We start from the raw sequence: 55,918 nt of genomic DNA on the forward strand, positions 1-55,918 counted from the left end.
CGCGACCGACTACAACGCCGGCTTCACCAGCGCGCTGGCCCGGCTCTACAAGGAGTACGGGGGAGCGCCCGCGGCGAACTTCCCGCCCGCCGAGACCCCGGACGGCCCGGAGATCTTCGTCGAGGCCGGCGTGAACGCCTCCGGCACGAACTTCACCGAGATCAAGGCCATCGTGCGCAACCAGTCGGCCTGGCCCGCCCAGGTCCTGTCGGACGGCTCGTTCCGCTACTACTTCACCCTCGACGGCTCGACGACCGCCTCGCAGATCAGCGTGTCGTCGGCCTACACGCACTGCAAGGCCCCCACGCTCGGCTCGGCCGGCGGGAGCGTGCTCTACGTGGACATCGACTGCTCGGGGCAGGCCATCGCCCCGGCCGGGCAGTCGCAGCACCGCAGGGAGGTGCAGTTCAGGATCACCAGCGCGGGCGCCTGGAACCCGGCCGACGACTGGTCGTACCAGGGCATCCCGGCCACGCCGGGCGCGACGCCGGTGCAGACGAAGAACATCACCCTCTACAGCGGCGCCACCAAGATCTGGGGTGAGCCCCCGGGGCCGGAGGAGCAGGACACGACAGCGCCCAGCAAGCCGGGCAAACCCGCGGTCTCCGGGATCACGGGCACGGCGGCGAAGCTGAGCTGGACGGCCTCCACGGACAACGTGGGAGTGACCGGTTACGACGTCTACCTGGGAGCCGCCAAGGCGGGCACGGCCACCGGCACCTCGTACGACCTGGGCGGGCTCAGCCCGGCGACGGCGTACACGGTCTCGGTGGTGGCCAGGGACGCGGCGGGCAACAGCTCGACGCCGTCCGACGGCACGTCGTTCACGACCGCCGACCCGCCCCAGGGCGGCTGCGCGGCCACGTTCAAGGTCACCAACTCCTGGGGCGGCGCGTACCAGGCCGAGGTGACCGTCAGGAACGCCGGCCCGGCGGCCATCACGGGCTGGACGGCCGCCTGGACGTCGGCCAACCAGATCACCCAGCTCTGGGGCGGCAAGCTCACCCAGACCGGCTCGTCCGTGTCCGTCAGGAACGAGACGTGGAACGGCGGGCTCGCCGCCGGCGCCACGACCACGTTCGGCTTCATCGCCAACGGCACGCCGTCCACCCCCGCCATCACCTGCACCCCCGCCTGAGCCCCCGACCCCGCCCTCGCCCCGGCCACCGAGCAGGGGCGGGGGCGGATCCACCGGCTCAGGGAAAGGCAGCACATGCGATCACCCTTCACCGCGCCGGCGCTCGCCGCCGCGCTCGTGGCCGCCTCCCTGATCCTGCCGGGCACCGCGGCGCGGGCCGCCACCGGCATCCACGTGAGCGGCACGAAGATCCTGGAAGGCAACGGCCAGGAGTTCGTGATGCGCGGCACCAGCCACGCCCACACCTGGTACCCGGCCCAGACCAAGGCGTTCGCCGACATCAGGTCGCTGAAGGCCAACACCGTGCGCGTCGTGCTCAGCGGCGGCCGGTGGAGCGCCAACTCCACCTCCGACGTGGCCGGCGTGGTCTCCCTGTGCAAGCAGAACAAGCTCATCTGCGTGCTGGAGGACCACGACACCACCGGGTACGGCGAGCAGAGCGGCGCGTACACGCTCGACCAGGCCGCCGACTACTGGATCAGCGTCAAGAGCGCCCTGGCCGGACAGGAGGACTACGTCGTCGTCAACATCGGCAACGAGCCGATCGGCAACAACGCCACCACGCCCGGCTGGGCCGAGGCCACCAAGGCCGCGATCACCAAGCTGCGCGCCAACGGCATCCACCACGCGCTGATGGTGGACGCCCCCGCCTGGGGCCAGGACTGGCAGAACGTCATGCGGGACAACGCCGCGTCCGTCCTCGCCGCCGACCCCGACAAGAACACGATCTTCTCCGTGCACATGTACGGCGTCTACGACACCGCCGCCGAGATCACGTCGTACCTGGACGCGTTCCGGGCGGCCGGGCTGCCGCTGGTCATCGGCGAGTTCGGGGTCAACCACTCCGACGGCGACCCCGACGAGGACACGATCATGGCCCAGGCCGTGAGCCGCGGCCTGGGCTACCTCGGCTGGTCGTGGAGCGGCAACGGCGGCGGCGTCGAGTACCTCGACCAGGTCACCGGCTTCGACGTCACCCGGCTCACCCCGTGGGGGCAGCGGCTGTTCAACGGCGCCAACGGCATCGCCGCCACGGCCCGGCCGGCGTCCGTCTACGGCGGAACCACCGACCCGACCCCGCCGAGCGCCCCCGGCGCCCCGGCGGCCTCGAACGTCACCTCGTCCGGCGCCACCCTGACCTGGCCGGCCGCCACCGACAACGTGGGCGTGACCGGGTACGACGTCTACACCTCGGCCGGCGTCCCGCTCGGGGCGACGGCCACCACCTCGATCACCCTGACCGGCCTGTCGCCCTCGACCGCCTACCAGGTGCACGTCAAGGCCAGGGACGCGGCGGGCAACCAGTCGGCCGCCTCGCCCACGGCCGCCTTCACCACCCTGGCCGGCGGCGGCGACGGCGGCTGCACGGCCGTGGGGACCGTCCAGAGCCAGTGGGGCAACGGGTACGTCCTGCAGCCCGTCACGGTGACCAACACCGGCACGGCCACCAGGAACGGCTGGACGGTGACGTTCACGCTGCCCGCCGGCCACACCGTGACCGGCTTCTGGAACGCCGCGGTGACGGTCAGCGGGCGGACCGTGACGGCGCGGAACCTGAGCTACAACGGCACGCTCGCGCCCGGCGCCGCCACCGCTTTCGGGGTCCAGGCCGGTCGTCCGAACGGCGACACGTCCGTTCCGTCCGGCTACACCTGCGCCGGCTAGAGAAGGAGGTGAGGCCGATCAACTGATCCTGCCCGCGACACCATCCCGCCCGGATGGGACGGACGCGGCCGGCGAACCCCCAGCCGGCCGCGTCCGTTTGCGCCGCCCGCCGTGTCCCGGCCTTGGACGCGGTCAGCGCGGGTCCTGGGCGTGGGAGAAACGTTCGCGGGCCGCGTCGATGGCCGCCTCGTCCGAGAAGTCGGCGAACGCCTCGTCGTGGTAGCGCGCGGGGATCAGCGCCCGGACCCGCTCCGGATATCCGGGCCCGGCGGCCGGCACCTTGACCTGCGGCGGCACGCCCAGCCGGACGGCGATGGGCCCCGAGGCCCGGACGGACATCGCCCAGTCGCGGCTCTCGCCGACGATCGCGCACAGGTGCCGGGCGTAGACCCAGCGCACCTCGGCCAGGCCGGCGGCGTCCGGCGGGTCCGTGCCGAACGGCTCCACCGCGCACACCACCCGCGATCCGAAGCCGTGCCCGTGGTCGTGGTGCTCCTCAGGGGTGGCCCGTTCGAGTATCAGCGTCACCTGGGCGGCGAGCTCCTGGTCGAGCCGCGCCGACTCCTGGTGGGCGGCGAACAGCGTCGCCCCGGCCAGCGCCAGGCCGGCCAGGGCGACGCCTGCCGCGATCTTCCCGCGACGTGCTCCGGTCACGGGCTCGTGCAGGTCAGCGCGGGTGCGGGGCTCGGGATCGAGCCGGTGGCGTTGAAGCCGAACGTGGTGGACGCGTTCGGCGCGAGCTGACCGTTGTAGGAGGCGTTCCTGACGGAGACGTTCGGCGGCTGGGACGACAGGACGCCGTTCCAGGGGGCGCCGTCGAAGCCCTGGCCGCCGGGGTAGGTCCACTTGACCGTCCAGCCGTTCAGTGACGTCGTGCCGGTGTTCTTCACCGTCACCTCGCCCTGGAAGTGGCCGGCCCAGCCGGTGTCGGTGGCCTTCCAGGTGGCGGTGCAGCCGCCGGGGGGCGGGGTCACCGTCGGGGTGATCGTCGGGGTGGACGTGGGCGTGCCCGAAGGCGTGCCGCCGCCGGGGCCGACGCCGGTGACCTGGCCGTTGCCGCCGTCGAAGACGACGTCGGAGCAGCTGTAGAAGTTCTCGTTGCTGTCGGAGCGGATCCAGTGGGTGTAGATGATGTGCCGTCCGGTCTTGCCGGAGGGGAGCTGGGCGTTCCAGTAGTAGTAGTTGAGCCCGCCGGGGCCGCCGCTGGCGGGCGGGTTGGTGACGCTGCCGAACGACTCCAGGTCCGACCACTTGAGCGGGCCGTCGGGGTTCCAGCCGTTCTTGGTGACGTAGTAGACGAAGGTGCCGGGGTGCTGGGCCCAGTTGCTGTGCCGCATCTGGATGCTCGCGCCCGACGTCAGGTGGGTCAGCGGCCAGTCGGAGCGGACGGCGTTGTAGGCGGTGAAGTCGTAGGGGCCGCCGGTGCCGCCGCTGCAGAGCTGACCGTCGGGGATGAAGCCGCTGGTGCGCCCGGCGCCGTCGGAACGCAGCACGGCGAACCAGTTGTAGAGCGGGGTCGCGCCGCTCTGGGCGACGGCCGCCGCGCAGGCCGGGTTGTAGGACTGGATCTGGCCGTTCTCGCGCAGGCCGTCCTGCCAGCACAGGAAGGTTCTGGCGCCGGGGAACATGGACACGCCGTGGGCCTGCGCCTGCGGCGGCGCGATCAGGACGGTGGCCAGCAGGACCAGGGCGGCGGTGAGCGCCGCCGTCCGAAAGTGTTTCATGGGGATTCCTTCGCGCAGGGGAACACAGGAACGCCCACGATCAGCCCGCCCGGCCAGCGCATTGAACCATGGGCGGCGCCGTCCCGACAACGCGGTGTGAAACTTTCAGCCGATCTCGGTCACGGTTGCCCTGGTGGCCCGGCACCGGGCCGGCGGGCGCGGGCCCGGCCGCTTGCCGTACGAGGGGCGACGCCGGGACGCTGAACGATGGGAGCGCTCCCAGCACCTCCCTCGACCAGAGAAGCGGGAGCAACATGCCATGAGGCGCGTGCAGATCATCATCCTGGCCGTCGCGGCGTCACTCGGCGCCGGCCTGCTCGCGGCACCGGCGCAGGCCGCCCCGGTGTTGTGCGAGAAGTGGGCCTCGGCCACCGTCCAGAGCGGCCGCTACATCGTCATGAACAACGTCTGGGGCGCCGACACCGCGCAATGCATAGACGTCAACCAGAACGGCGGCTTCACCGTCACCCGCGCCGACCACGACAAGGCCACGAACGGCGCCCCCGCCGCCTACCCGGCCGTCTACGCCGGCTGCCACTACGCCGCCTGCACCACCGGCAGCGGCCTGCCCGCGCAGGCGAGCTCGGCGGGCTTCGGCGCGCTGAGGTCCACGGTCGCCATGACCTACCCCGCCTCCGGGACCTGGGACGCCGCCTACGACATCTGGTTCGACCCCACCCCGCGCACCGACGGCCAGAACACCGGCGCGGAGGTGATGATCTGGCTCAACAAGCGCGGCCCGATCCAGCCGGTCGGCTCCCAGGTCGGCACGGCGACCCTGGCCGGCGGCACCTGGCAGGTCTGGTACGGCAACATCGGCTGGAACGTCGTCTCCTACGTGCGCACCTCGGCGACCTCCTCGCTCGACTTCGCCGTCGACACCTTCTACTCCGACGCCGTCAGCCGCGGTTACGCCCAGCGTTCGTGGTACCTGACCAGCGTCCAGGCCGGGTTCGAGCCCTGGGTGGGCGGCGCGGGGCTGGCCGTGGACTCCTTCACCTTCGGCTCGGGCGGCGGCACCACCGACCGGACGCCGCCGTCCACGCCGGGCACGCCGGCCGCCTCCGGCACGACCGCCGCCGCGACCACCCTGACGTGGGGCGCCTCCACCGACACCGGCGGCAGCGGCCTGGCCGGCTACGACATCCTGCGCGCCACCGGCGACACCTTCACCCAGGTCGGCACCAGCGCCACGACCTCCTACACCGACACCGGCCTGACCCCCGCCACCACCTACCGCTACCGCGTCAGGGCCCGCGACGGCGCCGGCAACCTCTCACCCGAGTCCGCGGCCGTCACGGTCACCACCCAGAGCGGCGGCGGAGGCGGCTGCGCCGTGACCGCGACCACGCAGAACGCCTGGAGCAACGGCTACGTCATCCAGCCGGTCACCGTCACCAACCGCGGCACCGCCACCCTGAACGGCTGGACCGTCACCTTCACGCTCCCGCCGGGCCACACGGTCGCCGGCTCGTGGGGCGCGAACGTCTCCGTCAGCGGCGGCGCCGTGACCGTGCGGAACCTCCCCTACAACGGCACCCTGGCCCCGAACGCGAGCACGACGTTCGGCTTCCAGGCCGCCCGGCCCGACGGCGACACACGGGTGCCCTCGGGGTACGCCTGCGCCTGACCCGGCGGGCGCGAGGGGTGCGGCTGCGCCTGATCCGGCGGGCGTGAGGGGAGAGGGTCCCGCCGTACCCCTCAGCCGGGCTTCATGGCCCGGTCGATCACCTTGAGCCTGGCCTCCAGCTCCGCCCGGCAGGCGGGGGCCAGGCGGCCCTCCCTGGCCCGGTCGGCGACCTTGCGCCGCACCTCGGCCGTGCCGGTGACCACGGGCCCGCGGACCAGCGAGTCCAGCACCTGCTTCAGGTCGAGCACCACGTCCGCGTCGGTCGTGTCGCACGGTTCGCCGTCTTCGAGCGTGTCGTGGAAGCCGTCCACGGCCTGCTCGACGGTGAGCGGCCCGGCCGGTGAGCTCCGCAGCGCCCGGGAGGCCGACGCCGAGGCGGCCGGCGTGACGGAGGGCGTGACGGAGGGCGTGACAGATGGCGTGACGGGGGGCGTGACGGATGGTGTGACCTGCGGCGACAGCACCGGCTCCGGCTCGGACCGCTGGAACCACAGCAGCACGGTGAGCGCCAGCAGCGCCGACCCCGCCGCCGTCAGCCCGCGCCGCACCTGCCGGGCGATTCCGGCCGTGCCGAGCGCCGAGGTCAGCGCCGCGACGATCTGCTCGGCCGTGGGCCGCTCCTCGGGCAGGTGCGCCAGGCAGCTCTGGCAGAGCGAGGCGACGCCGTGCGGCACGCCGGTCACCCGGGGCGGGGGATCGGTCCGGCGCGCCGCCTCGATCTCCTCCCACGTCGTCTCCGGGTACGGGGTGCGCCCGGTGAGCATGGCGAACAGCAGCACGCCCAGGGCGTACACGTCCACGGCCGGGTGGGTGGGGGCGGCGAGGAGGCGTTCCGGGGCGACGTAGGGCGGGGTGCCGCGGTCGTCGTCGGGGTCGCCGGCCCAGGCCGCGATGCCGAAGTCGAGCAGCTTGGGGCCGTCGGCGGTGAGGAGCACGTTCTCGGCGGTGACGTCCCGGTGGACCAGGCCGCGGGCGTGCCCGGCCATCAGCACGCGGGCCAGCCGCAGGGCGATGGCCGCCGCCTCGGTCCACGGCAGCGGCCCCTCGGCGATGCGTTCGGCCAGCGGGGTGCCGTCGAGCAGGGGCATCACGACGTACGCGGCGACGCCGCCCTTCGCGGTGACGGTCTCGCCGTAGTCGTAGATCTCGATCGAGTCCCGGTGGATGAACCGGGCCGCGGCACGGGCTTCGCTGCGCACCCGGACGCGTTCGCCGTGGTCGGTGTGGAGGGAGGCGGTCAGCACCTTGACCGCGACCAGCCGCTGCAACGACTGGTCGAAGGCACGCCAGATGACCGACATGCCGCCGTGGGCCAGCGGGTCCAGCAGCAGGTACCGCCGGGCCAGCACGTCCCCCGGCTCAAGCTGACTCACGGATGACCAGTTCCGTGGGCAGGACGGGGTCGATCCCCGTCGCCCCGGTCAGCAGCAGGCGGGTGGCGACCGTGGCGAGCTCCTCGACGGGCTGGCGGATGGTGGTCAGCGCCGGGACGGTGTGCCGGGCCACGGGGGCGTCGTCGAAGCCGATCACGGCGACGTCCGCGGGCACCTTGCGGCCGGCCCGGCGCAGGGCCTGGATCGCGCCGGCCGCCATCAGGTCGGAGGCGACGAAGACGGCGTCGAGGCCGGGCGCGTGGCGTAACAGCCACTGCATGGCGTGCGTGCCCGAGGCCGCGGTGAAGTCGCCGTAGGCCACGGGCACGTCGGGGGCGCCGGCCGACCGCAGGGTGCGGACGAGCCCTTCGAGCCGGTCGCGGGCGGCGGGCAGGGAGGGCGGGCCGCCGATGGCCGCCACGTTCCTGCGGCCCTGTAACAGCAGGTGCTCGGCCGCCTGCCGGCCGCCGTCGAGGTTGTCCACGTCGGCGTAGGGGAGTTTGAGGTCGTGGGGCGGCCGGCCGATGTTGCGGACCGGGATGCCGGCGGTGGACAGCTTGATGGCCAGCGGATGGCGTTCTCGCGCGCCGACGATGAGGACGGCGCCCGACAAAGCGGGCAGCGTGGAGGAGGTGGGCGTCACGGTCGTCACCATGAGGTGGGTGCCGTGCTCGGCGATCACCGCTCCGGCGGCGGACAGGAGCCTGGCGTAGTAGGGCTCGGAGAACAGGCGGGGGAGATGGTCGCAGATCACCGCCGTGACGCCGTCGGTCAGCGTCTTGGCGGCGCTGCCCCTGGGCGCGCGTTGTCGGACGTAGCCCATGCGGGAGACGGCGTCGTAGACTTGCCGGCGGGTCGAGGTACTGACCCGCACCGAGCCCGTGAGGACTCGAGATGCGGTCGCGGGGGAAACCCCTGCAGCGGCCGCCACCTGTGCCAGTGTGGGCTGCTCGGTCATGGAGCACCTCGCGGAAAGATCCTGGGAGCGCTCCCACGTTACCAATGTTTCGTCGCTGTTAATAGGGCCTTTGCAGGGGGTGCGTCCGGGTGTGCGGACGCCCGCCGAATCTGCTCAGGTGGGGGCGGTGGTCACCGCCCGAGGTTTTCCCGCCGCAGGTCGATCACGACATATTGCCCGTCCGTAAGGGGTATCCGGGACGCGCCGGATACCCCTGACGCCTGTCTCTAGCGCCTGCCCCGGCCGCGGCCGTGACCGTTGCCGTCGCCGAACTGGTAACCCTGGCCGGGGCCGAAGTCGCCGTCGGGGTTGACGTCGGTGAGGCCCTGGTCCCTGTCGTCGGGCTCCTGCCTGCGGGGGGCGCAGCCCTGGCCGCAGCCGCCGAAGCGGGAGGAGTCGACCGGGGTGAAGGCCGTCGCCGGGGTGCCCTTGAGCGCGGCCTTCATGGTGGCGTTCCAGATCGGGCCGGGGATCGAGGCGCCGAAGACCGAGGGGTAGTACTTGCCGCCGATGGTGATGCTGTTCAGCTTGTGGGTCGTCGAGCCGCGCGGGTCGCCGATGCTGACCGCGCCGGCCAGGTCGGGGGTGAACCCGGCGAACCAGGCGGTGGCCTGGTCGTCGGTGGTGCCGGTCTTGCCCGCCGCCGGCCGGCCGATGCCGCCGACCCCTCGCATCGTGCCCTTGGTGAAGACGCCGGACAGGATGTTCGCCGCCGCGTCGGCGACCTCGGGGTCGAACGCCTGCGTGCACTTGGGCTTGTACTCGGTCACCTTGCCGTTGCGGTCGGTGATCTGGGTGATGGCCGTCGGCGGGCAGTACTTGCCGCGCGCGCCGATCGCCGCGTAGGCCGTGGCCACGGTCACCGGGTCCATCTCGTTGATGCCGAGCGTGAACGTCTCGAACTCCTGGAGCTTGCCGCCGTCGGAGCGCTTGATGCCGAGCGACTTGGCGGTCTCGACCACCTTGCAGAGGCCGACCTTCTGCTCCAGCGTCATGAAGAACGTGTTCACCGAGCCCCAGGTGCCGGTGGCCAGCGACTTGAAGCCGCCGCCGCCCTCGTCGTTGGTGACGGTGTGGCTGGGGTCGCCGACGTTCTGGCCCTTGCAGTTCTTGAACGCCCAGTAGTTGGGGGCGGTGTAGCCGCTGCCCACGTTGAAGCCGTCGTTGATCTTCATGCCCTGCTTGAGCGCGGTGAGCAGGGTGAACGTCTTGAACGTCGAGCCGGCCTGGAAGCCGACGCCGCCGCCGTGCACCGCGTCGGCCACCACGTTGTACGACATCTCGTGCTTGCGCCTGGAGTTGCCGTACTTGCGGCTGGCGGCCATGGCCTTGATCTCGCCCGTGCCCGGCTTGACCAGGGCCTCGGAGGCGACCGGGTTGTCGGAGGCGTAGACGTGCTTCTTGATGGCCTCCTCGGCGGCCTTCTGCATCTTCGGGTCGATCGTGGTCTTGATCTCCAGGCCGCCCCGGTTGAGGAACTGGGTGCGGGTCTTCTTGGTCTTGCCGAAGGCCGGGTTGCTCAGGATCTCGTTGCGCACGTACATGCAGAAGTACGGGTACTGGCTGGCGCCGCAGCCGCCGGGCAGCGGGGTGCCCTTGTAGCCGAGCTTCTTGGCCCTGGCCTCCTCGTGCTGCTCAGGAGTGATCTTCTTGAGCTCCAGCATCCGGTCGAGCACCACGTTGCGCCGGTTGAGCAGTTGCGCGCGCGACTCCTTGCCCAGGTTGGGGTCGGTCCGGTTCGGGTCCTGGACCGCGCCGGCCAGCGTGGCCGCCTGGGGGAGCGTCAGCTCGGCCGCCGAGACGCCGAAGAACCGCTTGGCCGCCGCCTCGACGCCGTACGCGCCGGCGCCGAAGTAGGCGATGTTGAGGTACTTGCCGAGGATCTCGTCCTTGCTGTACTTCTCCTCGACCGCCATCGCGTAGCGCAGCTCCTTGAGCTTGCGGGCGTAGCTGGCTTCGAGGGCCGCGTTCTTCTCCTTCTCGGTGGTGGCCGAGTTGAGCAGCACCTGCTTGACGTACTGCTGGGTGATGGAGGAGCCACCCTGGGCGATGCCGCCCCTGCTGAGGTTCTTGGCGAGGGCGCGCACGGTGCCCTCGATGTCGATCGCGCCGTGCTCGTAGAAGCGGTAGTCCTCGATGGAGATGATGGCCGTCTTCATGATGTCGGCCACCTGGTCGAGCGAGACGTTCTCGCGGTACTCCTCGTAGAACTGGGCGATCTGGTTGCCCTTGGCGTCGAGGACGGTCGTCTTCTCGGCGAGCGGCGGTTCTTTGAGGTCTTCCGGTTTGATGTTCAGTTCCTCGGATGCCGAGACGAACATCGCTCCGGTGCCGCCGACCGCCGGCAACGCGATGGCCGCGGCCACCACTCCCGCGGCCATCGCAGCCCCGGTCAGGCGCACGATGCTCGACATTCGGGAACCCATGCGGAAAAACCTCCCCATCTCGGCTTTTGGGTGCATCCTAAACCCGCCCATGACCTGCTCTCTGTAAAAAGACGAAGCGCGCGCCGGCGGTGGATGCTTCTACCCCGGGTGAGACGCCGAACCACGGGATTTGGTTCGCCGGGTTTCCCGTCGAATTCGTTTCCTGTGGGTCTGCGGGGATAGGGCGTGGTCATGACTTCTCACCGAGTGTTGCCACGCGAGCAGGCACGGGTCCGTGAGCCGGTCACCGCTCCCCGCCGGAGGCCCGTCCTGGACGACACCCTGACGCTGCTGCTCGACCCGTACCGCTTCATCGGCGACCGGGCGCGGCGGCTCGATTCCGACGTCTTCGAGACGCGGCTGCTGCTCCAGCCGACCATCTGCATGACCGGCGCGCAGGCCGCCGAGGTGTTCTACGACCCCGAGCTGTTCGTCCGGGACGGCGCCGCGCCCCGGCGGCTCCAGGCGACGCTGTTCGGCAGGAACGGCGTGCAGGCCCTCGACGGCGAGCCCCACCGGGCGCGCAAGGCCATGTTCATGTCGCTGATGGGCCGGGAGGGCCGCGACCGGCTGGCGGAGCTGGCCGGCCGGCGCTGGCGCGAGCGCATCCGCGCCTGGCAGGGCATGCCGCGGATCGTCCTGTACGAGGAGGTCAGCAGGCTGCTGTGCCAGGCGGTCTGCGACTGGACGGGCGTGCCGCTGCCGCCGGCGCGGGTGCCCGAGGTCACCGCCACCCTCCAGGCGGCCATCGAGGGCGCGGGCGGGCTCGGCCCCCGCTACCTGCGCGGCCGGTACGCCCGGATCAAGGGCGACCTGTGGCTGTCCGGCCTGATCCGCTTCGCCCGCGAGGACCCCGGCCGCTTCGCCGGCACGGTGACCGGCCTGATCGCGGGCTACCGCGACCCCGACGGCACCCTGCTCCCGGCCAGGACCGCGGCCGTCGAGCTGCACAACGTGCTGCGTCCCACGGTGGCGGTGGCCAGGTTCGTGACGTTCGCGGCCATGGCCCTGCACGCCCACCCGGAGTACTACGAGCGCGTCCGCGAGGGCGACGAGCAGTTCGTCGAGCACTTCGTCCAGGAGGTACGCCGGTTCTACCCGTTCTTCCCGTTCGTCGCTGCCAGGGTGGCCAAGCCCTTCACCTGGAACGGCGAGCACTTCCCGCAGGGCCGGCGGACGCTGCTCGACCTGTACGGCATCGACCACGACCCGCGGCTGTGGGACCGCCCAGGCGAGTTCCGCCCGGAACGGTTCGCCGAATGGGACGGCGGCGAGTACGACTTCGTCCCCCAGGGCGGCGGCGACCACTACGAAGGGCACCGGTGCCCCGGCGAGTGGATCACCGTGGACCTGATGAAGCTGGCGGTGACCGCGCTGACGCGCTGGATGACCTACGGCGTGCCGGCCCAGGACCTGCGCATGCCGTCGTGGCGCGCCCCGGCCGTCCCCAACAGCCGTTTCGTCATCGACCAGGTCGAGGCCGTCTGAGATTCGGGCAGCGCCGGGCAAAGAAGCGTGTTGTCGCGCGGGTGCGCGCGCGAGGGTCTGGCAACGTTCACCGGGGCGGTTCTTCCTGGCCTTGGTGGAGGATTTCATGCGTCGTGTCGTGGACGACGAGGAGCAGGTCGATCAACTGGTCTCGGCCGCCAGGGCGTACTGGGGGGACAGCGCCGGCGACACGGGTTGCGTGGTGGCCGAGGCGTTCGACGAGGACGTCCGGGCGGTGGTGCGCACCGTCATGGTGGCCAAGGCCGTGTGCGGGCTGCTGTCGGCCCGGCTGGTCGTGCTCACCGACCCGCGGTGGCGGCCGCTGGCCGAGGCGTTCGGGGCCGCCGCCGATCTCGGGCCGCCCGACGCGCTGGTCACCAGCCGGATCGATCCCGGCGTGCGCACCGACATCCCGGTCGTGCACGTGCACGGCACCGGGTCGCTGCAGGCGTACGCGCTCTTCCCGGCTCAGACCCCCGTCTCCTTCGGCGAGGAGCTGCCCGGCCGGATCGCGGAGTTCTTCGAGCGCCAGATCTGGCCCAACAGGGAGGCGATCCGGCCGAGCGCCGAGCGTACGGCCTGGCGGGCCAAGGAGGGCTACCAGGTCCGCACCGACACCGAACGCCGCCAGCTCCGCCTCTACGGCTGCTCCAGGCTGCGCCTGGACCCCGGCCGGCCCACGATCACGGTGTTCGGCCACATGCCGGGCCGCGACACCGAGCTGTTCCAGGAGACCGAGCGGTACGCGGCCACCGAGGAGTCGGCCAACTGGCTGTTCCTCGACCGCCTGCGCTCCGGCCTGCTGTCGCCGAACATCCTGTGGAGCATGACCGACGTCGCCGTCACGTTCGGCGGCAGCGATCTGCCCGCCTATGGCGTCCCCGTCATCCAGGCCGGCTGGTCGGAGGGCGCCGCCTGCGGGGCCACCCATCTGGCGCGCACGCCGCAGGAGCTGCGTGACCGGCTCGGCGAGGCCGTCGCCGTGCACGGCAAGGCGGAGACGATCCTCGGCCCGGAGCAGCGCGAGCGTGCCCGCCTGTGGTTGTGGCTGCGGCGCTGCGGCGCCGACGTGCCGACCCAGGTCCTGCCGCGCTGGGAGCTCGGCCCCGACTATCCGCGGGCCCTGGCGGTCGCCCTGCGGCACGCTGAGCCCGACGGCGACCCGCTCTTCGAGGCGGTGCGCCGCATGTGGGAGCGGCGCGACCCCGTACTCACCCGATTCGACTTCCAGGACCTGGCCAAGACCCCACTGACCCCCGCGAGGAGCGCCCGATGACCGGAACAGGACCCATCACAGAGCTCGACCCGGTGATCCTGCCCGCGATCCCGCCCGTGCACGTGACCAGCGGGCGGTTCCCCGCGCTGCAGGTGATCGACCGGCTGCACCGGGGCAGCCAGATCGTGGGCAGGTTCGAGACGTCCGGGCTGGTCGGCTTCAAGGTGTCCGCGCAGGGACGGCCGCTGCGGGTGCAGATGTCGCTGTCCATGGACGAGCGGTCGGTCAGCGGCTGGCACACCGGCAGGACGGGCCCCGACTTCACGACGCCCCGCTGCGTCCAGATCCGTTCCCAGGGCCGCCTGCGCCAGTGCGTGCTGCTGCGCGGCCGCAACCCGCACGCCCGCGTGGCCTTCGACCTGACCCCCGAGGAAATCCCGGACGACGGGCTGATCTGCGTCGAGGCCCTGGACATCATGGAGGGCGACGGCGTCTGCGACGAGGTGCGCACGTTCCTGTCCGGCCGGGTCCAGGACGACGGGGCGGCCGGGCTGCGGCTGAACAAGATCGTGTTCGAGGAGCCGCCCGAGGTCGACTACGACCCCGACACGCTCGACGGCTCCCGCTGCGAGCTGTCCTCGCTGATCAGCGGCGGCGGCCTGGCCAACGTCAACCGGCAGGGCGTGCGCGTCCTGCGGTCGGGCATGTTCGTGGTCAACCCGGTGCTGCGCGACACGTTCGGGGCCAGCGGGCGGATCACGCTGCGGCTGGGCACGAAGGCGGAGGCGGCCAGCATGATCCCGGCGACCTGGCGGCGGGTCAACAGCGAGCTGCGCTGGCTGCGGCACGCCACCAGGAAGCTCCTCGGCACGGCGGCCCCGACGGTGGAGCGCGTCTACAGCCTCAGGGACGGCGTGGCCGGGCCCTTCGGGCAGACCGTCCACGGGAACGTCACCGAGCTCGTCCTGCCGAGCCCGACGGTCTCGCCGTTCCTCGTGGTGATCGAGCGGGTGCCGGGCGTGCTGCCGACGCTGGAGTCCGGCACCTCGGACTAGCGGGGCCCGGCTCCCTCGGCCGCGCGACCTGCGAGAGCCCGCCGTTTCGACGGGAAACTGGTGATCACCTGTGATAACGCCGTTCTGAGGGCAGTTGTCATGGGTGGGCGGGAACGGTTTGAGCATCGAGACGATCCGGCATCAGCAGTGCACCGTCATGCGCGCCACGGGCGAGCTCGACCACGCGGGACGGGTCAGGTTCAGCGCCCACGTCAACACGGTGTGGGACTGGTCGCCCGGACCCGTCCTCGTCTTCGACCTGGCCGACCTGGTCTTCTACGACTCCTCCGCCATCGGCGTGCTGGCCACGGCGATCCAGCGGATGGAGGCGGAGCCGGGCGGCCGGATCATCGTGGTCAGACCGTCCGACCACCTGCTGTCGGCGCTGCGGCTGACGGACCTGCTCTCCCACGTCGAGCTGCGCGGCAGCGTCGAGGAGACCGTGGCGGAGCTGACGGTGGGCGCCGTCCCGCCGCCCGTCCCCCCGACATGGTCCGGGGGGACGTCGGGCGTCGCCTACAACCCGTAGGTCTCCAGCAGCCGCAGCCAGATCTCGCTCACGGTCGGGAACGACGGCACGGCGTGCCACAGCCGGTCGAGCGGCACCTCGCCGGTGACCGCGATCGTGGCGGCGTGCAGCAGCTCGCCGACGCCCGGACCGGCGAAGGTGACGCCGAGCAGCACCTTCCTGTCCTCGTCCACCACGGCCTTGGCGTGCCCCCGGTAGCCGTCGCCCAGCAGGTACGCGCCCGAGACGGAGCCGAGGTCGTACTCCACCGCGCGCACCCGGAAGCCGGCCTCCCTGGCCTCGGCCTCCGTACGGCCGACCGCGCAGACCTGCGGGTCGGTGAAGACCACCTGCGGCGCGCCGAAGCCGTCGGCCAGGTCGCGCATGGCGGGCAGGTCGTCGCCGTGCGCCCGCGCCGCGATCACGTCGCCGCAGATCCTGGCCTGGTACTTCCCCATGTGGGTGAGCAGCGTGCGGCCGTTGACGTCGCCGACGGCGTAGAGCCAGCCGCCCGGCACGCCGGTGGCCCGCATGCTGTCGTCGACCTCGACGGGCGCGTCGTCGGGCAGGCCGACCGTGTCCAGCCCGATCCCACGGGTGGCGACCTTGCGGCCGGTGGCCACCAGCAGCTCGTCGGCCTCCAGCGGCGGACCCTCCGACAGGTGCACGGTCACCTTGCCGCCCGGCTCGGGCCGCTCGACCCTGACCACGTCGGTGTGCAGGCGCACGTCGATGCCCGCCTCGGCGAACGACCGGGCCACCAGCTCGCCCGCGAACGGCTCGATCCTGGCCAGCAGCCCGCCGCCGCGCACCAGCACGGTCGTCTGCCGCGCGCCGAGCCCGTGCATGGCCTGCGCCATCTCGCAGGCGACCACGCCGCCGCCGATCACCACCAGGCGTTCGGGCACCTTCGTCGCGGCGGTGACCTCGTGGCTGGTCCACGGCTTCGCCTCGGCCATGCCGGGCACCGGCGGGACCGCCGCCGTGCTGCCGGTGGCGAGCACGACCGCCTGCCGGGCCGTGAGCACCCGCTCGCCGCCGTCGGGGGTCGTGACGACCACCCGCCGCTCGCCGTCGAGCCGCCCCCTGCCGCGGACGAACTCCGCCGGCACGCCCTCGACCCAGCTCACCTGGCCTGAGTCGTCGTAGCGCGAGACCGCCTCGTCGCGCCGGGCGAGCACCGCGGCCACGTCGATCGGCCCGAGGGAGAGCCCCGGCACCCGGGACACCTCGCCGGCCAGGTCGACCGGGCGCAGCAGCGCCTTGCTCGGGATGCACGCCCAGTAGGAGCACTCGCCGCCGGCCAGCCGCTCCTCGACGATCGCGGCGCTCAGCCCGCCGCGCACCGCCCGCGCGACGACGTTCTCGCCCGCCGGACCGGCCCCGATCACGATGACGTCGAACTCCTCAGCCACGCTGCCTCCCCACACTCGTCTTCGATTCGCACTCTTTCATGCCCTGCTCGCGCCGCCCGAGGTGGCCACGGGCGTGAACCCTTTCGGCCCGCGACGGAGAGACCGGGTAGATGCCCGCGCCGTCCGGGGGAGCCCGCTCGGCACTCCCATGAAGGAGCTCCCCATGCCGGTGCCGTCTCCTGTGTTCGTGCTGCCCGGAAACGCCCTGGGGCGGCATCGGGTGCTGCTGGTCGCGCTGGTGCCCGCCGTCGCGCTGCGGCTGCTCGCGATGGCGGGGTACCGGCCCGCGCTGTGGTTCTGGGCGGACTCGTTCTCCTATCTGGAGGCCGCGGCCGACCCCGTGCCCGGGGCGTTCCGGCCGCTCGGGTACTCGCTCTTCCTGGCCGCGCTCGGGCCCGGCAAGAGCCTGGCGCTGGTGGCCGCCGTGCAGCACGCGTCGGGGCTGGCGCTCGCCGTGGCCGTCTACGCCCTGCTGCGGCGGCGTGGCCTGCCCGGCTGGGGCGCGACGGCCGCCGTCGCGCCGCTGCTGTACGACGAGTTCCTGATCCTGCTGGAACACATGATCATGGCGGACGCGCTGTTCACCGTGCTGGTCACGGCCGGGATCCTGGCCCTGTCGGGCCGGCTCACCCCGGTCACGGCGGCCGCCGGCGGCGTGCTGCTCGGCCTGGCCGCCGTCACCCGCACGATCGGGGTGGCCGTCCTCGTGGTGGCCGCCGCCTGCCTGCTGCTGCGCCGTCCCGGGCCGCGCGCGCTGCTCTGCCTGGTCCTGGCGGGCGCGGCGCCGCTGCTCGGGTACGCCTCCTGGATGTGGGCCACCAGCGGCACCTTCGGCCTGACCAGGGCCGACGGCCTGTTCCTGTGGGCCCGCACGATGACCTTCGCCGACTGCTCGGTCATCAGGCCGGAGCCCGAGCTGGCCCCTCTCTGCCCGAGGACGCCGGTGGCCGGGCGGCCCTCTCCCGCCCACTGGATGTGGGGGCCCACCCTGGCCGCCGTCCCCGGCGACCGGAACGCGCCGGCCGGCCGCTTCGCCCGCGAGGCCGTCCTCGCCCAGCCCGGCGACTACCTGGCCGCCGTCGGGCGCGACCTGCGGTGGCTGCTGCGCTGGGAGCGCACCACGGCCAGGAAGGCGTCGGACAGGAAGACCAATCCGTACTGGTTCCCCTACGAGGAGCGCCCGCTGCGCGCGTCCGTACGGCGGATCGCCGGGGCGTACGAGGGCGGGCCGGCGGACACGCGGATCGTCGAGCCCTACGCGGGCTGGCTGCGGGCCTACCAGCGCTTCGGCTACCTGCCGTACCCGGTGCTCATGGCGCTGCTCGGGGGCGCGCTCACGGTGGCGGCCGTAAGGCGGCGGCCGGACGCGCTGCTGCCCGGTGTGGCCGCCGCCGTGCTGGTCGTGGCGCCGTCCTTCCTGAGCGGGTACGACGTGCGGTACGTCGTGCCGGCTCTCCCCCTGGCCTGCCTGGCCGCCGGGCTGGCACCGGGACGTCCGCCGGAGGTCGGGAGACGTTCACCTGCGGGGCCTAGCGTTCGCGCATGACTCCTTACCCCACGTCCGTGGTGTACCGGGCGGCGACCGAGGGTTATCACACCTTCCGCATCCCGGCGGTCGTGGTGACCGGGGCCGGGACGCTCCTCGCCTTCGCCGAGGGGCGGCGCGGGTCCGCCGGTGACTCGGGGCACATCGACCTGGTGCTCAGGCGGTCCTCCGACGGCGGCCTGACGTGGGGCCCGCTCCAGGTGGTCGCCACGGAACCGAACCGCGGCGCGGTCGGCAACCCCGCGCCCGTGGTGCTGGACGACGGCCGGATCCTGCTCGTCACGGTCCGGCAGGGCCCGGCGGCGACGGAGGCGAAGATCAGGCGCGGCCAGGTGCCGGCGGCCGCGGCGCGGCGGGTGTTCGTCCAGGTCAGCGCGGACGACGGGGTCAGCTGGCCGGCCCCTCGCGAGATCACCGCCCAGGTCAGGCGCCCCGAGTGGCGCTGGTACGCCACCGGCCCCGGGCACGCCGTCCGGCTCCGGAGCGGGCGCGTCGTGGTGCCGGGCAATCACTCCCTGCCCCCGTCCGGCTCGGACGACGGCACCGAGGGACGGTACGACGGCGGCCACGCGCTGCTCAGCGACGACGGCGGCCGTACCTGGCGCATCGGCTACGTGGACGACAACCCCGACGGCTACGTCAACGTCAACGAGACCACCGCGACCGAGCTGCCCGACGGCCGCCTCTACCTCAACGCCAGGACGGACTCCGCCGCGCCGGGCACCCGCGCCGACGCCTGCTCCTCCGACGGCGGGCAGCGGCTCGACCTGCCCTTCCGCCCGCAGGCCGGGCTGGCGGGGCCGGTGGTGGAGGGCAGCGTGCTGTGGTGCGAGCCGCCCGGCGTGCTGCTGTTCTCCGGCCCGGCCGCGCCCGACGCGCGGGCTCTGATGACGGTACGGGCCAGCACCGACGCCGGGGTCACCTGGCATCCCGTGCACACCGTGTCGGGCCTGCCCGCCGCCTACTCCGACCTGGTCAGGGTGGACGACGACACGGTGGGGCTGCTGTTCGAGACCGGCGACTTCGGGCCGTACGAGACCATCGCCTTCCGGCGCATCCCGGTCGCCGGGCTCGACCCCCGCCGGGCGTAGCCGCCCGTTCCTTTCCCGCGGCTCTGTGCTGACACAGGGCTGTGCTGACTACGCTGAGACGACCACTGTGCGACCGCGTGTGCGGAGTGTTCCGTATTACGCGCTAGCATTCCGATCAGCGGAACAGGCGAGGGAGAGTTCAGTGGCTGAGACCCAGTCCCCTGTGGGGAGCGTCGATCGTGCCCTGCTGATCCTGCAGGAGATCGGGAGGCACAGCAGGGGAGTGACGCTCGACGAGCTGGCCACCAGGCTGCGGCTGCCGAAGAGCTCGCTCCACCGTCTGCTCGGCGCGCTGAAGCACCGGGGCTTCGCGGCCCAGCCGGAGCCTAGCGGGCCGTACTTCCTCGGCACCGAGATGCTGGCCACGGCCTTCCGGTTCTACGAGACGATGGATCTGCGCACGCTCGTCCGGCCGCTGCTGCTGCGGCTGAGCGAGGAGTTCTCCGAGACCGTGCACATGGCCATGCTCGACGGCGGCGAGGTCGTCTACCTGGACAAGGTCGAGGCGGTCCGGTCGATCACCATGACCTCGGTGGTCGGCGGGCGCAACGCGGCCCACTGCACGGGCGTCGGCAAGGCGCTGCTGGCCTGGACGTACCCCACGGACGAGGCGGTCAGGGCGTGGGCCGAGCGCTACGGGCCGCTGTCGGCCAGGACCAGGAACACGATCACGAACCCCGCCAAGCTGGCCACCCACCTCGACCAGGTCAGGCAGCGGGGGTACGCGCTCGACCTGGAGGAGAACGAGCCGGGGGTGCGGTGCGTGGCGGCGCCGGTCTTCCTGGGCAAGACCGCGCCGGTGGCGGCGGTGAGCGTGACCGCGATCAAGGACCGCATGTCCGTCGCCCGCCTCGAAGAGGTCGGCCTCGGCCTCCGCCGCGCCATCTCCGCCCAGGTCTGACCGCACCCCGAGCCGCCCGCCTCCGCTCCCGCCCCCGCCGCAGTCCTGCCGCGCCGGGCCCCGGCCCCCGGGCCTCCGCATCGTGCGGTGGCGTCGGCTCCCCCCTCTCCCCAAAGGGACCTCGACCAGCTACGGTCAGATGGAATGCGGAACAGCATTCCGTATCACGGACCAGAAGGATGCATGGGCATGAAGCTGGAGAAGGTCCCCGTCCCCCGGGCCGCCCTCGCGGAGGGCCCGAGGTGGGACGCCGCCACGGGCACCCTGCTGTGGGTCGACATCCCCGCCGGCCACGTGCACCGGCTCGACCCGGCCGGCGACGAGCGGGAGACGATCGAGCTGGGCCGGCCGGTCGGCGTCGCCGTGCCGCACGCCTCCGGCGGCCTCATGCTGGCCCTGGGGGACGGCTTCGCCCGCCACGCGGACGGCCGCACCGAACTGGTCGCCCGGCCGCCCGAGCCCGCGGGCAACCGGATGAACGACGGCGCCTGCGACCGCGCGGGCCGCTTCTTCGCCGGCACCAAGGCCGAGGACGACACCCCCGGCGCGGGCTCGCTCTACCGCCTGAGCCAGGACCGTACGTGCGACAAGGTGCTGGACGGCGTCACGATCTCGAACGGCGTCGGCTGGAGCCCCGACGAGCGCCTGATGTACTACGTGGACACCGCGACCGACCGGATCGACGTCTTCGACTACGACCCGGCGACCGGCACGCTCGACGGCCGCCGGGAGTTCGCCGCCCTGCCGAGCCCCGACGGCCTGACCGTGGACACCGCCGGCCACGTGTGGGTCGCGCTGTGGGGCGGCGCGGCGGTCGTGCGGCTGCGCCCGGACGGGCGTACGGACCTCACCGTGGAGGTCCCCGCGGCCAACGTGACGAGCTGCGCCTTCGGCGGCCCCGACCTCGACGTGCTCTACGTGACCACCGCCTGGGACGGCGCCGCCGGCGGGGAGCTGTGGCGCTGCCGCACCCCCCACACCGGCCTGCCCGCCAACCCCTACCGCGGCCTCACCCCTTGACCGCCCCGGTCAGCGCCTGCACGAACCGGCGCTGGCCGAACAGGAACACGGCCAGCACCGGCAGGGTGGTCAGCACCGTGCCCGCCATGATCGCGGGCCAGTCGGCCCGGTGCTGGCCCTGGAACGTGGTCAGCCCCGCCTGCACGGTGTAGTTCGCCTCGGAGTTGATCACCACCAGCGGCCAGAAGAGGTCGTTCCAGGCCGTGATGAACGTGATCACGGCGAGCGCCGCCAGCGCCGGCTTGGCGACCGGCAGCACCACCCGGAAGAACAGCGCGACCCGCGAGCACCCGTCGATCCGCGCCGCCTCCTCCAGCTCCCTCGGGAAGGACTGGAAGAACGACGTCATCAGGTAGATCCCGACCGACGAGCTGAGCTGCGGGATGACCAGCGCCCCGAGCGTGTCCACCAGCCCGGCCTGGCTGAACATCAGGAACGTCGGGATCACGGTGAGCTGGAACGGGATCAGCGCGGTCGCGATGATCAGGACCAGCGTCAGCCGGGAGCCGATGAAACGGATCCGGGCGAAGGCGTACCCGGCCATGCTGCAGAGCACGACCTGCGCCGCCACGATGGCGCTCGACACCAGCACGCTGTTGAGGAACCAGCGGGGGAAGTCGGAGCGCTCCATGACCGTGCGGTAGCCGCCGAGGTCGACGCCCTCCGGCAGGATCGGCGGCGGGAACCTGTTCAGCTCGGCCTGCGTCATGACCGAGCTGAGCACCAGCCACACGAACGGCAGCAGCGTCACCACCGACATCGGCGCGAGCACCAGGTGCCACTTGCTGGGCAGGCGTCGCCTCATCGCACGGCCCCTCTCCGCCGCGCGACCACCAGGCCCGCGACGATCAGCAGCAGCGTCCCGGCGAACAGCGTGTACGCCATGGCCGCGCCGTACCCGGCGGCCGAGTAGCGGAAGGCGAGCTGCCAGACGTAGTAGACGATGGTCACGGTCGCGCTGGCCGGGCCGCCCTGGGTGGTGGTCATGACCAGGTCGAAGAACTGCAGCGCGTCGATCACACCCCAGACCGCGAGGAAGACCGTGATCGGCCGTACGGACGGGACGACGATGTGCCGGAACGTGGCCCACCGCCCCGCGCCGTCGATGGAGGCGGCCTCCAGCACCGACTTGTCGATCTCCTGGATGGCTGCCAGGTAGATCACCACGGCGAAGCCGAACCGGGTCCAGAAGAAGATCAGCGTGAGCACGTACATGGCCTGCGACGGGCTGCTCAGGAAGCCCTGGAGCGGCAGGCCGAGCCGGCCGAGCACGCCGTTCATCAGGCCGAAGTCGCGGTCGAAGATGTAGCCCATGAGCAGGCCGGCGGAGGTGGCCGAGGCCACGTACGGGACCAGGAAGGCGGTCCGGTAGAAGCCGATCCCGCGCACCTTCCTGTTCAGCAGCACCGCCACCACCAGGCCGAAGACCAGCGAGGCGGGGATGTAGAGCACCAGCAGCAGCCCGGTGTTGCGCACCGCCTGGAAGAACACCGGGTCCTGGAACAGCGCCCGGTAGTTGTCCAGGCCGACGTTCTCGGGCGTCTTCATCAGGTCGGAGTCGGTGAACGACAACGCCAGCGCCCACGCCATCGGCACCAGCGCGAACCCGAGGATGATCAGCGTGGCGGGGCCCGCGAACGACCAGCCCGCGACGTGGTCGCCGAGCCCGCGGGTCCTCCTGGCGTGCCGGGCGGCGGGCGCGCCGACGGCGGCGCTGCTCATGAGCCCGGCACCGCCAGCACCGCGTCGGACTTGGCCGCGGCCTCGTCCAGGGCGGTCTTGGCGTCGGCCTTGCCCAGCAGCGCCTGCGCGATGGCCTCGGCGACGAAGGACGACACGCGGGGGTACTTGGTGGTGGGCGGCCTGACCCGCTTGGCGTTGGCCAGGTTCTCGGAGATCACCTCGATGCCCGGATATCTCTTCAGATAGTCCTGGTAGCCGGGCAGCTTGGTGATCGACGCCCTGATGGGCAGCGAGCCCGTGTCGGTCATCCACACGAGCTGCTGCTCCGCCGCCGTCAGCCAGCTCAGGAACGTGGTCGCCGCCTTGACGCGGCGCTCGTCGTGCTCGAACACCACCCAGTTGTCCGGGCCGGAGACGGTCTCGTGGTTGCCGTTCGTGCCGGGCAGCCGCGCGACGCCGTAGTCCACCTTGGCCGCCTGGAGGTCGGGCAGCACCCAGGGGCCGGACAGGAACATGGCCAGCCGCCCGGACTCGAACAGCTTCTGGCCCTTCTCGGCAGGGCTGGAGTCGAGATAGACCGACTTGTCGTCCACGGCCATGCTCCGGACCAGGCCGAGCGCCTGCTGCCCGGCCGCGGAGTTGAACGCCGACTTCTTGTGGTCGGGGGTGAGGATGTCGCCGCCCGCCTGCCACAGCAGCGGCCAGAGCCCCCAGACGGCCTCCTCGCCGCCGCTGATCGCCCAGGTCGTGCCGAAGACGCCCTTCTGCGGGTCGGTGGTCCTCCTGGCGATGTCGCGGAAGTCGTCCCAGGTCCAGTCGGGGCCGGGGGCCTTGACGCCCGCCTTGGCCAGCAGCTTCTTGTTGTAGAGGACCACCATGTTGTCCACCACGGCGGGGAAGCCGATGACCTTGCCCTGGACGGTGACCGCCTCGCGCTCGTTGGCCCAGAAGTCGTCCCAGCCGACGGCCGGGTCCTTGACCCGGGAGGTGAGGTCGGCGGTCTTGGGGTTCCTGGCCACGTTGGGGGCCCAGGAGCCGTACAGGTAGGCGATGTCGGGGTAGGCGTCCGAGGTGAGCGCGGCAGTGATCTTGGGTAGCATGCCGTCTGCGGTCGCGCCGCCGGACTCGGTGCCGACCTTGATGTCGGGGTGACTCTGGTTGAACCGGGCGACCAGCTTCTCGATCGACTTCGCCGAGGTGTCCTCCTGGCCGTGCCAGATGGTGATCTCGACCGGGCCGTCCGCCCGTACCTGTCCGCCGCCGCCGCCGCAGCTCGCCGCGGCCAGAGCCAGGGCGACGACGGCCGGCGTCGTACGGGGCCTCATCGGGCGGTCTCACGGATGTGGTGAATGAGTCGTGCCATGGGGTTCCCTCCACAGAGCACGGCGGGCGTGGCGGCCCGCTGCGTGCGGCGAGTATAGTCACGCATCCACAATGCAGACTAGAGTTCCACTAGGCGGAATGAGGGCGCGAACGTGCGAACCATGACTCTCTTGGCCCGGCTGACCGCGGTCGCCGCACTGAGCTGCGCGCCGCTCGCGGCGCTCGCCGCACCGGCCGCAGCGCAGACGGCGCAGACGGCGGGAGCGGCCGGGGCGACGCAGGCGGGGCCATGGAAGCCGCCGCTGCAGAGCCGCTGGCAGTACCAGCTCCAGGGCAACGCCAAGTACGCCGCCACCGGGGGCGTCAACGTCGACATCTGCGTGGTCCCCCAGTCGGGCGGCGCCTGCGTCCGGCCGGCGGTGTTCGACATCGACCTCTACGCCGACGGCGACGTGGTGGGCAACAACACCACGCTCAACACCGCGGCGGTGAAGGCCGTCCACGCCCGCGGCGCGAAGGCCGTCTGCTACGTCGACGCCGGCTCGATCGAGGAGTACCGGCCCGACTACCAGCAGTTCGTCGCCTGGCACAAGAGCCACGGCAACTCCCTGCTCGGCAAGCCGTTCAGCGCCGAGTTCCCCAACGAGCGCTGGGCCAACATCAACAACGACCAGGGCCAGCGGGACTTCCTGCTGAAGATGATGGAGGCCCGGGTCGACAAGTGCGCCCAGGCCGGCTTCGACGGGGTCGAGTTCGACGTCGTCAACGCCCACGAGGAGGGCAAGTCGGTCACCGGCTGGACCGTCAGCCCCGCCACCCAGCTCACCTACAACAGGGCGCTGGCCGACCTGGCCCACCGCAAGGGCCTGTCCGCGGCGCTGAAGAACGACCTCAGCCAGGCGGCCGAGCTGGTGTCCAGCTTCGACTACGCCGTCAACGAGGAGTGCTTCCAGTACGACGAGTGCGCCAAGTTGAGCGTCTTCGTCAAGGCGGGCAAGCCGGTGTTCCAGGTCGAGTACGAGACGGCGCCGTCGTCCTTCTGCCCTAAGGCGGCCAAGCTCGGCATCAACGCGATCAAGAAGGCCGTGGACTACTCGCTGAAGGACACGCCGTACAAGCCGTGCAAGTGACAGGGGTTCCGCCCGTCACGGGTTAGGGCCCCGGCGGGGGTCTCACGGTCGTCCGGCCGTGACACCCCCATCTGATGTCGTCACAGAATGTGCTCTGGTTCCGTGTGACGGAATGTCAGTGCAGGATACGGAATGGATGCCCTGACGGGCAGGTCACCACAGGTCTGCGCGTCGCGGCACGCGGCGCGGTGCGGTGAGGAAGGACGGCGTCATGCGCGGACTGGCCGGCAAGAGGGTGCTGATCAGCGGGGGCAGCAGCGGCATCGGAGCCGCCACCGCCCGCAGGTTCCTGGAGGAGGGCTCGCGGGTGGTGCTCACCGGGCTGGCCGGCGACGAGGTCGAGCGCACCGTCACCGAGCTCGCGCCGCTCGGCGAGGTGGGCGGGCTGAGCGGCGACGTCAGCTCGCACGACGACGTCGCACGGCTGGCCGCGGGCGCGATCGAGGCCATGGGCGGCGTGGACGTGCTGGTCAACAACGCCGGAACGGCCTGGCGGGAGCCGTTCCTGGAGATCACCCCCGACCATTGGGACCGGATCATCTCGGTGAACCTGCGCGGCATGTTCCTGATGGCCCAGACCGTCGCCCGCCACCTGGTGGAACAGGGGACGGGCGGCGTGATACTCAACATGTCCTCGACCAACGGCCTCGGCGGCGAGGCCGACTACGCCCACTACAACGCCTCCAAGGGCGGCGTGCTGCTGCTGACCAAGACCATGGCCGTCGAGCTCGGCAGGCACGGCATCCGGGTCAACGCCCTGTGCCCCGGCTACATCCGCACCCCGCTGAACGCCTCGATCTCGTCGGGGCTCGCCGACGACTTCGTCTCCGCCTACGAACGCGACCACATCCCGCTGGGCCGGGCCGGGCTCGCCGAGGAGGTCGCCGCCGCCTACGCCTTCCTCGCCTCGGACGACGCCGCGTTCGTGCACGGCACCGAGCTGGTGATCGACGGCGGTCAGCTAGCGATCATGTGAGTCGCCGGGGCGCGGCACCTTCATGGCGATGATCAGGCCGTGCCCGGAGTCGTCGCCGGGACGCAGGCGGGACAGCTCGACGGTGAGCTGCGTCGGCCGTCCGCGGCCGTTGACCGCGTCGAGCGCGACCGTCCTGGCTCCGGCCCGGGCCGTGCCCCCGGCCGGCGTGTCGCGCACGAGCGGGACGATCCGCTCCACCGGCAACCCCGTGCCCAGCGACGCCAGCGGACGGCCCACCGCCTCCCCGGCCCGCACCCCCCACAACTCCTCAGCCTCCGCCCCCCAGATGAGCACCCGCATGTCGGCGTCGAGCACCACCGCCGCGTCGCCCAGCCCGTGGACCAGCGAGGCGGTGATCCGGGCGACCTCGTCGAGCTCGGCCATGCGGGCGACCAGCGCGTCGTTGGCGCGGCGCAGCTCGGCGGCGCGGGCGGTGAGCGCGTCGTGGGCGTGGCGCAGTTCGGCGTTGGCCGAGCGCAGCTCCTCGTTCGCGCGCAGCAGCTCGGCGTTGGCCGAACGCAGCCGGCCGACGATCGCGGACCAGCGATCGGGCGGCGGCAGGTTCTCCTGGCGGTCGGGGGTGATGGGCGTCTCGTCCCGTTGCGGCCGGAGCCGGCGGGTGCCGTGGTGCTCGGAGCGGGGGCCGCGGGCCCGGCGGAAGCAGGCCAGGTGGCGGCTGACCGGCCTGGGCGGGCCGGTCTGCTCGTAGATCTCGACGCCGGTCCCGGCCAGGGCGTCGGGCATCGTGCTGAACAGGGGGATCGCGGTGCCGCCGTGCTCGGTCATGAGCGCGATGAGTCGGCACAGCGCGGGCTGGGCCTCGGCGACGGCCAGGTGGCCGCCCTTCTCCTGCATGGCCCGGTGGGTGATCGCGAGCTGTTCGAGGCCGTTGAGGTCGCAGAACCAGAGGTCGCCCGCCGCGACGATCACGTGCTTCACCCGCGAGCGCGGCAGGGGGTCGAGGAAGGCGGCCAGGATGGGGCTGGTCGTCGAGTCGAGCTCGCCCGCCAGGGCGACCACCAGGGTGGTGTCGCCCACGGGCACGAGCCGTACGGAGAGCTGCATCATCGGATTCGCTCCTTCCCTGAACTCTGCGTGATCGGAGATCGACGCGCAGCAGGGTCCGGCTGCATGCCCCATCCTCCTCCTCCTGCGGGAAAAGAGCCAGGCGCTCACCGAGCGTGAGCGAGGCCCCAGGAGGCTCCCTGGGTGAGCGGGTTGGGCAGCGTCGTCCAGCTATCGCCGGGCGGGGCGCCCGCGAGCCGGGCGAGCAGGTGGGCCTTCACCCGGATCCGCTCGCCGAACAGGGCCTCGCGGTCGGCGCGCACGTCGGGGGTGTCGGGGAGCGCGTCGAAGGCCCGCCGCGCGGCCCGCGCCACGACGGCCCACAGACGTGACTCGGCGGTACGGTCGCCCTCTCCCAGCTGGGAGACGAGACTGCCGAACGTGGTGCCGACGAGCGAGCCGAACAGCTTGGCGTGCAGGACGCCGGGATCGTCGCTGAGCAGCCGCGGGCTGACCGGCGGCGTCCCGAAGCCGTTGCGGGCCAGCCGGGCCGGGCTGATGCGCACGTCGGCCAGGTCGCGGTAGACCAGCTCGACCGGGCGGCCCCGCCGGTCCAGCACGACCAGCAGGTTCTGGCCGTGGGCCTCCAGCGCGACGCCGAGGGCCAGCAGGCCGAGCGCCGCCGCCGTCGCCACGCCGGCGAAGGCCGCCAGCCACTCGCCGGCCTCCTCGCCGCGCGGCGCGTCCCACTGGCCCGGGGCGGTGAGGGCGGCGACGGGCAGCACGGTGTGGCCGGGCACGCGGGGCGTCGGATCGCGCAGCATGACCGACAGGTCGGCGGTGTGCTCGCCGCGCACGGCCCCCGCGGCGCCCGACAGGTAGCGGGCGATGCGCGGACGGCCGCCGAGCCGCGCCGACAGGGCGGTGAGCAGGTCCGACAGGGGGACGCAGTCGCGTACCGAGCCGGGGGAGATGTCCCTGACGCCGGAGGTCATCCGGGCGGTGAACGCCGTCTTGAGGTGCGGGCCGCCGTCCAGGGGCGCGAGGGTGCGTACGGACATCAGCGGATGGCACGGCAACGCCCCGATCGCGTACGGGCGCACCCCCAGCCCGGCCAGCACGTGCCGGGTCTGCCAGGGGTGGACGGGCAGCAGCAGCCGGTCGCCGTCCATGAGCGAGCCCGGCCACGGCCCGGTGACCAGGCATTCGGCGGCGGGCACCGCGACCAGGTCGAGCGCGACGACGGGCCGGTGCTCCGGCATGTACGCCAGTTGCTCGGCCACCGACACCCCCGGCCGGTTGCGGCAGCCCGGATGGTAGGGATGGCCGTCGACCACGCTCTGCTCGTACCGTTCCGGTCCCGGCTCGCGCGGCGGGGAGGCCGCGCCCGCCCGGGACAACGCCAGGGAGGCGACGCTGTTGTCCAGGTCGGCGACCAGCCCGTCCGCGCCGGGCAGGCCGAGCGCCGCCAGCAGCTCGGCCGGGTCGCGGTAGGGGACGCCGTCCAGCCGCAGCACCGGCTCGTCGGCCAGGTCGTAGGGCAGCCGGGCCCGGCCGGTCAGCTCGCGCCCGTCCGAGAGCCGTACGCACAGGCCGTCATCCGCGGCGACCGGCGCGGCGAGGCCCGGCAGGGGCTCGCAGAGCAGGCCCCGCCACAGCCGTCCCATGACGGCGGCCCGCGCCCCCGGCAGGGCCGCGGCGTAGCCGGGCGTGAGGTCCGGGCGCACGGCGGCCAGCTCCCGCGCGAACCGCGCCGCAGAATGCCGCATGAACCCCCCCGGTCACCAGGAACATGCCCAGGTGAGAACCCTGTGGACACTGATCGGTACAAAAGGGTAGGACAGGTCGCCATGGCATATATCGACGGCCTCCTCCCACCGGCCGGTCCGGCACCCGAGGCGCACGACCACCAGGCCGCGGACGAGGCCACGGCCCTCGCGGTGACGGCCCTGCTCAACTGCCTGCTCCGCGAGGTGGCCCAACCCGCCGAGGACGGCGGGTGGCTGCTGCCCGCGACCGGGCACACCCTGAACGTCCGCCCCGGACGGTACCCCGGCGCCCCCGCCCTGCGCACCCCCGACGGCCCGCGCCCGCTCTCCCTGGCCGCCCTGGTGGCGCTCACCGAGGACGAGCTGCGGACGCGCACCGGCCACGCCAACCCGTCCCTGGCCAAGGAGATCATGGAGAGCAGGGACGTCATGGCCGCGCTGCTGTCGGCCCAGCGCGCCACCACCCCGCCCGCCGACCTGTACCTGCGCTCGGAGCAGGCGCTCGTCGCCGGTCACCGCTACCACCCGGCCCCCAAGGCGCGCGGCGGATCAGGCCCGGACGCCTGGCTGCGCTACTCGCCGGAGGCGCGCGCGAGCTTCGTGCTGCCGCTGCTCGGGGTGCCCGCCGAGGCGCTGGTCGAGCAGGGCGACGCGAGCGCGCTCGACCGGCTCGGCCCGCCCGCCCCCGACGGCCTGACGCTGCTGCCCGCCCACCCCTGGCAGGTGGAGCTCCTGGGCGGCCTCAAGGAGCTGCGCCACCTCGGCGTCACGCCCGAGCGGGCGGTGGCGACGGCCTCGATCCGCACGGTGTACCTGCCGGAGGCGGACCTGTTCTGCAAGTTCAGCCTGGACGTGCGGATCACCAACGACATCCGCCGCCTGTGGCTGCACGACCTGCGCTGGCTGGGCCTGATCGACGACCTGCTGGGCGTGGCGTTCGACGACCTGCCCGCGCACCGGCCGCGGCCCGCCGTCCTCGGTGACCGCGGTTACCGCAGCCTGGAGCTGGGCGGGGACGGCGGCGAGGCGCTGGCGGTGATCGTCCGCGACGGGCTGGGCGGGCGCCTGCGACCGGGGCTGACGGCGCTGCTGGCCGCCGGGGTCAGCGAGGGCTTCCCCGGCAACCCGCTGGACGGCCTCGACGCCGGCCAGGCGCTCGTTTGGTGGCGGCGTTACCTCGACCACGTCGTGCCGCCGGTCCTGCACGCCTACTTCCGCCACGGCGTGGTGCTCGAATGCCACCTGCAGAACGTGCTCGTCGGCGTGGACGACCGGGGCCTGCCCGGCCAGGCGATCTTCCGCGACCACGAAGGGGTGAAGCTGACCGCGGACCGCCACAGCCTGCCCGGCGCCCGCACGCCCGTCGTGAGCCCCGCCTACGGCTGGGAACGGCTGCTGTACTGCCTGGTCGTCAACAACCTCTGCGAGATCGCCGGAGCCGTCGCCGAGCGGCACCCCGAGCTGCGGGACGAGCTGTGGGCCGAGGCCGGATCGGTGTTCGCCGGCTGCGCCGAGGACCACGGCGGTCCGGAGGAGCTGCGCGAGCTGCTCGCCGGCGCGTACGTGCCCGCCAAGGCCAACCTGCTGCTGCGCTGGCTGGAGGCGGACGGCGCCGACATGCGCTGCGTGCCGACGCCCAGCCCTTTGCGACTCTTTACGCCATAAGCTATCCTCGCCGAGGGCAACAGTTTACGGTGTATCGAATTCAGGGAGGCCGCCGGTGACCACGGCGACGCTGCACGACGGAAGCACCATCGAGACAGAGGTCCACGGCTCCGGCCCGGTCCTGCTCCTGGCCGTCAACCCCCAGCCGATCGAGGGCGAGGCGGCCGAGGAGATGCGGAAATGGGGGGCCGACCCCGCGCTCGGCCGCTCGCTCATCGACGGCCTCTCCGACGGCTTCCGCGTCGTGGCCTTCGACTACGAGGGCCACGTCCTGGCCCGTCCCAAGCCGGACACGCTCACCCCCGGCAACGTGGCGGCCGACCTGCTCGCGGTGGCCGACGCGGTGGGGGCCGACCGGTTCGCCTACTACGGCTACTCCTGGCTGGCCCTCAGCGGCCTCCAGCTCGCCCTGCGCACCGACCGGCTCTCGGCGCTGGTCATGGGCGGCTTCCCGCCGCTCGGCGGGCCCTACGCCGAGATGCTGAAGGTCACCGAGGCCACGTACCGGATGGCCGTCGAGCCGAAGACCGCCACGCCGCCGGCCACGGGAACGGGCGAGCCGGGCGACTGGTCGTCGACCGAGGTGACCCTGAGCGAGGGCCAGGCCAGGCAGTTCGCCACCCTGTACCGGGCGCTGCGCGGGTTCGACGACAGCCAGGTGCGCCTGTCCTGCCCCCGCCTGTGCTTCGTCGGCTCGGCCGACGAGATCGTCTACGACGAGCGGTGGGGCGGCGCCCACGTCAGCATCGCCGGCCCGGTGGTCCGCGAGCGGGCCGCCATCGAGGCGCTGGGCTGGGACGTCGAGGTGCTCGACGGGCTCGACCACGCCGGGGCCATGCAGGCGGCGAACGTGCTGCCCATCCTGCGGCCCTGGCTGGAGAAGGCGCTGTTTCCCCCGGCCTGAGCTGGGCAGTTGCCCCGGCGGGTCGGGGAACGGGGGGACCATGGCGAAGCGGAACGGCCGCGACGGCGTTCAGCCGGTCGACGAGCCCATCGGGCAGCTTGAACTCGTGCACGCCTTCGAATCCGGCCCGATGCCGACCGGCGTCACGGTCTCCCGTGCCGGCCGGATATTCGTGAACTTCCCCAAATGGGGTGACGACGTTCCGGCGACCGTGGTCGAGCTGCGCGACGGCGACGTCGTCCCCTACCCCGACCAGGAGTGGAACACCGAGGCCGACGAGCCGTCGAAGTGGCTGGTCTCGGTGCAGAGCGTGGTCGTCGATCCCATGGACCGGCTGTGGATCCTGGACACCGGCAGCCCGATGTTCCGGCCCACCAGGAAGGGCGGGCCGAAGCTCGTCTGCGTGGATCTGGAGACCGACACCGTGGTCAAGGTCATCATGTTCGACCGCGGTGTCGCCCTGGAGACGTCCTACCTCAACGACGTGCGGTTCGACCTGCGCAAAGGGGTCGCCTACCTGACCGACTCCGCCGACAAGGGGCCCAACGGGATCATCGTCGTCGACCTGGCCAGCGGGCAGGCGTGGCGCCGGCTGCACGACCACCCGAGCACCAAGGCGCAGCGGCCGCCGGACTTCGTGCCCGTCGTGGAGGGCCGGCCGTTCCTGGAGCGGCCGCAGGACGGCCCGCCGTCGCCCGTCCTGATGGGGTCGGACGGCATCGCGCTCCCGGCCGGCGGCGAGCGGCTCTGGTACTGCCCCCTGCTCTCCCGCCGCTGGTACAGCGTGTCCACGGACGCCCTGGTCGACCGCACGCTGGACGACGCGGAAGTGGCGGCGACGGTCAGGGACGAGGGCGACAAGGGCGGCTCGGCCGACGGCCTGGAGGCCGACGACGCCGGGCGCATCTACCTGACCGACTGGGAGCACAACGCGGTGCTGCGCCGGATGCCCGACGGCACGATCGACACCCTGGTCCACGACGCCCGCCTGCTCTGGCCGGACACGCTGTCCGTGGCCGACGGCCACCTGTACGTGACCGCCAACCAGCTGCACCGGCAGGCCAGGTTCCAGGAGGGGCGGGACCGGCGGCGGTACCCGTACGCGCTGTTCCGGGTGCCGATCGACGCCGGGCCGGTCCGGCTGGTCTAGCGGCGCGGGCGGGCGGGGACTGGGTCATGGTTTGCCGCCTTCCCCTACGCGGTATGCCCGCTACGTAGAGGTACTGATCGGATACCGAACGACGTCATCGCTGAACCTCTGCAATGGCCACTTGGGGGGCTTAAGGCCGATGAATGCCGCTAAATACGACTGGTTTCCTGACGGCGTGACCGTCCTGGGGGCGTCATGTCGCTGAACGCACGCATCGGCAGGATCGAGAGCCTGCTCGAACGGGCCGAGCCGCCCGCCGTCGAGCTGGCCCAGGCCCTGCTCGACCTCTACGGCGAGGGCCTGACGCGGATCATGGCCGCGGCCGACGACGACCTGGCCGCCCGGCTGGCCGCCGACGACGTGGTCGCGCACCTGCTGCTGCTGCACGACCTCCACCCGATCGACGTGCGGACCCGGGTCGAGGACGCGCTGCGCGGCACCGGCGCCGAGGTGGTCGCCGTCGAGGGCGACCTCGTACGCCTGCGGCTCCCCGACGACGGGAGCTCGGCGGACGCGGTGCGCCGGGCGGTGCGCGACGCGGCCCCCGAGGTCGAGCAGGTCGAGATCGTCGGGTCGGCGTCCGGCGTGGGGGCCGGCAGATGGACCACGTGAGACGCATCGCCCGCGCCGTCCTCTACGGGGGCTACCTGCTGTGGCCCAGCCGCCACTCGGCCTCGCCCGGCCGGCGGCGCTGGACGTTCGGCGGCGTGCACCCCGAGTCCTACGGCCGGGCGCACGAGGGCAACCCGTGGCTGACCCAGACCCAGTGCCTGCTGGAGGCCGGCGGCGACGACGTCGTGGACGTGCACGTGCGCTTCCTGCACCTGGTCACCTGCGAGGTGGCCGTGCGGCGCGCGGGCGAGCTGGTCTGCGTGCCCGAGCTGACCGTCGGCGGCGCCCGGCACCTGCCCAGGGAGGAGGCCAAGGAGCGCGAGGTGGCCGAGACCGGGCTGCGCCTGGCCGACCTGCTGGCCCGCCCGGTCGGCATGGAGATCCACGTGCCGCCGGGCCAGCGGGCCGAATGGCTCGACGGCGAGGGCGTGCTGCTGCGCGGCTGGGAGGCGCTGAGCGGCCGGGCCGAGGTGTTCGCCGAGCGGCTGCGCGAGGGCCTGTTCCGGCTCACCGTCCGGGTGGCGAACACCAGCCCGTGGCAGGGCGACTCGCGCGCGGAGGCCATGAAGCACACCCTGATCTCCGCGCACACGGTCGTGAGCTCGCCGGGCGGCCGGTTCGTCTCGCTGACGGAGCCGCCCGAAGGGCTGCGCGCGCTCGCCGCGGGCTGCCACAACATCGGCACCTGGCCGGTGCTGGTGGGCGAGGAGGGCGACCGGCACACGATGTTGTCGGCCCCGGTCATCCTCTACGACCATCCCAAGGTCGCGCCGGAGAGCGGCACGTTCGACGACACGGAGATCGACCAGCTCCTCGACCACTGCGCCGCGCTCACCCCGGAAGAGCTCATGCGGCTGCACGGCACCATGCGGGAGACGTGACATGGACACTCGGTACCCGACGGAACGGCAGGCCCCGGCCGAGGCGATCGTCGACGGCGTGCGGCTGGCCCCGGGCAGCCGGGTGCGCCTGCGCCCGAAGAGCCGCGCCGACATCCTCGACCTCGCGCTCAACGGCCGCCTCGCGGTGATCGAGAGCGTCGAGCGGGACGACGACGGCGGCTTCCACGTCGGCGTCACCCTCGCCGGCGACCCGCTGCGCGACCTGGGCGAGTCCAGGCTGCCGTGCCACCGGTTCTTCTACTCGGCCGAGGAGCTCGAACCGGTCGGAGGGGGCTGCCGCCCGCGCGTCCTGGTGGCCGGGATCGGCAACGTCTTCCTCGGCGACGACGGCTTCGGCGTCGAGGTCGTGCGCCGCCTGGCCGACGACGACCTGCCCGCCGACGTGCTCGACTTCGGCAGCCGCGGCCTCGACCTGGCCTACGCGCTCCAGCGCGACTACGAGGCCGCGATCCTGGTGGACGCCGCGCCGCGCGGCGAGCCGCCGGGCACGCTCACCCTGCTCGAACCGGACATGCCCGGCCTGGACGTACCCGGCGGCATCGCGGCCGAGAGCCACGGCCTCGACCCGGTCAAGGTGCTGCGCATGGCCCGCGAGCTCGGCCGGGTGCCCGCGCGGGTGCTGGTGCTGTGCTGCGAGCCGGCCCGGCTGGTCACCGACGACGTGCTGGTGGAGCTGAGCGAGCCGGTGCGCGGGGCGGTCGAGGAGGCGGTGCGGATGGTGCGCTCGCTGGTCATGGACGTACTGGCGGAACGGGCCTGACCTCGTCGGGCGGAACGGGCCTGGCCCCGTCGGGGGCGCCGGGCACCGAGCGCATGCGACCGATGATGGCGGTCGTCGAGCGGTCGGGCAGGTAGTCCAGCACCAGCACCTCGCCGCCGAGCGACCGCACCAGCGGCGCCTCCGGCAACATCTCCGGGGTGTAGTCGCCGCCCTTGACGTAGATCTCCGGCCTGATGAGCCTGAGCAGGCGTTCCGGGGTGTCCTCGTCGAACTCGGTCACGTAGTCCACGTCGTTCAGCGCGGCCAGCACCGACATGCGGTCCTCGCACGGGTTGAGCGGGCGCCCCGGGCCCTTGAGCCGGGTGACGCTGGCGTCGCTGTTGACCGCGACCACGAGCACGTCCCCGAGCTGCCCGGCCTGCTCCAGGTAGCTGACGTGGCCCCGGTGCAGCACGTCGAAGCAGCCGTTGGTGAACACGATCCGCTCGCCCCTGCGCCGGTGCTCGTCCAGGAGCTGGGCCAGGCGCTCGGCCGCCTGCACGGTGCCCTCCTGGCGGCGCAGGGCGCGCAGCAGCTCGTAGCGGGTGCAGATGGACGTGCCGGAACGGCGTACGACCACGCCGGCCGCGGCCTGGCCCGCCTCGGCGGCCTCCTCCGGCGTCGCGCCGGCGGCCAGCCAGAGCGAGAAGGCGGCGGTGTAGGTGTCGCCCGCGCCGGTCGCCATGTGCTGCGGCGCGGGCCGGGCGTAGGTCCGGTACGGCGGGCAGCCGGCCCGGTGCAGCAGCGTGCCCTCGCCGTCCAGGGTGGTCACCACGATCCGGGCCCCGGTGGCGGCCAGGATCTGCGCGGAACGCGCCATCAGGTACGCCGGCCGGTCGGCCGCGGCGTCCACCGTCTCGCCGAGCAGGCCCACCACCTCGGCGTAGTTGGGCAGCACCGCCGCCGGCGCGCACTCGACCCAGGGCGCGACCGCGTGCGCGTCCACCACGAGCAGCGGCAGCCCGGCCAGCGCCCGGCGCACCGCCGGGGTGAACACGCCGCCGCCGTAGTCGCAGGCCACGACGACGTCCGCGCCGGCCACGGCCGCGGAGACGCGGGCCAGCAGCTCGCGTTCGGCCTCGGGCGGGATGACGTCGAGGTCCTCCTCGTCGTAGCGGGCGGTGAGCTGGCCGCTGGTGACCAGCCGCCGCTTGTGCGCGGTACGCCGCCCCGGCACCGCCTGCAGGTCCGTCTCCACGCCGAGCAGGCGCAACGCCTGGACGAGCTGGTCGCCGCAGGCGTCGTCGCCCACGACGCCGACGAGCCGGACGCGGGCCCCGAGCGCCGCCAGGTTGGCCGCGGTGTTGCCGGCCCCGCCCGGCGCGTCCTCGACCGCCTCCAGGCTCATCACGGGCACCGGCGCCTCCTGGGCCAGCCGCTTGGCCGAGCCGTGCAGCCACGAGTCGAGCATGACGTCGCCGACGACGACCGCGCTGACCGTCTCTTCCCTCAGGGTGCCCATAGAAGGCGAGTACCTGTAGAAGCCCAGCTCAAACGCATATCGGCTCAAATAGGTTCATCCGAAACCGAAGTTATGGACCATCCCTGCCGGGTAGCCCGGCCGCTATGTACGGCCCTTCGGACACCGGGCCGCCGCCCAGGCGGGGCTGCCGCCCGGAGCTGCCGGTCACTGTCGCGGACAGGAGCGCGGAATGCTACGACTACATGCCGGGGACCCCATGACGGCCCGGCCGGGCCTGGTCGAGGGCGTGCGGAGCATCGCCGTCCTGCGGGCCAACGCGATCGGCGACTACCTGGTCGCGCTGCCGGCCATCGAGGCGATCAAGGCGGCCTACCCCGACGCCCGGCTCACCCTGCTCGGCACGCCGTGGCACGCCGAGTTCCTGTCCGGGCGCCCCGGGCCGGTGGACGACGTGGTGGCGCTGCCGCCGATCACGGGGGTCTCGACGTCGGAGACCGGCTACCCGGTGCCCGGCGGGGCCCGCGCCGAGCTGCGGGAACGGGCGTTCGACCTGGCGGTGCAGATCCACGGCGGCGGGCGCTTCTCCAACCCGTTCATGCGGTCGCTCGGGGCGCGGGTGACCGCCGGGCTGCGTTCCCCGGACGCCGAGGAGCTGGACCGGTGGGTGCCCTACACGTACTTCCAGCACGAGACGCTGCGTTTCCTCCAGGTCGCCGAGCTGGTCGGCGGGGTCGCCGAGCGGCTCGAACCGCTGGTGGCCGTCACCGCCCGCGACCGGGCGGAGCTGGCCGAGTCGTTCGGCGAGCCGCCGGCCGGGCTGGTCGCGCTGCATCCGGGGGCGACGGACCCGCGGCGGCGCTGGCCCCCCGAACGTTTCGCCGAGGTGGCCGACCGGCTGGGCCGGCCCGTCGCGGTCACCGGGAGCTGGGCCGAGAAGGACCTGGTGGAGGCGACGGTCGCGGCCATGCGCGGGCGCACGCAGCCGGTGATCCCCGTCGTCGGCACGCTCACCCTCGGCGGCCTGGCCGCCCTGTACGAGCGCTGCGCCCTGGTGGTCGCCAACGACACCGGCCCGCGCCACCTCGCCGCGGCCGTCGGCACGCCCACGGTGGCCGTCTACTCGTGCGTCAACGTCATCAACGCCGGGCCGCTCAGCAGGACCGCGCACCGGCCGCTGATCTCCTGGACCACCCGCTGCCCGACGTGCGGCGCGAGCGGCGTGGACGTGGAGGCGGAACGCTGCGAGCACGACGGGACGTGGGTCGCCGACGTCTCGGTGGACGACGTGACGGAACAGGCCGAAGACCTACTGAAGGGATACCGGGATGACTGACCAGGCCGTGCTGGACGAACTGCAGGAAGCTCTGGACGAGGCGTTCCGCGGACGGGACCGGGTGGCGATGCGCGAGGTGTACGCACGGGTCTCCGCGCACGTGCACATCCCCGCCGACATGCTGGCCCATCTCAACGAGCTGCCCGAGGGCAGCTACTCCAGGGAGGAGATGGCCGAGGCGATCAACGACGTCATCAGGCGGCGCGGCGAGCAGGACAGCCTGGGCCTGCTGAGCATCCCGCGGCAGCGACCGGTGGAGGAGACCGCCGCCGCCGAGCGGGCCGTCGCCGACGACACGCCGCTGGAATCCCTCAACCCGCCCGGCAACCCGCCGGACGACGGCCAGGCCCCGGAGTTCCGTGAACCGTAGAGGCTCATCAAACTAGACCGTTCGTTCTCGAATGTGGTAGCTTCGCCGCGTGGCACGGAGCAAGGAGTTCGATCCCGAGGTCGCGCTCGACCGCGCGCTCGACCTGTTCTGGGAGCGCGGTTACGAGGCGACCTCGATGGCCGACCTGGTGGAGCGGCTGGGGCTGGCGCGGGCCAGCATCTACGGCACCTTCGGCGGCAAGCGGGAGCTCTACGTCAAGGCGCTGGAGCGCTACCTGGCCCGGCGCAACGTGGTCGAGCCGCTGGCCCAGCCGGGGCCCGCGGTGCCGGCCGTACGCGCCTTCCTCGACGCGTACGTGGCCGAGATCCTCGCCGACGAGCTGCGGCGCGGCTGCATGGTCGTCAACACGGCCGTGGAGTTCGCCTCGCGCGACGCCGAGCTGGCCCGCCGGGTGACGGCGAGCTGGGCCGAGCTGGAGACCGCGCTGGCCGCCGCGCTGGTGCGCGCCCGCGCCCAAGGGGAGATCCCCGAGTCCAAGGACCCCTACGCGCTGGCCAGGTTCCTGCTCGTGCTGCTCCAGGGGCTGCGCGTGCTCGGGCGGGCCGACCCCGACCCGCGCCGGCTGCGCGACGCGGTCGAACAGGCCATGGTCGCCGTACAAATTTGAGACCGATCGTTCTAGGAGTTTGTGGTGTTTGAAGGAAAAGTCGTGCTTGTCACCGGGGCCACCGGGGTCGTGGGCCGGGCCGCCGCGCTGGCGTACGCCAGGAAGGGCGCGTCCGTGCTGGCCGCCGGGCGGGACACCGCGCGGCTCGGCACGGTGGTCAAGGAGATCGAGGCGGCGGGCGGCCGGGCTTCCGGCTTCACCGCGGACGTCACCGACTCGGCCTCCGTCGCCGCCATGGTGCAGGCCGCCGTCACCCGCTACGGCGGGCTGGACGTGGCGCTGAACGCCGCGGGCGTCTTCGGCATGCTGGCCCCGGTGGCCGACTACGACGAGGACACCTGGGACACCGTGCTCGCGGTCAACCTCAAGGGCGTGTTCCTGTCGATGAAGCACGAGATCGCCTACATGCGCGAGCACGGCGGCGGCGTGATCGTCAACGTGGCCAGCAACCTCGGCGCCCACTGGCGTCTGCCCGGGGCCGCCGCCTACGCCGCCTCGAAGGCCGCGGTGAGCCACCTGACCCGCACCGCTGCCCGCGACCACATCGCCGACGGCGTGCGCGTCAACGCCGTCAGCCCCGGCCCCGTCGACTCGCCCATGTCCACGCGTCCCGGCGAGACGCCCGCCGAGCGCGACGAGCGCATGCGGCACGCCCTGCCCATCGGCCGCGTCGCCGCCCCGGAGGAGATCGCCGCCGCCGCGCTGTGGCTGTCCTCGCCGGAGTCCAGCTTCGTCGTCGGCCAGGACCACGTGATCGACGGCGGCGCCACGGCCTGACTCAGCCGGCGGCCACGGGCGGGCGGGTCTCCTTCATGGCCAGCACCGCCACCAGGCTGATCAGCCCGACGCCGGCCATGTACGCCGACACCGACAACGACGTGCCGGTCGCCTCGTGCAGGGCCGTCGCCACCAGCGGGGCGAACCCGCCGCCGAGCAGCGCGCCGACCGCGTACGAGAAGGAGACCCCGCTGTAGCGGTAGCGCGGCTCGAACATCTCGGCGAACAGCGCCGACTGCGGCCCGTACGTCGCGGCCAGGCCCACGTTGAGCACCACCACGGCGACCACCATCAGCGCCGCCACCTTGGTGTCCACCAGCAGGAAGAACGGCACGGCCCAGACCACGAGAAGCACCGAGCCGGCCAGGTAGACCGGCTTGCGGCCGATCCGGTCCGACCAGATCGCCGTGGCCACGATCCCGGCCAGCCAGGTCAGGCTGCCGACGATCACCACGACGAGCATGAGGTTCCTGCTCACCTTCAGCACCTGGGTGCCGTAGGACAGCAGGTAGGCGAGGAACACGTAGCCGATCGCGGTGTTGGCGACGAAGCTGGCCGAGGCGATCAGCAGCGACCGCGGCCGCTCGCGGAAGACGTCGAGGACGGGCCGCCTGCTGCGGGCCTGCTCGGCGGACAGCGCCCGGAACACCGGCGTCTCGGTCACCCGCAGCCTGATGAACAGCCCGACCGCGACCAGCACGACGCTGAACAGGAACGGCAGCCGCCAGCCCCAGCTCGCGAACTGCGCCTCCGACAGCCCGGCCGTCACCGCGACGTACACCAGTTGCGCCAGGATCAGCCCGGCGGGCACTCCCACCTGGGAGTACAGCCCGTACCGGCCGCGCCTGCCGGGCGGGGCGTGCTCGACGGCGAGCAGCGCCGCGCCGCCCCACTCGCCGCCCGCGCTGAGCCCCTGCAGCAGCCGCAGGACCAGCAGCAGGATCGGGGCCGCCACCCCGATCCGGTCGTAGGTGGGCAGCAGCCCGACGCCGACCGTGGCCGCGCCCATCAGCAGCAGGGACGCGACCAGCATCGCCTTGCGCCCGAGCCGGTCGCCGAAGTGCCCCCACACCAGGCCGCCCACGGGCCGGGCCAGGAACCCGACGCCGAGCGTGGCGAACGCGGCCAGGGTGCCCGACGCGGGCGAGAGCGGGGAGAAGAACTGGGAGCCGAAGACCAGCGCGGCGGCCGTGGAGTAGATGAAGTAGTCGTACCACTCGATCGTGGTGCCGACCGCGCTCGCCATGGCGACGCGACGGAGTTGGGCGGGGTCCGGCTCTGCTGCCTCGTGGGTCATGGCGCCTCCCTCGACGCCAGAGTAGATCTTCCTCCGCCCGCTTCCCAGCGGCCCGGGGCAGGCGTCCCTAGAACGCCACCCCGCACCGCAGGATCACGTTCGCGTACGGCGTGGCCTCTCCGGTGCGGACGGCCAGCCGCACCCCCGCCGACAGCCGCTTCAGCTCCTCGTGCGGCACGTACGCCAGCCCCGGCAGCCGGGCCGCGAGCAGCTCGGCGCAGCCGGGGTTGCCCGCGCGCACCTCCTCGGCCGCCGTGGCCCCCTCGACGACGAGCTCGGCGAGCAGCCCGCCGAGCACGTCGGCGAAGGCCGGGATGCCCGGCAGGAAGGCCAGGTCGACGACCCGCACGCCGGGCGGCACGGGCATCCCGCTGTCACAGACCAGCACCTGGTCGGTGTGGCCGAGCCGGGCCATGGCCCCCGCCAGCTCGGCGTTCAGAATCCCCGCGCGTTTCACTGGAAGTCCGCGACGTTCTCCTTGGTCGCCACCTTGACGGGCACGGCCACCGTCTTGTCGATGGTCTCGCCCTTGGCGGCCTTGACCGCGGCCTGCACCGCCTGCTGGCCGAGCAGCGACGGCTGCTGGGCGACGCTGGCGGCCAGCGTGCCCGCCTGCACCGCCTTCAGGCCGTCGGGGGTGCCGTCGAAGCCGACGACCTTGACCTGCCGGCCGGCCTTGGCGCCCAGGGCCTTGATCGCGCCCAGCGCCATCTCGTCGTTCTCGGCGAAGACGCCGGTGATGCCGGGGTTCGACTGGAGCATGTTGGTCATGACGTCGAGGCCCTTGGTGCGGTCGAAGTCGGCCGGCTGCTTGGCCACGACCCTGATGTTCGGGTACGCGGCGATGCCCTCGGCGAAGCCCTGGCCCCGGTCGCGCGAGGCCGACGTGCCCGCCGTGCCCTGCAGCACGACCACGCTGCCCTTCTCGCCGAGCTGCTTGGCCAGCTCCTGGGCGGCCAGCTTGCCGCCGGCCACGTTGTCGGAGGCCACGGTCTGGGCCACCTCGGCGCCGTTGACGCCGCGGTCGGCCGCGATCACCGGGATCTTCACCCGGTCCGCCGCCTTGACCGCCGGGGCCGCCGCGTCGGAGTCGACCGGGTTGACGATGATCGCCTTCATGTTCTGGCTGGTGAAGTTCTGGACCTGGTTCACCTGCTGGGAGGCGTCGTTCTGGGCGTCGGTGACGGTCAGCGTGACGCCCTCCTTCTTGGCCTCCGCCTCCGCGCCGCTGCGCAGCTGCACGAAGTAGGGGTTGTTCAGGGTCGACACCGACATGCCGATCTTGATGTCCCCGCCCCCCGAGGACGAGCCTCCGGAGCCGCCGTCGCCGGAGGAGCCGCAGGCGGCCAGGCCGAGCGTGAGCGCGGCGCCGGCCATGACAATCGCGGGAATCCGCATGATCTTTACTTCCTTTTCCTAGTTCGTTCCCCTGCGCCGCAGGGTGTCGACGAGGACCGCGAGCGCGATCACCACGCCGATCACGACCTGCTGCCAGAACGCCGAGACGGACAGCAGGTTCAGCCCGTTGCGCAGCACGGCGAGGATGAGCGCGCCGACGAAGGTGCCGAGCGCCCTGCCCTTGCCGCCGGACAGGCTCGCGCCGCCGATGACGACGGCCGCGATCGCGTCCAGTTCGTAGCCCGCCGCGGCCTGCGGCTGCGCCGAGGCCAGCCGGCTGGCCAGGACGATCCCGGCCACCGCCGCGAAGGCGCCGGACAGCGCGTACGTGATGAGCTTCTGCCGGTTGACCTTGATGCCGGACAGCCGGGCGGCCTCCTCGTTGCCGCCGATGGCGTACATGGCCCGGCCCGGGTACGTGCGGTTGAGCACCACGGCCGCGATCACGCCCATGACCAGCATCACCAGCACCGGGATCGGCAGGTAGTCGCCGAGCGTGTCGCCCAGGTGCGAGACCGAGTCGGGCATCGCGATCGGGCTGCCCTGCGAGATGACCAGCGCCAGGCCGCGGGCGATGCCCAGCATGGCCAGCGTGGCGATGAACGGCGGCAGCTTGCCGTACGCGATCAGGGCGGCGTTGACCAGGCCGCACACGACGCCGACGGCCAGCGAGACCACGACGGCGACCGGCCAGGGCAGCCCGGCGCTGGTGGCGGTCCAGGCCAGCACGATCGCCGACAGCGCGGCGACCGAGCCGACGGACAGGTCGATGCCGCCGGTGACGATCACGAACGTGGCCCCGAAGGCCAGGATCGCGGTGACGGCCGCCTGGACGCCGACGTTGAGCAGGTTCGTCACGCTGAGGAAGTCGGAGGACAACAACGACAGCGCCACGACCAGCACGACGAGCGCGGCGAGCGCGCCGTTCTCGGCGAACCAGGCCGCGGCGGGCGACCGGCGGCCGGTGAGCTTGTTCGGAACGGTGCTACTTGGCACGGGGACCCTCCACATCCGTGACCGCGAGGGCCATGACGTCGTCTTGCGTGGCCCCGGCCGCGGGCAGCTCGCCGACGAGCCTGCCGCGGGCCATGACCAGAATGCGGTCGCTCATGCCGAGCACCTCCGGCAGGTCGCTGGAGATCATGAGCACGGCGTGCCCGGAGGCGGTGAGCGCGTTGATGAGCTGGTAGATCTCGACCTTGGCCCCGACGTCGATGCCGCGGGTCGGCTCGTCGAGGATGAGCACGCCCGCGTCGGCGACCAGCCACTTGCCGATGACGACCTTCTGCTGGTTGCCGCCGGACAGCGTGCGGACCTCCTGGTCCAGGCCGGTCATCCGGATGCCGAGCTGCTCGGCCACCTTCCCGGCGGCCCTGCGCTGGCCGGCGCGGTCGACGAAGCCGGCGCGAGTGGCGGCGCGCATGGTGACCAGGCCCAGGTTCTCGGCCACGTCCGCGCCGAGCACCAGGCCCTGGCCCTTGCGGTCCTCGGGGACCAGGCCGAGCCCGGCCTCCATGGCGGCGTGCACGTCGCCGGGCGCGAGGCGGGTGCCGCGGACGACCACCTCGCCGGTGTCGTAGCGGTCGGCGCCGAAGACGGCCCGCGCGACCTCGGTGCGGCCGGCGCCGACCAGCCCGGCGACCCCGACCACCTCGCCCGCGCGCACCTCGAACGAGACGTCGTCGAAGACGCCCCTGCGGCCGAGGCCGGAGACCTTGAGCAGGGCCTCGCCGCGTTCGGCGGCCTGCCGCGGGAACTGCTGGTCGATCGGGCGGCCCACCATGAGCCTGACCAGCTCGTCCTGGGCGGTGTCCGCGGGGATCTCGGTGACGGACCGGCCGTCGCGCAGCACGGTCACCCGGTCGCCGATCTCGGCGATCTCCTCCAGGTGGTGGGTGATGAACACGATCGAGACGCCCTCGTCGCGGAGCTGGCGGACGATCGTGAACAGCTTGGCGACCTCGCCGGAGGTGAGCACGGCGGTGGGCTCGTCCATGATGAGCACGCGGGCGTCGAGCGCGAGCGCCTTGGCGATCTCCACCATCTGCATGCGGGCGATGCCGAGCCGGGAGATCGGCGTCGTCGGGTCGACGTCCACGCCGACGCGGTCGAGCAGCGCCTTGGCCTGCCGTTCCATGCGCTTCTTGTCCACCAGCCCGAAGCGGCGCGGCGGGCGGCCGAGCGCCAGGTTCTCCGCGACGGTGAGCTGGGGGACCAGGTTGAACTCCTGGTAGATGGTGGCGATGCCGAGCCGCTGGGCGTCGCCCGCCGACCGGATGTCCACCGGCTGCCCGTCAACGGTGACGTGCCCGCCGTCCGGCCGGTACGCGCCCGACAGGATCTTGATCAGCGTGCTCTTGCCCGCGCCGTTCTCGCCGAGCAGGACGTGCACCTCGCCGGCGCGCAGGCTCAGATCGACGCCGTCGAGTGCCACGACGCCGGGGAAGACCTTGCGCAGGCCCTCGGCCTTGAGTATCTCCGCGCTCACTCCATGATCCCTTTCCGCTCGCATGATCGGCGAATCACCAGGCGCGCCGGCAGGACGTGCGAGTCGGCCGCCTGCCCGCTCTGGATCCGGCCGATCACGAGCCGCACGGCCAGGCGCCCCATCTCGGCCGTCGGCTGGGCGATGGCGGTGATCGGCGGGGCGGTGTGCTTGAACCAGGTCACGTCGTCGAAGGAGGCGACGGCCACGTCGGCGGGGATGCGCAGGTTCCGGGCCTGGATCTCCTCCAGGCCGCCGAGCGTCATCAGGTTGTCGCCGAAGAAGATCGCCTCGGGCGGCTCGGGCAGGTCGAGCAGCTCGGCGGTGATGCGCCGGCCGCTGCCCTCGCGGAAGTCGCCGGGGCGCACGTACTCGGGGCGCACCTCCAGGCCCTCGGCGGCCATCGCGGCGGCGAAGGCGGCCGTGCGCTCGCGGCCGGTGGACAGGGTGGCCGGGCCGGAGGCCAGAGCGATCCGGCGGTGGCCCTGCTCGCGCAGGTGGCGGACCAGCTCGGCGATGGCGGCGGCGCCGTCGGAACGCACGGAGGGCACGTCGAGCCCGGAGATCGTGCGGTCGAGGAACACCACCGGCCGGCCGGCCTCGGCGAGCTGCTGCACCAGCGGCGTGACCTCGGCGGTCGGGCAGATCAGCAGCCCGTCGACGCGCTGCTCCAGCAGCGTGCGCACGTAGTGGTCCTGCTGGTCGGCGCGCTCGTCGGCGTTGCCCATGACGACCGTGAAGCCCTCGCGCCTGGCCTCGTCCTCGACGCTCCTGGCCAGCTCGGTGAAGAACGGGTTCAGGACGTCACCGATGATCAGGCCGATCGTCCTGGTCGCGGTGGTGCGCAGGGAGCGGGCGACGGCGTTCGGCACGTAGTTGAGCGCGCTCATCGCGTCGTAAACTCGGCGCCGGGTCTCCTTGTTGACCGAGGGGTTGTCGTTGAGCACGCGGGAGACCGTGGCGACGGAGACACCGGCCTGTGCGGCGACGTCCTTGATCCTTGCCATCGTTCCTCCGTGTAATCGATTACACGGCAGCTTATGAAATCGATTACATGATTGGCAAAGTGAAATGGCTCACACCCCCGGGGGAGAGGGTGTGAGCCGGTTTCGGTGGCTCGGGCCTTCCGGGCCTGCCCGGACCGCGCCCGGACCGCCGGGCCCGGGCCCGTCAGACCTTGCTGATGCGGACCGCGTCGGCGATGACGAGGCCCGTGCCGGCCGTCCACCGGCTGACGCCGACGACGTTGTAGGTGCCGGCGTTCAGCGAGAAGGTGCCGATGCTGCGCCAGCCTCCGCCGCCGGAGCGCTGGTCCACGAAGACGGTCTGGTTGCCGCCCGAGGCCGCCACGATGTACGGCGCCGAGCTGTTGTAGCCCGGATCCGACGGATACCAGACCTCGACCTTGTACGTGCCCGCGCTGGGGATCGCGGCCTGGTACCAGGCGGGGTCGCTGGCGGCGACCGGGTCGGAGAATCGGTAGTCGGCGCCGTAACGCTGGCTGGAGTAGGCGGAGGTGCCCCAGTTGCCGCTGGCGGTGAACTGGCCGGAGGTGGCGTTGTCCACCGTGGTGGACCACGAGGGCGTGCCGCCGCCGGTCACGTAGTTCATGTACGTGGTCCAGTTCCAGTACGGCCCCGGATCGGTGTGGTCGGCTCCGGGAACCTCGTTGTGCCCGATGATGTGGGCGCGGTCCTTCGGGATGCCGTACTTGTCGCAGATGGCCTTGGTCAGGGCCGCCGACGCGCGGTACATGGCGTCGGTGAACCACGAGGACTCGCTGACGTAGCCCTCGTGCTCGATGCCGATCGACCTGGTGTTGTACGTCCAGTTGCCGGCGTGCCAGGCGATGTCCTTCTCGCGCACCATCTGGGTGATGGCGCCGTTGGAGGACTTCACGACGTAGTGCGCCGACACCTGCGCGGCCGAGTTCTGGAACCAGGAGATCGTCCCGGCGTACGAGCCCTGCGTCACGTGGATGACCACGCGGTCGATCGCGTAGCTCGACGGCCGGCTGGAGGCGGTGTAGTTGCTGGAGCTGGCCGGGACCCAGGCGGCCGGGCCGTAGTCGGTGCTGAGCACGCCGACGTCGCCCTGGGCGCTCAGGTCGCGGGCCTTGGCGTAGTCGCCGCGGTCGGCGGTGACCTCCTGGGGCTTGACCGTCACGCCGCGGGCCGTGATGCCGAGGCCGAGCTGCTCGTAGACCGAGTCGGCGTACAGCCGGGCGATCTCCGGCGAGGAGGCGTTGCCGTACTTGGCGACGGCCTGGTACCAGCGGCCGGCGTCCTTGCGGCCGGCGTCGTCGAGGCCGAGCTCGTCGGCGTAGGAGCGGAGCAGGGCGGCGCCGCCGAGGATGTTGGCGGCGTTGTCGGAGCGCAGCTTCTCGACCGGCAGGCTGGTGAGCTGGGCGGCCTTCTCCAGCGCGTGGGTGGTGGGGTTGCTGACCAGGTGCATCAGGCCGTAGCCGCCGCTGGCGCTGGGCTTGCCCTGGTGGTCGTCGAGGTGGGTCTCGGCGTAGGCGAGCGCGACCAGCAGATCGCGGGGTACGTCGCTGGCCGAGGCGGCCTTGGCGAACGCGGCAGGCAGCGCGGGCTCCCGGGCGGCCTGGGCGGCGGGCTGGCCCGCGGTGATCAGGGCGACGGTCAGGGCGGAGGTGGCGAGGGCAGCTAATCGCGTGTGGGCGAGAATCATGGGGGTGCTCCTCGTTGGGGGGTGACGGGTGGAACGCGGGCGCGGGTCCGCGGCCCCGCGTTTGGCCGCCGAATGCGGCCCAAGGTATGTCACCCCTGACACAATGTCGATAATTGACATTACAGACGTGTTAGGTGAAACTTTCCGCCCGCCGACCGGAGGGTGGCCGGAAAGTTGGGTCCCTGAAAACTATTGCGCTCCGCGATCAGGGGACTGAAACTTCCTTTCGTGACCGCGCTCCTGCGTACCGTCCTGGCGGCGCTCACCGCCGCCGCCGTCACCGCTGTCGTCACCGCCGTGGCTCCCGTCCCCGCCTCCGCCGCCCCCATCTCCTCTTCTGCAGCGGCCGCCTGCGCGACCGACCCCGCGACGCCCAAGCGGCAGCTCCGGGCCATGTGGATCTCCTCGGTGGCCAACATCGACTGGCCGAGCCGCACCGGGCTCAGCGTCTCCGCCCAGCAGGCGGAGTTCCGGGCCTGGCTCGACCTGGCCGTCGCCAAGCGCATGAACGCCGTGATCGTGCAGGTCAGGCCGACGGCGGACGCGTTCTGGCCGTCCCCGTACGAGCCGTGGTCGCAATGGCTGACCGGCACCCAGGGGACGAACCCCGGCTACGACCCGCTGGCGTTCATGGTCGGCGAGGCCCACGCGCGGAACCTGGAGTTCCACGCCTGGTTCAACCCGTACCGGGTCGCCAACAACGACGACCCCACCAAGCTGATCTCCACGCACCCCGCGCGGCAGCACCCCGACTGGCGCTTCGCCTACGGCGGGAAGCTCTACTACAACCCGGGCATCCCGGCGGTACGCGACTTCATCGAGGACGCGATCATGGACGCCGTCACCCGCTACGACGTGGACGGCGTGCACCTCGACGACTACTTCTACCCCTATCCCGTCAGCGGCCAGGCCATCCCGGACTCGGCCGCCTACGCCCAGTACGGCGGCGCGTTCCCGAACGTCGCCGACTGGCGGCGCGACAACGTCAACCTGCTCGTCCGCGAGCTCGGCCAGCGCATCCACACCGCCAAGTCGTGGGTGTCGTTCGGGATCAGCCCCTTCGGGATCTGGCGCAACTCCTCGACCGACCCGCTCGGCTCGCGCACCTCCGGCCTCCAGTCCTACGACGCGATCTACGCCGACAGCCGGCAGTGGGTCAAGCAGGGCTGGATCGACTACCTCGCGCCGCAGATCTACTGGCACATCGGCTTCTCGACGGCCGCCTACGAGGTGCTGACCGCGTGGTGGTCGGACGTCGTGCGCGGCACCGGCGTGCAGCTAGTCGTGGGACAGGCCGCCTACCGGGCCGGCGCCTCGGGCCAGGAGGCCGCCTGGCAGGACCCGGCCGAGCTGAGCGACCACCTGTACGACAACAGGAAACATCCCGAGATCGCCGGTGACGTGTACTTCAGCGCCAAGGACGTCAAGGCCGACCGGATCGGGGCGATCACCAAGCTGGTCGCCGACCACTACGCCAAGCCCGCCCTGCTGCCCGCCCGGGGCTCCGCGGCCGCGCCCGCCGCGCCGGTGATCACCGCGGCCACCGCGGGCTCGAACGGCGTCCAGCTCACCTGGACCGGCTCCGGCACGGCGTACGCGGTCTACCGCGTGGCCGGCACTCCGCCCTCGGCCGATCCGTGCTTCTTCGCCGACGCCCGCAACCTGATCGGCACGACCAGGCAGAAGTCCTACACCGACCCCGGCGGCGGGGCGTCCACCTACTACGTGACCGCGCTGAGCAGGACCCACCAGGAGAGCGCGCCGAGCGAGGGCCGGTCGGCGGGCGGCACGGGCGGCTTCAGCGTCGTGATCGACAACGCCGACGCCGGTTTCACCGCCTCCTCCTCCTGGGGCACCTCCAGCTACTCCACCCAGGCCAACGGCGCCGACTACCGCTTCGCCGACCCGGTCGCGGCCAGCGATCCGGCCTGGTTCCGGGCGGCGATCCCGAGCGCGGGCAGCTACCGGGTGGAGGTCTGGTACCCGGCCAACGCAGGCTACAACGGCTCCGCGCCGCACATCGTGGCGGCCTCGGGCGGCAACCAGACGGTCAACGTGGACCAGCGCACCGGCGGCGGGACGTGGCGGGTGCTGGGGACGTACACGCTGGCGGCCGGGACGTACAACGTGGTCGGGGTGAGCCGGTGGACCTCGGCGACCGGCTACGTGATCGCCGACGCCGTGCGCATCACCAAGGTCTGACCCTTCAGGAACGGGCCTTCGCCCAGGCGGGGCTGTCGATGAAGTGGTTGTCGAAGCGGTCCTGCGAGGCCAGCAGCTCTTCGAGCGTGGCCTCGCCGGCCTTGAGCCGGGCCAGCAGGCGGAAGTACTCGAACCGCTCGACGCCCGGCGTGATGACGATCAGCAGGTCGGCCTCGGCGCCGGGGGCCGCGGCGAAGGCGTGCGCCACGTGGGGCGGCACGACGGCGACGTCGCCCTGCTCCAGGGTGATCACCTCGTCGCCGGCCAGCACCTGCGCCCGGCCGTCGAGGACGTAGAACATCTCGGAGGCGGTGGTGTGGGTGTGCGGCACGGCGCCGTCGGCGCCCTCGCCGAGCGTGATGCGCACGGTGCTCAGGGCGCCGCCGGTGGCGCTGGAGTCGAGGAGCATGCGGCCCGTGCTGGGCGGGCCGCCGATGACCTCGGCGTCGACGGAGCGGATGACGGCGGTGCTGCGGGGGTCGATGAGCGACATGGTGTTATCCGTTCTCGGAGAGGGCGCCGCGGAGTGCTGTCTCCACGAGGCGTTCGGCGTAGGCGCGGTCGACGGGGGAGCCGGTGATCAGGACGCGGTAGTACAGGGCCCCGGCGAGCTGGTCGAACAGGGCCTCCACGTCGAGGTCGGCGCGTAGCTGGCCGCGGTCCCTGGCCCGTTCGAGCAGGGCGCGGGCCAGGGTGTTGCGGCGGGCGTACATCTGCCGCTCCAGCTCGCCGACGTCGGCGTGGCGGGCGGCGGCGGCCACGAGCTCGGCCACCGTGCCCGCCGACCCGTCGTCGTCGCCGGGCGCGCGGCCGGCCGCGCGCATCCGGTTGAGCCCGGCCGCGATCTTCTCCAGGTACGCGGGCAGGTCGCGGCGGATGTCGCCGGTGTCGGTGATCTCGTCGTGGTCCTGGAGCCGGTTGACGACGGCCAGGGCCAGGTGGTCCTTGGTCGGCCAGCGGCGGTAGAGCGTGGTCTTGGCGATGCCGGCCCGCTCGGCGACCTCGTCGGGGGACAGGCCGGCGTAGCCGCGCGCGAGCAGCAGCTCGGTGGCGGCCCTGAGCACACCCTCGTCGACGTCACCCCTGCGCGGCCGTCCCACCATGCCCTGCCTCCTTTTCGCTACCTGAGTAGCGTAATCCCGGACAGCAGCATTTCGCAACCCGAGTATCGAAACTCCGCTATCGCGGCAGCAACGCCCACACGACCCGCTCCCCGGCCCTGTCCTGGTAGGTCCCCCACAGTCCGGCGGTCAGCTCGTGCACCAGCCGGAGTCCGCGTCCCGACTCGTCCTTGTACGCCGGCACGCGGGGACGTGGAACGAGACCGTTGCGGCCCGGATCGGTCACGGCCACGAACCCCGTCTCGGGGGCGAGGGACAGCCGGACCCACTGTGCCGCCGCGTGCTGCAACGCGTTCGTGACCAGCTCCGAGGCGATCAGCCGCAGGTCGTCCAGGGCGTGGTGATCCGCCCCCAGCCACGCCGCCAGTTCGGTACGCGCCAGCCGGGGCAACATCGCCGGGTCGTCGAGCTCGCCGACCGTCCACACCTTGACGCCCGCATGCAGGGAACTGGACATGATCACCTCCGGGATGGGCGTACAGGCAGAGGTCGCGTGTACGCGGGTTCTCAGGATGCGGTTGATTCGGCTGACCAGCCTCCGGGATCGGCCGTACAGTTCCTTACAGTGAGTACGCCATGGCTCAGCGTGAACGGTTGCGGGAAGGGCGTGACATGCCGAAGGAAGAAGAAGCGGAAGCGTGGGCCGAGTACGCCAGACGCCTGCGTGCCTTCCGTACGGACCATGGCTTGAGCCAGGAGCGTCTGGCGGACCGGCTGGCCTACAGCGAGAGCGCGGTCGGGCACGTGGAACGTCTCCTGCGCAAGCCGAGCGAGGACTTCACCCGCGAAGTGGAGAAGGCCCTCGGCCTCAAGGGCCAGTTGACGGAGCTGCTGCCGCAGATCCACGGCGCGCTGGGCCCGCGCTGGTTCCGCGAGTGGCCCAAGGTCGAGGCGGCGGCCCACACCATCAGGACGTCGGAGCCCATGCTGATCCCCGGCCTGCTCCAGACGGAGGGCTACGCCAGACATGTGTTCCTGGGCGAGCCAGGGGTCGTGGAGCAGGAGGCCGAGGAGGCCGTACAGTTCCGGCTGCACCGGCAATCCGTCTTCAGCCGCGCGTCCCCGCCCATGTACTCGGCCCTCGTGGACGAGAGCGTCCTGCATCGGCCGGTCGGCGGCCCGGAAGTGATGAGAGAGCAGCTTGCCAAGCTGCTCGACGTGCTCAACCCGCCCTACGTCACGCTCAGGATCATCCCGTTGAAGGCGGGGCTCACCGTGGGGTGTCTTGGAGCCTTCGAAGTGGCCACCCTCCTGGAGGGAGGCCCCGATCACGCCTACCTGGAAAGCGCCGAGGAGGGGCGGGTGACCAATCGCGCCAGGACGGTTCAAGCGCTTATCGTGCGATGGGAGGCCCTGTCCGGCATGGCGTATCCCGTGGACAGGAGCCGCGAGATCATCTGTGAGGTGATGGAGAGCAATGAGTGACGCGAGCGGTCTCCGTACGGGCGTATGGGTCAAGGCGACGGCGTCGGGGGGAAACGGCGGGAGCTGTGTCGAGGTGATGCGGCGGGCGGATGACGGCGTTCTCGTCAGGGACACCAAGGACCGAGGTGAAGGCCCGGTTCTGGCCTTCACCCGGGACGAATGGCTCGCCTTCCTCGACGGTGCCGCCAAGGGGGAGTTCGACCTGTCCTGAGCCCGTCAGGAGGCGTACATCACCGACAGGAAGCGGAGCAGGAGGGCTTCCCTGGTCTCGGCGGGGAGGGCGTCGAGGACCGCGTTGACCGTCGCCATCCCCGGCTGGCCAGCGCCCGGACGCAGGTCCACGCCCACCGAGGCGGCCAGTTCGGCGAAGGTCGCGTCGTCCAGGGCGTCCAGGTCGAGGCCGGCGATCAGTTCGACCAGGCCGTCCGGCACCGCCGCGGGGCCGCGACGGCGGGCCTCCGCAGCCGCCTCCGCGATCACCCGCAGCATCGCCTCCACGCCGTTCAGCGTCACGCCGGTGACCGTGACGTGCAGGTTCGCGGGGATCCCTGCGTAGGAGAGCTGCGGCTGCAGGAACCAGCCGCGCTCGCGGGCCGCGTCGGCCAGCACGAACACGTCGAGGTCGTCGCCGGCGAAGGCCACCAGCGAGGACTCGGGCGCGCCCAGGACCCGCAGGCCGGGGATCGCGGCGATGCCCTCCCTGAGCCGGGCCGCCGCCTTGAGGGTGGCGCGGCCGAGCTCCACGTAGCCCTCCCGGCCGAGCGCCTGGAGCGTGGCCCACGCGCCGCCGAGCGGCCCGGCCGACCTGGAGCTCTGCACGGTGGCGTTGATGATCGTGTAGCCGGGCCAGGCGGCCGAGGCGAAGTACGCCCTGCGCCGCGTCGCCGGGTCGGCGAACAGCACCACCGAGGCGCCCTTCGGCGCGTAGCCGAACTTGTGCAGGTCGCAGGAGAGCGACGTGACCCCCGGCACCGACAGGTCGAACGGCGGCACGTCGGCCCCCGCCTCCCGCAGCCAGGGCAGCAGCCAGCCGCCCACGCACGCGTCCACGTGGCAGGGCACGCCCGCCTCCGCCGCCACGGCGGCGACCTGCGCGACCGGGTCGATCACGCCCTGCGGGTACGACGGCGCCGAGACCACCACCAGGACCGTGTCCTCGTCGATCGCCGCCGCGACGTCCTCCACCCGAACCTTGTACGTCTCCAGGTCCACCGGCACGGCCTTGACCCGCAGGCCCAGGTAGTGGGCCGCCTTGTGGAAGGCCGGATGGGCGGTCACCGGCAGCACGAGGTTGGCGCCGGGCCGCCCGGCCGCGTCCCGCGCCGCCTTGACCGCCAGCATGATCGACTCGGTGCCGCCGCTGGTGAAGACGCCGTGGCCGCCGCCGAGCAGGTCGGCGACCGCGCCCACGACCTGCTTCTCCATCTCGACGATGCTCGGGAACGCCGTCGGGTCCAGGCAGTTGACCTCCAGCATCTCGGCGTACGCGCGGGCCGCCGCCTCGTGCACCTCGGGCCGTCCGGTGTCGTAGACGTACGCGGTCACCTGCCCGCCCCGCACCGGCAGGTCGTGCTGTTTCATCCTGGCCACCTCGGACAGCAGGTCCTCGGCGGTTCTTCCGGACAGGGGGAGGGTCACACGGTCTCCTTGGCGGGGGCGGGGGCGGGGTCGAGGGCGAGCCTGCCGTAGCGGACCACGAACGGCAGGCTGATCAGCATGAGCGCGGCGGGCAGCGCGGTGAAGCCGAGCAGCAGCCCGGTCAGCGCGCCGGCCGGCTGGGCGACGGGTGACTCCACGGGCGCGGAGACGAACCCCGACAGCGCCAGGACCAGCGCGAACAGGCCGGGGCCGAGCGCGAGCCCGGCGGTCTCGCCGGCCGTCCACAGGCCGGTGAACGCGCCGGCCTGGGCGTGGCCGGTACGGGCGGCGTCGGCGTGCACGGTGTCGGGCAGCAGCGACAGCGGCAGCAGTTGCAGCGCGGCGTAGCAGACCCCGGCCAGCGCGGTCAGCGCCAGCGTGGCGGCCAGGCTGCCCGCCGCGATGGCGGGGACCAGGGCGAGCGCCACGGCGGCGAACCCGGCCGAGGCGGCCAGGTAGCAGCGCACGGTCCCGTACGCGCGGGCCAGGCGGGCCCAGGCCGGCACGGCGAGCATGCTCGGGCCCACCAGGCAGACGAACATCACCGAGGTCAGCCCGTAGTCGCCCAGCCGGTACGAGGCCACGTACGGGGCGCCCGCCAGCATCACCGCCACCCCGAGCGCCTGCGTGACGAACGCCGCCAGCAGCGCGAAGAACGGCCGGTTGCCCCGGGCCAGCCGGAAGGCCGCCGCCGGGCCGAGCTGCCGGGGCCCCGGACGCGACGACACCCACCGCGTGCCCAGCGTGGCGGCCACCAGGGCGGCGGCCATGACCAGGCCGATCGCGACGCCCATGACCGCGTACCCCGGACGGCCGCCGCCCGCCAGGTCCACCACGGCGGGGGCCAGGCCGCCCGCGACCAGGATGCCGACGGTCAGGCAGACCACCCGCCACGACATGATCCTGGTCCGCTCGGCCGGGCTCGCCGACATCTCGGCCGGCAGCGCCACGTACGGCACCTGGAAACTCGCGAAGGCGGTCGCGGCCAGCAGGAACGCCACCCCGGACCAGGCGGCCCCCGTGATGCCGCCCGTGACGCCGCTGGGCACGGCGAACATCAGCGCGAACGTCACCGGCAGCGTGGCCGCGCCCACCGCCAGCAGCCGCGTCCGGCGGCCGGTGCGCACGGCCTCGCGGTCGCTGGCGGCCCCGACGAGCGGGTTGAGCAGCACGTCCCAGATCTTCGGCGCGACCAGGACGGCCCCCGCGACGGCGGCGGGCACGCCCAGCATGTCGGTCAGGTAGTAGAGCAGCAGCAGGCCGGGCACGGCGGAGAACACGCCGGTGCCGACCGAGCCGACGCCGTAGCCGAGCAGCCGTCCGCGACCGAGCCGGCCGATGTCCGCCGCGGTCATCGCGGGTCGCCGGGCAGGGGGTTTCTGGGCAGGGGGTTTCCGGGCAGGGGGTTTCCGGAGGCGCCAGGCAGAGGGCTTTCGGGGGTGTCGGGTAGGGCGGTTCGCGGGGCGTCTGGAAGGGTTCGCGGGTCGCCGGGGAGGGCGAGGGTGCGGTGGAGGGTGAGGTGGAGGTGGGCGCGGAAGCGGCGCAGCGCGGCCCGGTCGCCCGCGCCCCTGCGGTGGCCCTCGGCGTCGAGCACGCCGCCCTTGGCGAAGCCGTGGATCGACCAGATGACCGTCCACATGGTGTACTCCAGGTCGACCGTGCCGTCGATCACGCCGGCCTCGACCGCCGGGCGCAGCGCGCCGGTGACGGCGGAGACCAGGGGCTGGACGTACTGGCGTTCCAGCTCGGTGATGTCGCTCGCGTCGGAGAGCCAGCGGTGCATCCACAGCGCGGGGATCTCGGGGTTGTCCGCGCAGAAGTCGAGGTAGTCGTCCACCAGGCGGTGGATGGCGGCGACCGGGTCGTCACCGGGCAGACGGGCGAGCGCCTTGTCCAGCGCCGCCTTCTCCGCCCGGTGCGCACGTTCCATGACCGCCAGGTACAGCTCCCGCTTGCCGCCCACGTGGTAGTTGACGGTGGCGATGTTCATCCCCGCCGCGTCGGCGATCTGGCGCGTGGAGGTGCCGTCGTAGCCGAGCGCGGCGAAGAGCTGGGTGGCCGCCTTGAGGATCACGGCCGGCTGTCCGCTGTCGGCAG

Annotated in this window: 51 protein-coding genes (2 of these 51 only partly in view); 26 read left to right on the forward strand and 25 right to left on the reverse strand. The window is 72.5% G+C overall.

Annotated elements, in window-relative coordinates; translation table 11 throughout:
- Both AB0J76_RS05885 and AB0J76_RS05890 read left to right on the forward strand, forming a co-directional pair.
- On the forward strand, positions 1 to 1,138 hold the 3' end of the coding sequence (locus AB0J76_RS05885; RefSeq protein ID WP_352327873.1) for a glycoside hydrolase family 9 protein. 1,343 nt of this gene lie to the left of the window's left edge; only the last 1,138 of its 2,481 coding nucleotides appear in the window; its start codon lies off the left edge, out of view; its stop codon occupies positions 1,136 to 1,138.
- 75 nt (positions 1,139 to 1,213) lie between these two features.
- The gene (locus AB0J76_RS05890; protein WP_352327871.1) at positions 1,214 to 2,803 is read left to right on the forward strand and encodes a cellulase family glycosylhydrolase; all 1,590 of its coding nucleotides are present in this window, start codon (positions 1,214 to 1,216) and stop codon (positions 2,801 to 2,803) included.
- 132 nt (positions 2,804 to 2,935) lie between these two features.
- On the opposite strand, the gene AB0J76_RS05895 is transcribed toward AB0J76_RS05890, so the two are convergent.
- On the reverse strand, positions 2,936 to 3,457 hold the full coding sequence (locus tag AB0J76_RS05895; protein ID WP_364388885.1) for a hypothetical protein: 522 nt from the start codon (positions 3,455 to 3,457) through the stop codon (positions 2,936 to 2,938).
- Complete coding sequence (locus AB0J76_RS05900; RefSeq protein ID WP_352325291.1) at positions 3,454 to 4,527, reverse strand: lytic polysaccharide monooxygenase; 1,074 nt, start codon at positions 4,525 to 4,527, stop codon at positions 3,454 to 3,456. The genes AB0J76_RS05895 and AB0J76_RS05900 overlap by 4 nt, the downstream gene beginning before the upstream one ends.
- Positions 4,528 to 4,795: 268 nt before the next feature.
- Here AB0J76_RS05900 and AB0J76_RS05905 point away from each other — a divergent pair, with 268 nt between their 5' ends.
- Positions 4,796 to 6,157, forward strand: a complete 1,362-nt coding sequence (locus tag AB0J76_RS05905) for a cellulose binding domain-containing protein (RefSeq protein ID WP_352325290.1) — start codon at positions 4,796 to 4,798, stop codon at positions 6,155 to 6,157.
- A 71-nt stretch (positions 6,158 to 6,228) separates the two neighbouring features.
- Here AB0J76_RS05905 and AB0J76_RS05910 read toward each other — a convergent pair whose 3' ends face one another.
- The 3 genes from AB0J76_RS05910 to AB0J76_RS05920 form a co-directional block, all read right to left on the reverse strand.
- Entirely contained in the window at positions 6,229 to 7,530 is a 1,302-nt protein-coding gene (locus AB0J76_RS05910) for a serine/threonine-protein kinase (RefSeq protein ID WP_352325289.1), read from the reverse strand.
- Positions 7,517 to 8,488: a LacI family DNA-binding transcriptional regulator gene (locus AB0J76_RS05915; RefSeq protein ID WP_352325287.1), complete on the reverse strand. Its 972-nt coding sequence runs from the start codon at positions 8,486 to 8,488 to the stop codon at positions 7,517 to 7,519. Before AB0J76_RS05915 ends, AB0J76_RS05910 begins: the two co-directional genes overlap by 14 nt.
- A gap of 227 nt (positions 8,489 to 8,715) precedes the next feature.
- On the reverse strand, positions 8,716 to 10,902 hold the full coding sequence (locus tag AB0J76_RS05920) for a transglycosylase domain-containing protein (RefSeq protein ID WP_364388890.1): 2,187 nt from the start codon (positions 10,900 to 10,902) through the stop codon (positions 8,716 to 8,718).
- A gap of 204 nt (positions 10,903 to 11,106) precedes the next feature.
- Here AB0J76_RS05920 and AB0J76_RS05925 point away from each other — a divergent pair, with 204 nt between their 5' ends.
- The 4 genes from AB0J76_RS05925 (at position 11,107) to AB0J76_RS05940 (ending at position 15,202) form a co-directional block, all read left to right on the forward strand.
- Complete coding sequence (locus AB0J76_RS05925; protein ID WP_352325285.1) at positions 11,107 to 12,402, forward strand: cytochrome P450; 1,296 nt, start codon at positions 11,107 to 11,109, stop codon at positions 12,400 to 12,402.
- Between the two features lie 106 nt (positions 12,403 to 12,508).
- A complete protein-coding gene (locus AB0J76_RS05930; RefSeq protein WP_352325284.1) occupies positions 12,509 to 13,678 on the forward strand; it encodes a hypothetical protein in 1,170 nt (389 codons plus the stop codon).
- On the forward strand, positions 13,675 to 14,673 hold the full coding sequence (locus AB0J76_RS05935; RefSeq protein WP_352325283.1) for a hypothetical protein: 999 nt from the start codon (positions 13,675 to 13,677) through the stop codon (positions 14,671 to 14,673). The genes AB0J76_RS05930 and AB0J76_RS05935 overlap by 4 nt, the downstream gene beginning before the upstream one ends.
- A gap of 118 nt (positions 14,674 to 14,791) precedes the next feature.
- Complete coding sequence (locus AB0J76_RS05940; protein ID WP_352325281.1) at positions 14,792 to 15,202, forward strand: STAS domain-containing protein; 411 nt, start codon at positions 14,792 to 14,794, stop codon at positions 15,200 to 15,202.
- Here the strand turns inward: AB0J76_RS05940 and AB0J76_RS05945 are convergent.
- On the reverse strand, positions 15,190 to 16,596 hold the full coding sequence (locus AB0J76_RS05945; protein ID WP_352325280.1) for an NAD(P)/FAD-dependent oxidoreductase: 1,407 nt from the start codon (positions 16,594 to 16,596) through the stop codon (positions 15,190 to 15,192). The genes AB0J76_RS05940 and AB0J76_RS05945 overlap by 13 nt on opposite strands.
- 169 nt (positions 16,597 to 16,765) lie before the next feature.
- On the opposite strand from AB0J76_RS05945, the gene AB0J76_RS05950 reads away from it, so the two are divergent.
- The 4 genes from AB0J76_RS05950 (at position 16,766) to AB0J76_RS05965 (ending at position 21,154) form a co-directional block, all read left to right on the forward strand.
- Positions 16,766 to 18,142 (forward strand): hypothetical protein, encoded by a 1,377-nt coding sequence (locus AB0J76_RS05950; protein ID WP_364388894.1) that lies wholly within the window; start codon positions 16,766 to 16,768, stop codon positions 18,140 to 18,142.
- Positions 18,139 to 19,233, forward strand: a complete 1,095-nt coding sequence (locus tag AB0J76_RS05955) for a sialidase family protein (RefSeq protein ID WP_352325278.1) — start codon at positions 18,139 to 18,141, stop codon at positions 19,231 to 19,233. The genes AB0J76_RS05950 and AB0J76_RS05955 overlap by 4 nt, the downstream gene beginning before the upstream one ends.
- A 142-nt stretch (positions 19,234 to 19,375) precedes the next feature.
- Positions 19,376 to 20,134 carry an IclR family transcriptional regulator gene (locus AB0J76_RS05960; protein ID WP_352325277.1) on the forward strand — a complete coding sequence of 253 codons (759 nt, stop codon included), beginning with the start codon at positions 19,376 to 19,378 and terminating at the stop codon, positions 20,132 to 20,134.
- A gap of 189 nt (positions 20,135 to 20,323) precedes the next feature.
- On the forward strand, positions 20,324 to 21,154 hold the full coding sequence (locus AB0J76_RS05965) for an SMP-30/gluconolactonase/LRE family protein (protein ID WP_352325275.1): 831 nt from the start codon (positions 20,324 to 20,326) through the stop codon (positions 21,152 to 21,154).
- On the opposite strand, the gene AB0J76_RS05970 is transcribed toward AB0J76_RS05965, so the two are convergent.
- The 3 genes from AB0J76_RS05970 to AB0J76_RS05980 are packed head-to-tail and all read right to left on the reverse strand — an operon-like array spanning position 21,144 to position 24,162.
- The gene (locus AB0J76_RS05970) at positions 21,144 to 21,959 is read right to left on the reverse strand and encodes a carbohydrate ABC transporter permease (protein WP_352325274.1); all 816 of its coding nucleotides are present in this window, start codon (positions 21,957 to 21,959) and stop codon (positions 21,144 to 21,146) included. The genes AB0J76_RS05965 and AB0J76_RS05970 overlap by 11 nt on opposite strands.
- A complete protein-coding gene (locus tag AB0J76_RS05975; RefSeq protein ID WP_352325273.1) occupies positions 21,956 to 22,876 on the reverse strand; it encodes a sugar ABC transporter permease in 921 nt (306 codons plus the stop codon). Before AB0J76_RS05975 ends, AB0J76_RS05970 begins: the two co-directional genes overlap by 4 nt.
- Positions 22,873 to 24,162, reverse strand: coding sequence for an ABC transporter substrate-binding protein (locus tag AB0J76_RS05980; protein WP_352325272.1), 1,290 nt, complete (start codon positions 24,160 to 24,162; stop codon positions 22,873 to 22,875). The genes AB0J76_RS05975 and AB0J76_RS05980 overlap by 4 nt, the downstream gene beginning before the upstream one ends.
- A 159-nt stretch (positions 24,163 to 24,321) precedes the next feature.
- Between AB0J76_RS05980 and AB0J76_RS05985 the strand changes: the two genes are divergently transcribed.
- A complete protein-coding gene (locus tag AB0J76_RS05985; RefSeq protein WP_364388900.1) occupies positions 24,322 to 25,290 on the forward strand; it encodes an endo alpha-1,4 polygalactosaminidase in 969 nt (322 codons plus the stop codon).
- Positions 25,291 to 25,501: 211 nt separating this feature from the next.
- Positions 25,502 to 26,266, forward strand: coding sequence for an SDR family oxidoreductase (locus tag AB0J76_RS05990; protein WP_352320720.1), 765 nt, complete (start codon positions 25,502 to 25,504; stop codon positions 26,264 to 26,266).
- Here AB0J76_RS05990 and AB0J76_RS05995 read toward each other — a convergent pair.
- Both AB0J76_RS05995 and AB0J76_RS06000 read right to left on the reverse strand, forming a co-directional pair.
- Positions 26,252 to 27,334, reverse strand: coding sequence for an STAS domain-containing protein (locus AB0J76_RS05995; RefSeq protein WP_352320718.1), 1,083 nt, complete (start codon positions 27,332 to 27,334; stop codon positions 26,252 to 26,254). The two genes, AB0J76_RS05990 and AB0J76_RS05995, sit on opposite strands and share 15 nt — an antisense overlap.
- 104 nt (positions 27,335 to 27,438) lie before the next feature.
- Complete coding sequence (locus AB0J76_RS06000; RefSeq protein ID WP_352320716.1) at positions 27,439 to 29,040, reverse strand: IucA/IucC family protein; 1,602 nt, start codon at positions 29,038 to 29,040, stop codon at positions 27,439 to 27,441.
- A gap of 81 nt (positions 29,041 to 29,121) precedes the next feature.
- Here AB0J76_RS06000 and AB0J76_RS06005 point away from each other — a divergent pair, with 81 nt between their 5' ends.
- From AB0J76_RS06005 to AB0J76_RS06030, 6 genes are all read left to right on the forward strand, one after another.
- Positions 29,122 to 30,705, forward strand: a complete 1,584-nt coding sequence (locus AB0J76_RS06005) for an IucA/IucC family C-terminal-domain containing protein (protein ID WP_352320714.1) — start codon at positions 29,122 to 29,124, stop codon at positions 30,703 to 30,705.
- 55 nt (positions 30,706 to 30,760) lie between these two features.
- Entirely contained in the window at positions 30,761 to 31,609 is an 849-nt protein-coding gene (locus tag AB0J76_RS06010) for an alpha/beta fold hydrolase (protein ID WP_352320713.1), read from the forward strand.
- A gap of 40 nt (positions 31,610 to 31,649) precedes the next feature.
- The gene (locus AB0J76_RS06015) at positions 31,650 to 32,759 is read left to right on the forward strand and encodes an L-dopachrome tautomerase-related protein (protein WP_352320712.1); all 1,110 of its coding nucleotides are present in this window, start codon (positions 31,650 to 31,652) and stop codon (positions 32,757 to 32,759) included.
- Positions 32,760 to 32,954: 195 nt separating this feature from the next.
- Positions 32,955 to 33,371 (forward strand): hypothetical protein, encoded by a 417-nt coding sequence (locus AB0J76_RS06020; protein ID WP_352320710.1) that lies wholly within the window; start codon positions 32,955 to 32,957, stop codon positions 33,369 to 33,371.
- The gene (locus AB0J76_RS06025) at positions 33,368 to 34,252 is read left to right on the forward strand and encodes a hypothetical protein (protein ID WP_364388907.1); all 885 of its coding nucleotides are present in this window, start codon (positions 33,368 to 33,370) and stop codon (positions 34,250 to 34,252) included. The genes AB0J76_RS06020 and AB0J76_RS06025 overlap by 4 nt, the downstream gene beginning before the upstream one ends.
- Position 34,253: 1 nt before the next feature.
- Positions 34,254 to 35,033 carry a hydrogenase maturation protease gene (locus AB0J76_RS06030; RefSeq protein WP_352320706.1) on the forward strand — a complete coding sequence of 260 codons (780 nt, stop codon included), beginning with the start codon at positions 34,254 to 34,256 and terminating at the stop codon, positions 35,031 to 35,033.
- Here the strand turns inward: AB0J76_RS06030 and rfaE2 are convergent.
- The gene (gene rfaE2 / locus AB0J76_RS06035; RefSeq protein WP_352320704.1) at positions 35,005 to 36,495 is read right to left on the reverse strand and encodes a D-glycero-beta-D-manno-heptose 1-phosphate adenylyltransferase; all 1,491 of its coding nucleotides are present in this window, start codon (positions 36,493 to 36,495) and stop codon (positions 35,005 to 35,007) included. The genes AB0J76_RS06030 and rfaE2 overlap by 29 nt on opposite strands.
- A 190-nt stretch (positions 36,496 to 36,685) precedes the next feature.
- On the opposite strand from rfaE2, the gene AB0J76_RS06040 reads away from it, so the two are divergent.
- Genes AB0J76_RS06040 through AB0J76_RS06055 form a run of 4 tightly spaced genes read left to right on the forward strand, consistent with a single transcriptional unit; the run spans position 36,686 to position 39,564 of the window.
- Positions 36,686 to 37,789: a glycosyltransferase family 9 protein gene (locus AB0J76_RS06040; RefSeq protein ID WP_352320702.1), complete on the forward strand. Its 1,104-nt coding sequence runs from the start codon at positions 36,686 to 36,688 to the stop codon at positions 37,787 to 37,789.
- Positions 37,782 to 38,159, forward strand: a complete 378-nt coding sequence (locus tag AB0J76_RS06045) for a hypothetical protein (protein WP_352320700.1) — start codon at positions 37,782 to 37,784, stop codon at positions 38,157 to 38,159. The genes AB0J76_RS06040 and AB0J76_RS06045 overlap by 8 nt, the downstream gene beginning before the upstream one ends.
- 49 nt (positions 38,160 to 38,208) lie before the next feature.
- Positions 38,209 to 38,787 (forward strand): helix-turn-helix domain-containing protein, encoded by a 579-nt coding sequence (locus tag AB0J76_RS06050; protein WP_352320698.1) that lies wholly within the window; start codon positions 38,209 to 38,211, stop codon positions 38,785 to 38,787.
- 42 nt (positions 38,788 to 38,829) lie between these two features.
- Positions 38,830 to 39,564: an SDR family oxidoreductase gene (locus AB0J76_RS06055; protein WP_352320696.1), complete on the forward strand. Its 735-nt coding sequence runs from the start codon at positions 38,830 to 38,832 to the stop codon at positions 39,562 to 39,564.
- A 1-nt stretch (position 39,565) separates the two neighbouring features.
- Here the strand turns inward: AB0J76_RS06055 and AB0J76_RS06060 are convergent, their stop codons facing one another.
- The 7 genes from AB0J76_RS06060 to AB0J76_RS06090 all read right to left on the reverse strand — a co-directional run bounded on the left by AB0J76_RS06060 (position 39,566) and on the right by AB0J76_RS06090 (position 47,435).
- Entirely contained in the window at positions 39,566 to 40,861 is a 1,296-nt protein-coding gene (locus AB0J76_RS06060; protein ID WP_352320694.1) for an MFS transporter, read from the reverse strand.
- A 67-nt stretch (positions 40,862 to 40,928) separates the two neighbouring features.
- Positions 40,929 to 41,318 carry a D-ribose pyranase gene (rbsD, locus tag AB0J76_RS06065; RefSeq protein WP_352320692.1) on the reverse strand — a complete coding sequence of 130 codons (390 nt, stop codon included), beginning with the start codon at positions 41,316 to 41,318 and terminating at the stop codon, positions 40,929 to 40,931.
- A complete protein-coding gene (locus AB0J76_RS06070; RefSeq protein WP_352320690.1) occupies positions 41,315 to 42,259 on the reverse strand; it encodes a substrate-binding domain-containing protein in 945 nt (314 codons plus the stop codon). Before AB0J76_RS06070 ends, rbsD begins: the two co-directional genes overlap by 4 nt.
- 18 nt (positions 42,260 to 42,277) lie before the next feature.
- Complete coding sequence (locus AB0J76_RS06075; RefSeq protein ID WP_352320688.1) at positions 42,278 to 43,255, reverse strand: ABC transporter permease; 978 nt, start codon at positions 43,253 to 43,255, stop codon at positions 42,278 to 42,280.
- Entirely contained in the window at positions 43,245 to 44,747 is a 1,503-nt protein-coding gene (locus AB0J76_RS06080; protein WP_352320686.1) for a sugar ABC transporter ATP-binding protein, read from the reverse strand. Before AB0J76_RS06080 ends, AB0J76_RS06075 begins: the two co-directional genes overlap by 11 nt.
- Positions 44,744 to 45,751, reverse strand: a complete 1,008-nt coding sequence (locus AB0J76_RS06085) for a LacI family DNA-binding transcriptional regulator (RefSeq protein ID WP_352320684.1) — start codon at positions 45,749 to 45,751, stop codon at positions 44,744 to 44,746. The genes AB0J76_RS06080 and AB0J76_RS06085 overlap by 4 nt, the downstream gene beginning before the upstream one ends.
- A 163-nt stretch (positions 45,752 to 45,914) precedes the next feature.
- Entirely contained in the window at positions 45,915 to 47,435 is a 1,521-nt protein-coding gene (locus AB0J76_RS06090; protein WP_352320682.1) for an N-acetylmuramoyl-L-alanine amidase, read from the reverse strand.
- A gap of 228 nt (positions 47,436 to 47,663) precedes the next feature.
- Here AB0J76_RS06090 and AB0J76_RS06095 point away from each other — a divergent pair, with 228 nt between their 5' ends.
- The gene (locus AB0J76_RS06095; RefSeq protein WP_352320680.1) at positions 47,664 to 49,637 is read left to right on the forward strand and encodes a family 10 glycosylhydrolase; all 1,974 of its coding nucleotides are present in this window, start codon (positions 47,664 to 47,666) and stop codon (positions 49,635 to 49,637) included.
- Between the two features lie 4 nt (positions 49,638 to 49,641).
- On the opposite strand, the gene AB0J76_RS06100 is transcribed toward AB0J76_RS06095, so the two are convergent.
- The 3 genes from AB0J76_RS06100 to AB0J76_RS06110 all read right to left on the reverse strand — a co-directional run bounded on the left by AB0J76_RS06100 (position 49,642) and on the right by AB0J76_RS06110 (position 51,215).
- Entirely contained in the window at positions 49,642 to 50,130 is a 489-nt protein-coding gene (locus tag AB0J76_RS06100; protein ID WP_352320678.1) for a cupin domain-containing protein, read from the reverse strand.
- A gap of 4 nt (positions 50,131 to 50,134) precedes the next feature.
- Positions 50,135 to 50,740: a TetR/AcrR family transcriptional regulator gene (locus tag AB0J76_RS06105; protein ID WP_352320676.1), complete on the reverse strand. Its 606-nt coding sequence runs from the start codon at positions 50,738 to 50,740 to the stop codon at positions 50,135 to 50,137.
- 76 nt (positions 50,741 to 50,816) lie between these two features.
- Positions 50,817 to 51,215 (reverse strand): ATP-binding protein, encoded by a 399-nt coding sequence (locus tag AB0J76_RS06110; protein WP_352320674.1) that lies wholly within the window; start codon positions 51,213 to 51,215, stop codon positions 50,817 to 50,819.
- A 119-nt stretch (positions 51,216 to 51,334) separates the two neighbouring features.
- On the opposite strand from AB0J76_RS06110, the gene AB0J76_RS06115 reads away from it, so the two are divergent.
- Together AB0J76_RS06115 and AB0J76_RS06120 are read left to right on the forward strand one after the other, a co-directional pair.
- Complete coding sequence (locus AB0J76_RS06115) at positions 51,335 to 52,183, forward strand: helix-turn-helix transcriptional regulator (RefSeq protein WP_352320672.1); 849 nt, start codon at positions 51,335 to 51,337, stop codon at positions 52,181 to 52,183.
- Positions 52,176 to 52,394 (forward strand): DUF397 domain-containing protein, encoded by a 219-nt coding sequence (locus tag AB0J76_RS06120; protein WP_352320670.1) that lies wholly within the window; start codon positions 52,176 to 52,178, stop codon positions 52,392 to 52,394. The genes AB0J76_RS06115 and AB0J76_RS06120 overlap by 8 nt, the downstream gene beginning before the upstream one ends.
- 5 nt (positions 52,395 to 52,399) lie before the next feature.
- On the opposite strand, the gene AB0J76_RS06125 is transcribed toward AB0J76_RS06120, so the two are convergent.
- The 3 genes in view from AB0J76_RS06125 to AB0J76_RS06135 are tightly spaced (each overlapping or abutting the next) and all read right to left on the reverse strand, a layout consistent with a single transcriptional unit that may run on beyond the window.
- A complete protein-coding gene (locus tag AB0J76_RS06125; protein WP_352320668.1) occupies positions 52,400 to 53,821 on the reverse strand; it encodes an aspartate aminotransferase family protein in 1,422 nt (473 codons plus the stop codon).
- Complete coding sequence (locus AB0J76_RS06130) at positions 53,818 to 55,176, reverse strand: MFS transporter (RefSeq protein WP_352320666.1); 1,359 nt, start codon at positions 55,174 to 55,176, stop codon at positions 53,818 to 53,820. Before AB0J76_RS06130 ends, AB0J76_RS06125 begins: the two co-directional genes overlap by 4 nt.
- Positions 55,173 to 55,918 carry the 3' portion of a TetR/AcrR family transcriptional regulator gene (locus AB0J76_RS06135; protein WP_352320664.1) on the reverse strand. 7 nt of this gene lie beyond the right edge of the window, so only the last 746 of its 753 coding nucleotides appear in the window; its start codon lies off the right edge, out of view — the gene reads right to left on this strand; the stop codon is at positions 55,173 to 55,175. Before AB0J76_RS06135 ends, AB0J76_RS06130 begins: the two co-directional genes overlap by 4 nt.

Source organism: Nonomuraea sp. NPDC049624 (assembly GCF_040675255.1).
Classification (GTDB): domain Bacteria; phylum Actinomycetota; class Actinomycetes; order Streptosporangiales; family Streptosporangiaceae; genus Nonomuraea.

What these genes read in the sequence shown, in the direction of transcription:
- AB0J76_RS05890 (WP_352327871.1), top strand. Translation starts at nt 1,214, where the DNA reads ATGCGATCACCCTTCACCGCGCCGGCGCTCGCCGCCGCGCTCGTGGCC.
- AB0J76_RS05900 (WP_352325291.1), bottom strand. Translation starts at nt 4,527, where the DNA reads ATGAAACACTTTCGGACGGCGGCGCTCACCGCCGCCCTGGTCCTGCTG.
- AB0J76_RS05915 (WP_352325287.1), bottom strand. Translation starts at nt 8,488, where the DNA reads ATGACCGAGCAGCCCACACTGGCACAGGTGGCGGCCGCTGCAGGGGTT.
- AB0J76_RS05920 (WP_364388890.1), bottom strand. Translation starts at nt 10,902, where the DNA reads ATGTCGAGCATCGTGCGCCTGACCGGGGCTGCGATGGCCGCGGGAGTG.
- AB0J76_RS05925 (WP_352325285.1), top strand. Translation starts at nt 11,107, where the DNA reads ATGACTTCTCACCGAGTGTTGCCACGCGAGCAGGCACGGGTCCGTGAG.
- AB0J76_RS05930 (WP_352325284.1), top strand. Translation starts at nt 12,509, where the DNA reads ATGCGTCGTGTCGTGGACGACGAGGAGCAGGTCGATCAACTGGTCTCG.
- AB0J76_RS05935 (WP_352325283.1), top strand. Translation starts at nt 13,675, where the DNA reads ATGACCGGAACAGGACCCATCACAGAGCTCGACCCGGTGATCCTGCCC.
- AB0J76_RS05955 (WP_352325278.1), top strand. Translation starts at nt 18,139, where the DNA reads ATGACTCCTTACCCCACGTCCGTGGTGTACCGGGCGGCGACCGAGGGT.
- AB0J76_RS05965 (WP_352325275.1), top strand. Translation starts at nt 20,324, where the DNA reads ATGAAGCTGGAGAAGGTCCCCGTCCCCCGGGCCGCCCTCGCGGAGGGC.
- AB0J76_RS05970 (WP_352325274.1), bottom strand. Translation starts at nt 21,959, where the DNA reads ATGAGGCGACGCCTGCCCAGCAAGTGGCACCTGGTGCTCGCGCCGATG.
- AB0J76_RS05975 (WP_352325273.1), bottom strand. Translation starts at nt 22,876, where the DNA reads ATGAGCAGCGCCGCCGTCGGCGCGCCCGCCGCCCGGCACGCCAGGAGG.
- AB0J76_RS05980 (WP_352325272.1), bottom strand. Translation starts at nt 24,162, where the DNA reads ATGAGGCCCCGTACGACGCCGGCCGTCGTCGCCCTGGCTCTGGCCGCG.
- AB0J76_RS05985 (WP_364388900.1), top strand. Translation starts at nt 24,322, where the DNA reads ATGACTCTCTTGGCCCGGCTGACCGCGGTCGCCGCACTGAGCTGCGCG.
- AB0J76_RS05990 (WP_352320720.1), top strand. Translation starts at nt 25,502, where the DNA reads ATGCGCGGACTGGCCGGCAAGAGGGTGCTGATCAGCGGGGGCAGCAGC.
- AB0J76_RS05995 (WP_352320718.1), bottom strand. Translation starts at nt 27,334, where the DNA reads ATGATGCAGCTCTCCGTACGGCTCGTGCCCGTGGGCGACACCACCCTG.
- AB0J76_RS06000 (WP_352320716.1), bottom strand. Translation starts at nt 29,040, where the DNA reads ATGCGGCATTCTGCGGCGCGGTTCGCGCGGGAGCTGGCCGCCGTGCGC.
- AB0J76_RS06005 (WP_352320714.1), top strand. Translation starts at nt 29,122, where the DNA reads ATGGCATATATCGACGGCCTCCTCCCACCGGCCGGTCCGGCACCCGAG.
- AB0J76_RS06015 (WP_352320712.1), top strand. Translation starts at nt 31,650, where the DNA reads ATGGCGAAGCGGAACGGCCGCGACGGCGTTCAGCCGGTCGACGAGCCC.
- AB0J76_RS06020 (WP_352320710.1), top strand. Translation starts at nt 32,955, where the DNA reads ATGTCGCTGAACGCACGCATCGGCAGGATCGAGAGCCTGCTCGAACGG.
- AB0J76_RS06030 (WP_352320706.1), top strand. Translation starts at nt 34,254, where the DNA reads ATGGACACTCGGTACCCGACGGAACGGCAGGCCCCGGCCGAGGCGATC.
- rfaE2 (WP_352320704.1), bottom strand. Translation starts at nt 36,495, where the DNA reads ATGGGCACCCTGAGGGAAGAGACGGTCAGCGCGGTCGTCGTCGGCGAC.
- AB0J76_RS06040 (WP_352320702.1), top strand. Translation starts at nt 36,686, where the DNA reads ATGCTACGACTACATGCCGGGGACCCCATGACGGCCCGGCCGGGCCTG.
- AB0J76_RS06045 (WP_352320700.1), top strand. Translation starts at nt 37,782, where the DNA reads ATGACTGACCAGGCCGTGCTGGACGAACTGCAGGAAGCTCTGGACGAG.
- AB0J76_RS06060 (WP_352320694.1), bottom strand. Translation starts at nt 40,861, where the DNA reads ATGACCCACGAGGCAGCAGAGCCGGACCCCGCCCAACTCCGTCGCGTC.
- AB0J76_RS06070 (WP_352320690.1), bottom strand. Translation starts at nt 42,259, where the DNA reads ATGCGGATTCCCGCGATTGTCATGGCCGGCGCCGCGCTCACGCTCGGC.
- AB0J76_RS06085 (WP_352320684.1), bottom strand. Translation starts at nt 45,751, where the DNA reads ATGGCAAGGATCAAGGACGTCGCCGCACAGGCCGGTGTCTCCGTCGCC.
- AB0J76_RS06090 (WP_352320682.1), bottom strand. Translation starts at nt 47,435, where the DNA reads ATGATTCTCGCCCACACGCGATTAGCTGCCCTCGCCACCTCCGCCCTG.
- AB0J76_RS06100 (WP_352320678.1), bottom strand. Translation starts at nt 50,130, where the DNA reads ATGTCGCTCATCGACCCCCGCAGCACCGCCGTCATCCGCTCCGTCGAC.
- AB0J76_RS06105 (WP_352320676.1), bottom strand. Translation starts at nt 50,740, where the DNA reads ATGGTGGGACGGCCGCGCAGGGGTGACGTCGACGAGGGTGTGCTCAGG.
- AB0J76_RS06110 (WP_352320674.1), bottom strand. Translation starts at nt 51,215, where the DNA reads ATGTCCAGTTCCCTGCATGCGGGCGTCAAGGTGTGGACGGTCGGCGAG.
- AB0J76_RS06115 (WP_352320672.1), top strand. Translation starts at nt 51,335, where the DNA reads ATGGCTCAGCGTGAACGGTTGCGGGAAGGGCGTGACATGCCGAAGGAA.
- AB0J76_RS06120 (WP_352320670.1), top strand. Translation starts at nt 52,176, where the DNA reads ATGAGTGACGCGAGCGGTCTCCGTACGGGCGTATGGGTCAAGGCGACG.
- AB0J76_RS06130 (WP_352320666.1), bottom strand. Translation starts at nt 55,176, where the DNA reads ATGACCGCGGCGGACATCGGCCGGCTCGGTCGCGGACGGCTGCTCGGC.